This window comes from Nostoc mirabile CHAB5784, assembly GCF_020829645.1.
Classification (GTDB): Bacteria; Cyanobacteriota; Cyanobacteriia; order Cyanobacteriales; family Nostocaceae; genus Nostoc; species Nostoc mirabile.
Genome location: NZ_JAIVFS010000035.1, coordinates 1 through 57,671, shown reverse-complemented (window position 1 = coordinate 57,671; position 57,671 = coordinate 1). Strand labels below are relative to the sequence as shown.

Below are 57,671 nucleotides of genomic sequence, written 5' to 3'. Positions count from 1 at the left end.
GAGCCATGAGCGTTGAGATAAAGGGAGTAAACAGCCCCATAGAGATACCGGAAATAAAACCGATAATATATAAGGCTGGTAAACCTGTGGAAAAGGGAGAAGTTGATACTTTTGAAGAAATTTCCTGCATTGTTTTGGTAAAGTTATATATTTGCAGTCAGAGTAATATGTTGGCGTTGCTGAATCCAAGAATGGAGGAATTATTTTGAGCATTCGAGTAAACAGCAACGACGACTTGCGTCACAAGTACTCCCTAAAGTTATTTGCGCTGCCGAACGCCTTCTTCTACTGGCGATATAACTGCAAGCATATTCTCTATCAGATCCAAGTATTGCTTGCCCAGTTGGTTGATGGTTGCAGGAAGATGAAAATTGCGAGAGTATTCGATTTCTAAATGGAAAGTGCCATCGATAATGGAAAAGAAAAACTCTAACAAGGTTGTGCGTTTTTGTTCAGGAGGGGACAAACGCCGATCGCGGTCTTCCTCAATGAATTCAAACAATTCAAACACAGGTTGGGTGCGATTCCCTAGGTAATTGGCTCTAATCGATGTCAGATTAGCATCAGGATAGATATAATTTGGCAAGCGATCGCATATCCAATCAAAGGTGACGCCGTTCATTGGCAGTGCATCAAAACCATCTTTGATATACTTGATGGTTTTCTCCCACTTTTCCTCATAGTTTATCATTACGCCGACGGGGAAATTCACTGCAAAGTTACCAAAGCTTTCCCAGAAAATGTGGTTATCGCCCAAATCCCTGCCGTGGCTACGATGACTCAACACTACCCAAGAAGTCCCACACCAAACAGCCGTCAGTTGGTACAAAGGAGCGAGCAAAAGTGTATACAGATTGCAACCATAGTGCTGTTTAGCTTTGCGTAACAGTGTGTCACTGTTAGCTTTGGTGAGAGTAAATCGCTCAGTAGCAGCAGAAGCTTCGATGTTAGTCCCCTTGATATGGTCGAAGGGAACATGAAACGCATATTGTCGAGAAGGAAATTGGGATTTCCAATAATCAACGTGGCTGGCCAAAGCTCCTTTTTTGTCTTCTTCCACAAGCAGACGAACAAAATCTGCGTAGGAAGGTGGCGAGGGGTTTTCAAAACTAGGCACACCACCCACCAAAATCCGGTCATAAGCGTACCAAAGTTCTTTAAATAACACAGTTGTACTCAGCATATCAGCAATGATATGATGTGCAATCATGGTGATGTCGTAGGTTGATTCATCAACTTTGACCACGATTGTTGCTAATAGCGGCCACTGCTCAAGACGCAGTTTTTGACTGCTTTGCTCGATGCGAGAGCGGATTTCACGATCGCGCCCGGCTGCACTCAGGTGACTACCATCAAAGAAATCTACAGGAAATTGCTTTTCTGTACCCATGATTTGCTGCTGCCATTGTCCATTGCGTTGCACAAACAAAGTACGCAGAGCAGGATGCCGTGCCATCATCAAGTTGAAAGCTTTGTTGAAAACGTCCAAATTCAAAGCTTGGCGGTAGCGAAAACGTGTATACCCCGTCCACTGATAAGGAGGCTCGAAGTATGTCACCAGCCATTTCTGCGCCGGCCCCAGTGGTAAGTATTCTTGAGCAGCATCAATGGTTTCGTCAGGTTTTTGTTTCGGCTGACTCTTATTCAGTAGCGCCTGGAGAGCATTACGATCCAGTTTGCCATTATGATTCTTAGGCAGAGTGGGCAACCATTCCACACGTTGCGGAATCATATAATCAGGTAGTAGTCGGGAGAGATGTTCCTTGATTTGTCGATTATCTACCTTGTTTCCAGACAACCAAGCTATTAATCTTTTCTGCCCAGCGCCATAATCTACAGCTAAAACTGCTGCTTCGCGCACTGCTGGATGAGTATTAAGAACGCTTTCGATTTCTCCTAGTTCTACACGAAAACCGCGAATTTTTACCTGGTTGTCGATCCGTCCGTGATATTCAAAACTACCGTCTGGCAATTCCTTCGCCAAATCCCCAGTCCGATAGAGATAATTTCCGGGAATTTGGAGAAAGGGATTGAGACGAAAAGCTTCTGATGTGCGTTGCAAATCATTTAAGTAACCTTTGGCAAGTTGTACACCTCCAATCCAAAGTTCTCCCAACTGCCCAGGTACGACTGGCTGCATTTGCTCATCTAAAATCTTGATGTAAACATTATCAATGGCTTTGCCGATGGGAATTTGATTAGTCACCTGTTCATTAGGACGTTGCTCAATGATATGAGCAGTCACGTCAATGGATGCCTCAGTTGGCCCATAGAGGTTTGCTAGTCCAGTACCCATTCCATACTTGTCAATCCAACGTTGGATAAAAGGTAAGGGCAAAGCTTCACCACTAAAAATTAACCAGCGTAAGCCAGGAAATTCCCAAGATTCATCTTCTAAAGCACTGATAAATTCGCCAAACAATGAAGGCACGAAGTGCATAACATTGATTTGAGTATCCTTGATCCACTGAGCGAATTTCCAAGGATTGATTACTGTTTCCCTTTCTACTGGACAGATAGTAGCTCCTTCCATCAACGTCCAGAAGAGTTCCCAAACGGAGATATCGAAACAGAAAGAAGTTTTTTGGGCAACTCTGTCTCCAGGTTTCAGCCCGAATGTATTTTGCATCCAGCGTAGGCGGTTCATATAACCCCGATGGTTGAGCATTACTCCTTTGGGGCGTCCGGTGGAGCCAGAAGTATATAGAACCGTCATCAAATCATCGGCATTGTTAGTATAGGGCGGATCTTGATCTGAGAAAGTAGACCAAGTATCTTTACTAAGTAAGTTTAGTTCTTTGCTGGGACTGAACCCGTTGCCATCGTCCAAAAATAGCAAAGTATGCAATGGTAACGCTGCATCCAAACACTCTTCAAGTTTATTAGTTACTTGATACTCAGTTAACAAAGTGCCAATTTTAGCATGTTCGAGAATGTAACGGATGCGATCGCCTGGGTAGGAAGGGTCAAGAGGAACGTAAGCCCCACCAGCTTTGAGGATGCCCAAAATTCCGACTAGCATTAAAGGATTGCGCTGTGTCATGATGCCGACAAGAGTGTTTGGGCCGACACCCTGAGTCCGCAAATAATTGGCCAGCTGATTAGAAAGGCGATGTAACTGGGCGTAAGTAAGTTTAGTTTCTTGATGTAGAACTGCGATCGCTTCGGGTGTTTGCTGAACCTGTTCTACAATTTTTAGGTAAGGAATTTCTGTAATATTGCTCATCTCAATGATTTCCTACTAAAGTTTTAAATTATTACAAGGAGACAGAAGGCAGGAGAAAGCAAGGGGAAAATAATAACTCTTAACGCCTCAATAGAGTTCAGTTAAGCAATTTTTTCCTTCTCTTTCTTCTCTCTGTGTCGCGCCAGTTGCTTCAAGTCGGGGAACCGCAAGGGCGCACTGGCTTCTCTGCGCCTCTGCGGTTAGGGACTTCCAAGAAATAAATTACTCAAATAAACGAACCACAGAGGCACAGAGAACACAGAGGAATGAGGAGAAGAGAGTTTTTTCGCCAGTTTTTTGGGTATTTTTTTATTTGGAAGTCCCTTAGTTAAAAAAAAAGAGTGCTAGCCTTAACCCAACCGTATTGCTTAACGCCTCACTCAGCACTCATTTAGTCAGTGTGTTTGCCATTTCTTGTAAACTCCTGCAACTTAGTAAGGCTTGGCGATCGACTTTCCCAATTAGCTTTTCCAAGCGGGTAATAATGCGGATACGTTCTAGGGAATCTACACCTAAATCCGCCTCCATATCTTTGTCCATTTCCTCGGAACTAATTTGGTAGTGACAAATTTCCTCCGCTACCTGTCGAATTGTGGACTCAATTTTTGCATCTGCTTGTGATATTGATAGCAGTTCTGTTGGCTGTTGGGGTTGAATTGTCAGTGAGCATAATTCCTCTATCTGAGCAATGTATTCCTGCATTAACTGATCAATAACGGACAAGTCGAAGAATTTGTAGTCATAACTAGCAAACAGATGCAAACTGCCGTCGAATATCTCTTGTAATATATCAATGGTTCCAACAGCATTTATGCCACCTGCTTGATAATCAATTACTTCTACAGGGCCGTATTGAGTTTTGATATGGGTATGCCCTGTGAAGGGAAAGTATAAATTTGATTTCAATACGCTCCTAAACATAGATAAACTATGCTCAGGTATTTTGCCGTCTTCTAAGGCTATATTGTCCCGGAACATTAGCCCCATCTGGCGAGTCTGCGCTCGGTCTAGACCGATGGCGATGCCATTTTGAACTTCTTGATGCACACGGTTTAACAGAGTTTGCCAATCTTCATCCGGTTGTGGTGGCGTAAAACTCAGGGCTAAATTCTGCGCGAAACTACTGACTACATTAGAAGCATCCGCGCCAGGATAAACTCTACCACCGGTGGGGACTTGAACGATTACAGATTGTGAAGACTGCTGCAACTTGACAACGGCTCGCAGAAAAGCTCCCAGCAGCAAAGAATTTACAGGTAATCGCCAGTCACGGGTACGTTCAATCAGTTTAGCAGTGCGATCGCGTCCCAGAATGTACCGTTGAGTGTGAAATTTGGGGCGTGGGTGGTCAACAATATCGCCTTTGGGGTTCCAGAAGTAAGAATCTTTGCCTTGGCTACTAGTGTAGGCTGCCAGCGCTCGGTCTTCTTCGGGATCGTGCCAAGCGTTCATGGCTTGCACTAATTGGCGGTAATCTTCTAAGGTCGTAGCTGGAGGCAGATCAGGCTGATCGTTGCAGATATTTGCGCGATAAATTTCGAGAAATTCACGCAATATGAGATGATTTCCCAGAGCATCAGAAATTAGGTGTTCGTTGCCTAAAAACAGTTGATATACCGAATCTTCTAAGCGCAATACAGAAAATTTATGCAATGGCCATTTAGTCAGGGGCCATTCATAATTTAACCAGCGATCAACTTCTGCCTGTACAGCCTGCTCTTTAGCATTACTGTCAAGATGTCTAATATCTGTAACTGGAATTTCTGGAGGAGTTGGATCTTCCATAACTTCCATTAAGTATTCATTAAAGCGAGTCGCACCTTCTGGGACATGGAAGCGCGATCGCAACATGGGATGCCGAGATAGCAAGTCTTTCCAACTCTGCCAAGCAATATCTAAATCGAAAGGCCCTTGTAAACGTAAACTAGAAAACAAGCTGTTGGAATTTACCACCCAGTGACCTAATAAGTGAAAATACTGTCCATGAAGCATTTCCACATTATTTATTTCACCCTGCTCTCTACTAACTTTTTCTGCGTTACTAACTACAGCGTCTCCACCACTGATGATGTTTTGCTCATCTGAGGTTTGCCACTCTTCAAATATCTGAATTACTTGCCTTAATGTTTGCAACTGCATCAAGTCTCGCAAAGAGAACTTGCTACTAAATGCTGTCTGTTGGTCTACTGGAACCAATTTTATCAGACCGCTCATCAGTTGCATCATCATGATTGAATCCAATCCCAGGTCTGCCTCTAGGGAAATATCCAAATTTAATTGCTCTAACTTGAGTCCAGTTGTCTTAGCAGCTAGAGCTAGGATACGCTCCTCTAGGGTTGTATCAGAGATGCTGATGGCAGGAATTTCTGGCTTCTGAACTGGAACTGACTCTTGCTGAGTGACTGCTGTATCAATCCAAAAACGTTGGCGCTGGAAGGGATAAGTAGGCAGAGGTACGCGGCTACGCTGATAATTGTGGTCAAAGCCAGACCAGTCTACCTTCACACCTTGAACATACAGCGATGCTAAACTCTGGAGCAACTGCTGCCAATCGTCTTGTCCACGGCGTAAAGAAGGCAACCAAACTCCCACGCCATCAGGTAAAGACTGTTGCCCCATGCCTATAAGTACTGGATGTGGGCCAATTTCCACAAATAGGTCATACCCAAGGGCTTGGAGTGTCTGCATCCCTGCGGCAAATCGTACTGGCTGCCGCAGATGACTACGCCAATAACTGGCTTGACCAATTTCTGCTCCCTGCACTAGTTGTCCAGTCACATTGGAAATTAAGTCTATTTGAGGTTCATGGTACACCAACTCGCTAGCGCGTTGCTCAAACTTTGCCAAGATTGGTTCCATCAGAGGAGAATGAAAGGCATGAGAAACCCGTAAGCTTCGGTACTCAATTCCTTGTGCTTCCAGTTTTTGCAACACTGTCTGTACTGCTGGCAGCGCCCCTGAAATAACCACATTCTGTGGGCCATTAACCGCCGCGATTGCTACTTGCTGATTATTAGGTATCGCCGCGATTACCTGTTCTTCCGACGCAAACACCGCCACCATCTCACCCCCTGGTGGTAATGCTTGCATCAAACGGGAGCGATCGACAATCAACTTCAACCCATCTTCTAAGCTGAACACCCCAGCTACACAGGCTGCTACGTATTCGCCGACACTGTGACCCATAACGGCATTTGGCTCAATTCCCCAAGAGCGCCATAATTCATACAGAGCATATTCCAAAGCAAATAAAGCTGGTTGGGTGTAAAGTGTTTGGTCAAGGGAGGAATTCTCACCTGTGGCGGGATAAATTACAGACAATAGGGGTTTTGGCAGATAAGGGCGCAAAATAGCATCGCAGCGTTCCAGGGCTTGGCGGAAAGTCGGCTGGGTATCATAAAGTTCGCGTCCCATGCCTACATATTGGGAACCTTGTCCGGTGAACAAAAAGGCCACCTTGGGTTGACGGGATTTATCAACTTGCCCTTTGAGGAAATCATCAGTATTTTGCCCAAGGTTGAAGGCTGCTAGCTGTTCACACACCTGATTTGAGTCTTCAGCCACCACTGCCAAGCGATGGGCAAATACAGAGCGGCCTGTATTGGCAGTAAAGCAGGCATCGGCTAGGTTTATGTCAAGATTAGCTCTGAAGGCTGTGTAAAAGTTACCAACTAACTCCTGTAATCCGCTTTCAGTTTTTGCTGAGAGACTGAGCAGATGTAAGGGGCGTTCTACTTCATTGGGCTGCTGCTGGCGGGTAGGGGCTTCTTCAATGACGAGGTGAGCATTAGTGCCAGTTACACCAAACCCACTCAACCCGGCAATCCGGGGTTTATCTCCAGAAGTCCAAGGCGTTCGTTGCGTTGGGATCAGCACTGGTAACTTTGCCCACGGGATGAAAGGATTGGGATTTTTTAGGTGCAGATGAGGCGGTATCTCTTGATGTTGCAGTGCCAGCACTACCTTGATCAGTCCCGCCACCCCTGCTGCTGATTCCAAGTGCCCAATGTTGGTTTTTGCCGAGCCAATGATTAAAGGCTCCTGTGGCGATCGCTCTTGGCACAACACTGCCCCCAAAGACTCGACTTCGATCGGATCTCCTAAAGATGTTCCTGTGCCGTGGGCTTCAACATAGCTGATTTGTCCAGGCTCTACCCCAGCGTTAGCCAAGGCTTTACGGATTAATGCTTGCTGGGCTACCCCATTCGGAACTGTCAAACCACTACTGGGGCCATCTTGGTTGACGGCTGATCCCCGAATCAGAGCTAAGATATTGTCACCATCAGCGATCGCATCACTAAGGCGTTTGAGAACAACAACCCCACACCCTTCTCCCCTTGCAAAGCCGTCGGCAGCAGCATCAAAAGTCTTGCAACGACCATCAGGGGCTAACATCCTGGCTCGACAAGTGGCAATGGTAGCAATTGGTGAGAGGATGAGATTCACCCCACCAGCTAAGGCTAGATCGGACTCTTGGCTACGCAGACTTTGGCAGGCTAAATGCATGGCTACCAGTGAAGATGAGCAAGCCGTATCTACCACCATACTTGGCCCCTGTAGACCCAAAGTATATGATAAGCGACCAGCTACAGCGTTAAGACAATTGCCTGTAGCGCTGTAGGCATCGATTTTGCTGCGATCGCTAGACCCAGTTTGGAGTTGCAAATAATCATTGGTGGTAATCCCGACAAATACCCCGGTTTGGCTATTCCTCAAGCGATCGGGTGCAATGCCAGCCTGCTCAACCGCCTCCCAACTGACCTCCAACAACAGCCGTTGCTGGGGGTCCATGTTCTCAACTTCCCGGGGGGTAATGCCAAAGAATTGGGCGTCGAACTGGTCTACTTGGTCTAGAAAACCGGCATTTTTAACATACATTTTTCCTGGTGCATCAGGGTCTGGATCGTAAAATTCATCAATGTTCCACCGATCTTCAGGAACCTCAGTGATGGCATCCACTCCATCATGGAGCAAAGACCAGAAAGTTTGCAGATTGTTAGCACCCGGAAGTCGGCAACCCATACCAATAATGGCAATTGGCTCTGTCTTGGTACGCTCCATTGCGTCAAGTTTAGAGCGCATTTCTCTAACTGCCAGCAGTGCATTTTTTAAGCGATCGCGATGGTCAATAGTTTCGGGAATATTATTCATTTTAATAATTTCTGAGGGTGTTTAAAGAGTTATCGGGAAATCGAGCATTTTTGATGCAGTCGAGTGAAAATCTCTTGAGGAGCGAAACCCAATATTTTGTGGGGTTTGTTGGGTTGAAGCTTTGCGAAAGGCAACCTAACTAGTGGTCTGTCGCATTAATTTTGAGGGATAAGAGAACGAACCGCAAAGGACGCAAAGTACGCAAAGGAAGAAGGAAAGAAGAGAAATTTAAAACTGATTTACCTATCAAAACTTTTGCGATAGATTACTAGTGGTTTATGTCATTAATTTTGATGAGTTTGTAGTAAGCACTTCAGTGCTTAAAAATCTAGGACTAAAGTCCTTACTACGAACTTTTTCACTACTCATAACTAATGCGATAGACTACTAGCACGTCAGCCTTAAAACATTACCCTCCCTACATCCCTAATTAACCAAGGCGGCTAATTCTGCGTCTAGTAATGAAGCCAATTCGTCTTCAGAAAATTGTTCTAGCTCTACTGAAGCTTGAGACAATTCTTTGGGATCTTTTTGTAACTCCTGTTGTGTAGATGGCTCTAGGGAAAGAATGTGGGTAGCCAGGTGATTAGCTAAAACCTCAATATTTGGATAGTTAAAAACTAGTGTTGAACTTAAGGATTGTCCCAAACTGACTTCAAGGCGATTCTTCAAGTCCACAGCCATCAAGGAATCCATGCCTAGTTCGAGAAAGCCCTGTTGTACGTCTGCCAAATGGGATGGCTCTAGTCCTAAAACCTCAGCAACTTGGCTTTGCAGATGAGCAATTAAGAAACTTTGACGTTTGTTGGCTGGTAGAGCGTTTAATTGCTCTAAAAACTGTGGGCGCAATGCTGGCTGCACTTCACCTTGTTCTTGTAGCTGTGTACCAATTTGTTTGAGCAGCGATCGCTGTCCCTTGACTTCATAAACTGCTTTGAAGATATTCCAGTCAACCTTAGCCACTGTTGTTTGGACAATGTTTGTACCCAAAAGCTGTGCTAAGACTGCAATCCCTTCTTCTGGTTGCCAAGGTTCTAACCCCATCCGCTTTAATAAGGTTTGGGTTTCTTCCGAAGCCATCCCACCGCCTGCCCAAGGGCCCCAATTTATGCTTAAAGCTGGTACTCCCAAGGCTTGGCGATAATGGGCAAGGGCGTCGAGAAAGTGGTTGCCAGCGGCGTAATGTGCTTGTCCTCTAGAACCCCATACTGAAGCAATTGAAGAGAAGCAAACGAAGAAATCTAAATTCATCCCCAAACTGAGTTGATGTAGGAGCCACCCACCCGCTACCTTCGGTTGCAGAGTGGATTCAAGGGTCTTAAGGTTGATGTCTTGTAATACTTGATACTCAGCTATTCCAGCAGCATGAACAATTCCTTTTAAAGGAATTTGAGCATTGTGTAACTGTTCAAAAACCGCAGAGATTTGAGCCTGGTTGCTGACATCAGCCTGAGCAACGACGACATTAGCACCCATATTTTCTAAGGCTTGAATCGCCTGCACCTGTTCCCAGATTTCGGTATCCTTTGGCAAAGTTGCCCATGTAGCGCGATCGGGAAGGCCCCTGCGTCCTATTAGCACCAAGTTTCGTGCCCCTTGTTCTACCAGCCACTGGGCAACTTTCAGCCCTAAACTACCTAAGCCGCCAGTAATTAGGTAAGTACCATCAGCTTGCAATTGCACAGGTTTAGATGGCAGTTTATTGCTACGCACCAAACGAGCAACATAGCGTTTTTCCCCGCGTAAGGTGAGTTGATCCTCGCCATCAGGCTGCCAAATTTCTGTTAATAGAGAAAGAGCTTGCCGATCGCTAGAGATACTAGGATCTAAATCTATTAACCCTCCCCAAACTTCAGAATGCTCCAGCGCGATCGCCCGGCCCATTCCCCACAAAGGTGCTTGAGCTACTGCTAGAGAAACGGGTTTTGTTTCCACTGCTTGTGTGCCAGAAGTTATCAACCATAACCGAGTTAATGCTGACTTACTCTGTTTTACCAGTTCCTGAACAAGATGCAGTACACTGCCACAGCCAAGTAGTTGCGCCTTCTCTAAAGAAGATGGTGTAATTTGGTCGTCCATTGCTGCATCTAAACTCCACAGATGCACTATTCCACGACACGACAGACCATTATTTCCGAGAGTTTCTTGCAATAGTCGTTGACAGTCTTGAGGATTTGCTGGGTTGATTTTCCGATGTCCAGCTTCTAAGATTTCATAGGCTTCGCCAGGATAAATCATCACATATTTTTCACCGCGCGATCGCAGCAGTTCTGCTAGCGCCTGTCCCACACCAGCCCGATCTGCGAATATCAACCATTTGCCCGGCTGGTTAACCGAAATAGGCGGTAGACTCAAACGCTCTTGGGGTTGCCACTGCACCTCGTATAATGAATCACTCAGATAATCCAGAATCAAGTGCTGCTGATCTTGTAAGAGCAACTGTTTAAGTAGCTCATATCTGTCTGGAGAAAGCTCGACAATACGTTGAGAAAGTTTCGCAAGCTGCATACTCTCCAGGATGGATTGCACTTGTGTTGCTGGCAGTTGTTCAACTATTTCTAACTTCCGAGCTAGTTGTTGGCTATCTCCAGATTGTAAAAGATTGTGAATCGGGGATTCAAGATTTTTGTTTGATATAATTTGTACTTCTGGCTGTTTAGGTGCTTGGCTCTCAAACCAATAACGCTTTCTTTGGAAGGGATAGGTAGGCAGAGGCAGGCGGCGACGCTGATAATCGTGGTCAAAGCCAGACCAGTCCACATTCACCCCTTGGACATAAAGCAAGGCTAAACTCTGGAGCAACTGCTGCCAATCGTTTTGTCCACGGCGTAAGCTTGATAACCAAACCCCAGTTCCTTCTGGTAAACATTGCCGCCCCATACCGATCAGTATGGGACTTGGGCCGATTTCCACAAACAGGTCATAACTAAGGGCTTGGAGAGTCTGTATACCTGCGGCAAATCGCACCGTCTCCCGCACATGACGACGCCAATAGCTGGCTTGACCTATTTCTGCTCCCTGTACAATTTGTCCAGTCGCATTGGAAATCAAGTCTATCCGGGGAGTCGCATAAGTTACTGCTGCTGCTTTCTGCTCAAACTCCGCTAGCATCGGCTCCATCAGGGGAGAATGAAAGGCATGAGATACTGTTAAGGGACGAGTCACTATTCCTTCGGCTTCTAATTCCTTTAACACCGCCTGTAAAGCCACGCCTTCACCGGAAATGACTATATTTTGTGGGCCATTAACCGCCGCGATTGCCACTTGCTGAGTATAGGGAGCAATCGCCGCGACCACCTGCGCTTCCGATGCAAATACCGCCGCCATCTCACCCCCTGGTGGTAATGCTTGCATCAAACGGGAGCGATCGACAATCAACTTCAACCCATCTTCCAAGCTGAACACCCCAGCTACGCAAGCTGCTACATATTCGCCGACACTGTGACCCATCACGGCATTCGGCTCAATTCCCCAAGAGCGCCATAACTCATATAGGGCATATTCTAAAGCAAATAAAGCTGGTTGGGTGTAAAGTGTTTGGTCGAGGGGGGAATTCTCACCTGTGGCGGGATAAATTACAGATAACAGGGGTTTTGGCAGATAAGGGCGCAAGATCGCATCGCACCGCTCTAGAGCTTGGCGGAAAGTCGGCTGGGTATCATAAAGTTCGTATCCCATGCCTACATATTGGGAACCTTGTCCGGTGAACAAAAAGGCGATTTTAGGCCGACGACTGTCTTGAGGTTGCCCACTCAATACTCCCCATAGATGATTACCACTGCTGAAGGCTGCTAGCTGTTCGCATATCTGGGCTGAATTTTCAGCTATTACTGCTAGGCGATTAGCAAATACAGAGCGACCTGTATTGGCACTAAAGCAGACATCAGCTAAGTTCAGATCAGGATGAGCTTTAAATGCAGTATAGAATTTACTGGCTAACTCCTGTAATCCGTCTTCAGTTTTTGCGGAGAGACTGAGCAGATGTAGGGGGCGTTCTACTTCCTTTGGCTTTTGCTGACGGGTTGGCGCTTCTTCAACCACCAAATGAGCATTAGTGCCACTAAAACCGAAGGAACTCAGACCCGCGATCCGCGATCCGTTGGGCGAAGACCAGGGAGTGAGTTCTGTAGAAATTTTGATTGGCAGTTCTGCCCAAGGTATATAAGGATTAGGGTTATGTAAGTGTAGATGAGGTGGTATTTCTTGATGTTGCAGAGCCAGCACTAACTTAATTAAACCCGCCACCCCAGCTGCTGCTTCCAAGTGTCCCATGTTGGTTTTAGCTGAACCAACTATCAAAGGCTGGTCTGGAGAACGTCCTTGACCTAGTACTGCTGCTAAGGCCCGCAATTCGATAGGGTCTCCTAGTGATGTGCCTGTGCCGTGGGCTTCGACGTAACTCACCTGATTAGGCGTTACCCCAGCGTTAGCCAAAGCTGTGCGGATAACTGCTTGCTGAGATGGGCCATTGGGAACCGTTAAACCGCCGCTACGACCGTCTTGATTGACTGCCGACCCCCGAATTAGGGCTAAAATATTGTCACCATCAGCGATCGCATCACTTAGGCGTTTGAGAACTACAATCCCGCACCCTTCTCCCCGCCCAAAGCCATCAGCCGTAGCATCAAAGGTTTTACAGCGACCATCGGCAGCTAGCATCCTCGCTCGGCATTCATTAATAGTTACGACTGGTGTCAGAATCAAATTCACTCCCCCAGCCAGAGCTAAATTACACTCTCTTGTACGTAAACTCTGGCAAGCTATATGGATGGTCACCAAGGACGACGAGCAGGCTGTATCTATTGCCATGCTTGGCCCTTGTAGACCTAGAGTGTAAGACAATCTACCAGAAGTAACGCTAAAAGCGCTACCAGTGGCAGTATGGGCATCGGCGAGACTGGGGTCGTTGGCTGCTACCTGGAAATAATCCAGATTCATAATCCCGACAAAAACCCCAGTTGGACTACCAACTAGCCCCTCCTGTGCCAGTCCAGCATTTTCTAGGGCTTCCCAACTCACTTCTAAGAGTAGCCGTTGCTGCGGGTCCATATTCACAGCTTCCCGAGGGGCAATCCCAAAAAACTGGGGGTCAAACTGATCTACCTGGTCTAGAAACCCGGCGTTGCGGACATACATTTTCCCTGTAGTATCAGGATTTGGGTCATAGTAAGCGTCAATATCCCAGCGGTCTTTTGGTACTTCTACAATGGCATCTATCCCATTACGCAACATCTGCCAGTATGATTCTGGATCGTTGCTGCCTCCTGGAAATCGGCAACCTAAACCAATGATGGCTATTGGTTCTGTCTTAGCACGTTCGTTGGCTTCTAGTTTCGCTTGCATTTCCTGCAAGGCCAAAAGAGCGCGCTTTGTTGGGGATAGAGGTTGGGAGTTTTCTAAATTGTTACTCATATCAATACCTTCCCTATTTCTATATAGGTGAAAAATTGGCGAACTATGAAAGTTGAAGCAAATTGCTATGCCTGTTTTAATTTGTTGACGATTTCTAAGGCACTAGCAATTCCACTTTCATGGAAACCATAAGAATCGATTCCTCTTTTCTTGATGTGAAAATAAGTTCCTGAGAAATAGACAGGGCCTGTATCATTTAGTTTATGAAGCTGTTTTTGAGCCTCTAAGGTATTCATGTCATACTCTGGATGTTTATAGTTGATCACCTGAATAATTTTGTTTTTATCAAGTTCCATAGGAGGAGTATCAAGAGATACAAAATAGTCTTTTTCTGCTTGAAAATTATGCACCATATTAGAGTAATAAGTTACAAAGGTAGAATTTTTTTCATCTCTGGTTATTTGTCCATAGTTCCATGATTTCCACGTATTTCTATTCGGGTGCATGACAGCAGAATCAGTGTGCAATGTTACCGCAGTTTCATGATACTTAAAACTACTAAGTAATTCTCTTTCCAAATCCGTTGGTTCTTCTAAAATTTGTAGCGCTTGGTCAGCATGAGTTGCAATAATAACTTTGTCAAAAACTTCTTCCCCAGTTGCAGTCTTAATAATAACCTGGTTTTGCTCTCGTTTAATTGAGATAACCTTTTGTCCAGTTCTAATAGGTCGCTTCAGTAAAGATTTTACTTTTTCTACATATCTTGAACTACCTTTAGTAACTGTTTCCCATTCTACAGATTTTCCACCCAGCCCTCCTTTATCATGAGTCATAAAAAAGCTAATAAAGGTAGACGCCGGAAAATCCATCAGCGAATCTGTAGGAATTGACCAGACAGCTGAACCCATCAACATAACGAAATTATCTGTGAATTCCTGGCTAAAATTATTTTTGTCTAAATAATCTTTCATGGGAATTCTTGTTTTGCCTTCCCAGAAATCATTTCTACACTGAGTAAAGAAGCGATTGGCTTCGTCATATAAGCTGAGAAAATCAGGATTACAATTCTGCTCGACTTCTGCTCTTTTTAGATCAAATTCCTCGGAACTGAATTGTATTCCTGAATCTAAATTATAGAAATTAAACCCCCCTATATGCTTTTGAGTTTCAACGTTTAAATCCTTAAAAAATTGGGTCAACCAGGGATAATTTGGTTTATTGAAAACTACAAAAGCCGTGTCTATGAAAAAACTTTTGTCTCCCTCAAAAACCTCTATTGTGTTAGCATGTCCACCCACTCGGTTGCTTTGTTCATAGATATCAATATCGTATTGATCTTGTAGGTAATATGCTGCTGGTGTTCCAGAAATACCCGCACCTATAATAGCTAATCTCTCCATAAAATCCTCCAATTAATCAGTAAATTAAACTTGGTTACTGCTCGTACAAAGCGGCGATTCAAGGAAAAGGCTCACCCCTTGTAGGTGAGCTTGTTGACTAGTACCTAATGCTTTCTAATTCCTTGAGCAGTAATGCCTCTGCATCTTCTTCTGAAAGCTGTTTGAGTTCTGCCGAGGTGATAGTCTGTTCATGATGATTGTTCTCAATCGCCGTGGGCAATTCTGTGGACTGTTCCACAAAAAACATCTCATTAGCCAGATACTTAGCAAGAGTATCGAGAGTTGGATAGTCAAAGATTAATGTTGAAGACAGAGAGCGCCCTAGAGAAGTTTGCAGACGGTTCCGCAACTCGATGGAGGTTAGAGAGTCCATACCGATGTCGAAGAAACCTTGATGCGGTTCTAAGGAATGGGACGAACCTCGACCCAAAACTTTAGCAACTTGGTCTTGGACGTGAGCAAGTAACATTTCCTGGCGATGATGGGGAGCAACCTTCTCTAATTGCACCAGAAACTCAAGCTGTTGCACCGACGCTAGCTCAACTTTGACCTGTGAGCCTACTTCACGCGCTAACTCGGCAAGAAATGCTGGGACAGTATCATTTGTAAATCTCTGCATAAACTGCGACCAGTTTATCGGTACTACCCCGACTTGAGCAGAGGGATGTTGAAACACCTTCTCTAATACCTGTATCCCTTGCTTCGGTGCAATAGTGCCTACGCCCTGCATACTCGTCATCTCGCTGAAGTTGCGCTTCCCAACAACTCCTAACTCAGCCCACGCTCCCCAGTTGATGCTCAGAGCTGGCAGCCCTTGCGATCGTCGATAATAAGCCAGAGTATCCAAAAAAGTATTGGCTGCTGCATGGTTTCCTTGACCTGGTGAGCCAAGCAAAGAGGCGGCTGAAGAGAAGAGAACAAAGAAGTCCAAAGGTATGTTCTGAGTGAGGACGTGCAGATTCCAGGCTCCTTGCACTTTTGGAGACAACACCTTGGCAAATTGCTCCCAATCTTGCCGTGCTAACACCGCATCATCAAGAACGCCTGCTGCATGGATAACTCCCCTGAGCGGCGGCATAGATGCTGTGATTTCCGCCAGCACCTTGGCCACTTGCTGTGACTGAGACACATCAGCCTGAACCACCAGAATCTGAGCGCCTATCTGCTCAAGCTTGCTCAAGGCGGTTTCGGCTTCATCGCCAGGGCCCCTACGCCCCATCAACACCAAGTGTCGCGCTCCCTGCTCGACCAGCCACTGGGCAACCAGTAAACCGAGACCTCCCAAACCACCCGTAATCAGGTAGGTGGCATCAGACTGCAAGTACAAAGGCTGTGGTTCAAGTCTGCGGCTACGCACTAGACGAGGGACATATTTTTGTCCTTGACGAAAGGCGAGATTCTCCTTGCCTTCTGGATACCCCAAGCAGATTTGGTCAAATAGAGCTTTCGCCTCTGCATCTGCGGGATCTAAATCTACTGACACACAATGAAGTTCTGGATACTCTAGGGCAATTACTTTGCCAAGACCCCACAAAGGTGTCTGAGCCACTGCTAAGGGAGACGCTTCTGAACCCACTGCCTGAGCACCTTGAGTAACTAACCACAGAGAGGGTAACTCAGAAAATTCTGCTTTGGCTAGAGCCTGAACCAAGTGAAGTACACTGCGGCATACTAGGACTGACGCTGCTTCTAAGTCAGATGCTGTCATCACTTCTGGTGCCGCGGCCTCCAAGCTCCACAGGTGCACTATTCCACGGCATGGCAGTTGATCATTCCCCACGACCTGCTTGAGTAACTGCTGAAAGTCTTCAGGCTGTTCTGGGTTGACCCTGTATTCTCCTTCCCCTAACTGTTGATAAAACTCGCCAGCAAAGACTGTAACACAAGCTTCGCCACGGGATTTAATCTGGGAAGCTAGCTTCTGAGCAATACCCTTGTTGTCGGCAAAAATCAGCCAGTTGCTCTGCGGTTCTAGCGCAGGGGATATAACCTGCATCTGCTGTGTTTCCGTCTTCGCCCCAGGAGCACGAGCGATAATTACAGCTTGTTGGGATAAAGTGCTGTCGTTAGCCTCTATTTGTGGTATTGATGTTGTCTGTGTAAATCCGATTTCTGCCAACACATCCTGCCACTGCTGCGGCGCAAGTAAGGGGTAGACAGGTCGCAGATCCCTATCTGCAAATTTCCACCAGCCCTCTGTCAACCCGAATATTAGGTCTAACCAACGCTGACGTCCTGTTCCCTCCAGCAATACCAGTATCCCTTCTGGGGCTAAAAGTTGCTGGACATGGTTCAAAGTATGTCGGACATTGCTTGTGGCATGGATCACGTTGGCTGCCAAAATCACATCAAATTGATGGAGATCAAATCCTTGGGTTTCAATGTCTTGTTCAATGTCCAAAAGCTGATACTGCAAAAACGGGTAATCGCAAAACTTCTCCTGAGCTTTTGACAAAAACAAATAGGATACGTCGGTAAACACGTATTCTGTTTGATTTGCTGGCAGTTGAGGCAGCATATAAGATGTCGTCCCTCCAGTTCCAGCACCAATTTCCAAGATCCGAATTTTTCGTCCCTCCGGCAAGCGCTCTAGGGCGATTGACACCGCCTTTTGCACGAGCAGGTTAAACACTCTAGCGCCTGGTGAATTTTGATACAATTTTTCTACTGGAGCATAAGATCCTTGGGGGAACAGCAACTGTAGTGGGTCACACTCTCCCCTGAGAATCTCTGGCAACTTTTGACCGCACTGTGCAAGTAAGGTTAACTCGGCTTCATCGGCTGAGTATTGAGCCAAAAGTTCTCTATATCTTTCATCGGGGGCTGCTTTCTCAGGTACTCGGCAAACTTGCCACTTGGAGCCTACCTGTGTAAGTATCTCTTCTTCCTGTAGTATCTCTAACAGCCGACCCAGTAACTGATGATACCGATTTACTACACCCAACTGCTTTGCTATCTCGCCCGTTGTCAAGCGCTGCTGTGGATGAAACTCCCAACCCATTGTCTGGAAAGCCTTCACCACGTAAGCGCCACTCAAAATCTCGCGTTGAAAAAATAGCTCGTCATAAATTTCCAGTCCATGCTGAATGCATAACTGAGCGACATCGGGCTGGACGCGCGCGCTAACTTGCAGGGGACTGAGTATGTAGTCCGCTGGCAGATACTGGCTTTGAGACACTCTGGGCTGCCATTTCACTTCGTAGAGCCAATCGCTGAGATCCTCGTGTGTTTTGTGCTGCAATGCTTGAAGCTTCGCACGCTTGACCTGCAAACCCTCAATTTCTACTATGATCTGTCCAGCATCATCGAAAAAGCGCAGGTCTCCCGTGCGGGTTTCCTGATTTGAACTATCCTTGGGACGAATTTGACCATGAATCCACAATTGCGTTTCAGGGCGACGGTATACCCGCAAACTGTCCAAACCTACTGGTAGATAAGTATCTCCTTCTTTTGCACTACCCAAGGTGGCAAACAAAAGCTGGAAACCAGAATCTACTAATACTGGGTGCAGCTGATAAGCTTCTGCCTCTGATACTAATGCCTCTGGCAGCCAAATTCGTCCTAGAGCTTCCCCTTCGCGTCGCCAGAGTTGCTCAATTCCCTGAAAACTCGGCCCATACTGCAATCCGCGATCGCGTAGTTGTTGATAGTATGCCTCGACTGATAATTGTTCGTCAAAGGATGCCTGGAGTTCATTCCAAGAAACAAATGTTTGCACTGGGTCTATCTGCCCAGCATTGATTTTTCCAGTCGCGTGCTGTATCCAAGAGGTAGCATCATCTGCCAAGCTTAAGATATAGAAAGAAGTTTGCCCAGCATTTTCAGGTGTCAGAATTAATTGGACAATCCGACTAGCATCCTCTGGGATAATTAGTGCTTCCTGAATCAGTACCTGCTCAAGAGAATTGAATCCTGAACCCAGGGCTGCCTTTGCTCCAGCTAAGGCTATTTCCAAATAAGCCGCCCCTGGCAAAACCACCATATCGTAAACCTGATGTCCGACTAGGTAAGGCTGCAAATTAATGTTCAACTCGGACTCGAATAAAGTCTCCTTGAGGGCTGAACGTACTCGCTGACCTAATAGCGGATGCAGATTTGTCTTGCCAGTTGATAGCTTTGCTTGGGGTTTACGTTCAAACCAATACCGCTCGCGCTGCCAAGGATAGGAGGGTAGGCTAACAACCTGACATTCAGATGGATATAGTTGCTGCCAGTCAACAGTAAATCCTAAAGTGTAAAGGTTGCCTAAAGAACTAAGTAGCGTTGCCCGTTCTGGCTGCCCGCGTCGTAGAGAAGATAATACCGTTCCCTGTTGACCAAGATGACTCAGACACTGCGAAATATACCCTGAAAGTACTGGGTGGGGGCTAATTTCCAGGAAAATAGTTTGACCTGCACTTACCAGTTCCTCAATTGCTGGTGCAAAGCGGACGGGTTGCTGTAGGTTGCGTCCCCAGTAGGCAGCATCGAAATCTGCACCATTACTAGACTGACCTGTGACGGTTGAGAAGATGGGAATCTTTGCTGCTTGTGGCTGGAGTTGATCTAGTGTTTCTACCAATTCCTCAGCAAAGGGTAACATTTGCGGGCTGTGGAAGGCATAATTCACAGGTAGCAACTTGCAGTAAACCGTTGGTTGTTCGCGTTGGAGTAACTCTAGAAATGATTCTATGGCAGCAGGTTCTCCCGAAACTACTGTGGAAGTGGGACTATTAATAGCAGCGATCGCCAATTGTCCTTCGTATCCACGCAACCAATACTCTGTGTCTTTTGGCGACAATTCCACTGCTGCCATTTTACCATTGCCAGTAGCTTGTTGCATCAAGCGACCGCGATCGCAAATTAGCTGCACAGCATCTGCTAAACTCAGAACGCCAGCAATATGGGCTGCTGCTACTTCACCCAGACTATGACCCACCACCGCCTTCGGTTCAATACCCCAAAAACGCCACAGATGGGTCAGCGCCACTTGCAGGGCAAAAATCGCTGGTTGGGCAATCTCTGTCTCTTGCAAACGAGATTGAGAGGCATCTGCTGTCAGTTCTGCTAATAAAGACCAATTAGTATGCAATTTTATCAGCGCATCGCACTCCTCGATAGTGGCGCGAAAGACTGGTTCCTGTTCTAGTAACTCCCGACCCATAGCCCACCATTGCGGCCCCTGACCGGAGAAAACGAAAACTATTTTCGGACGGCGATGGCGATGGTTGCGACCAGAAGATTGGTGAGCATCTGACTTGCCCTGTAAAAAATCTTGTAACCGCTCTTGGAGTTCTGCCGAAGAATCAGCCAAAAAAGCCAAGCGGTGTTCATGGTGAGTGCGCCTGACACTGGCTGTATAACAAATATTTTGCAGTGAAACAGTATTAAGCTCTTGAGTTTCTAAAAAGTTATGATAAGTCTGCACCAGTGATTTCGCCGCTTCTAGACTATGGGCAGACAGGGGTAGTAAGTAAGCCTGCTGTTGAGAGATTTCTGCGGACTGGGAATAGCCTTTTTTCTCTCCCCCTGCCTGACTCAACAGATCATCCTTAACTAAACTGGATTGGGGAGGCTGTTCTAGGACGACATGGGCATTGGTTCCGGAAAACCCAAAAGAGCTAATGCTAGCCTTGGCTGGATTAGACCCTTGAGGCCAAGGAGTCAAAGACTGCTGCACTCGGATGGGCAGAGTGTCAAAAGGAATGTAAGGGTTAGGCTGGTGAAAATGCAGATTTTGCGGTATCTGTTGATGCTTGAGGGATAACGCAACTTTAATTAAACCAGCGATGCCAGAGGCTGCTTCTAAATGCCCAATGTTGCTTTTTACCGAGCCGACAGCACAGTAATTTCCAGCAGGACGGTCAGTAGCCAAAACAGTTCCCAGAGCGATCGCTTCAATGGGATCTCCCAAAGGAGTGCCAGTACCGTGCAATTCAACATAGCTGATTTGGTCTGGTGTCACCCCAGCATTCTCCAAAGCCTGACGAATCAGTGCTTCTTGAGCAGGGCCATAAGGCACAGTCAGCCCTTTGCTGCGACCATCGTGATTGATGGCGCTACCACGGATGAGTGCATATATCTGGTCATTGTCTGCCAGAGCCTGAGATAAAGGTTTGAGGACAACAAAACCAGATCCCTCACTGCGAACATAGCCATTGGCTTGTGCGTCAAAGGTTTTGCAACGACCATCGGGAGACAGAGCTTTTAACTTGGTTAAGCCAATATTACCAGTTGGTGAAACAATGATATTCACACCCCCAGCTAAAGCCAGGGTAGACTCTTTGTTCCATAGACTTTGACAGGCGAGGTGAACTGCAACGAGTGAGGAGGAGCAGGCAGTGTCAACTGCCATACTCGGCCCCCGAAAGTTAAATAGATAGGAAAGGCGACCAGCCGCAACGCTCAATGCGTTACCAGTCAGATCGTAGCTATTGGGTCGATTAGAATAATCCTCTCCTTGAATTAAACTGTAATCGTTAGCTGATGAAATCCCCACAAACACACCAGTGCGTGTCCCCAACAGTTGTTCTCGCACCTGTCCAGCATCTTCCAATGCCTCCCAAGCCACCTCTAGCAGAAGTCGTTGCTGGGGGTCCATAGACATGGCTTCTCTCGGCGAAATTCCGAAGAAGTGGGGGTCAAACTGGTCTACTTGTTGCAAAAAGCCGCCACACCGCGAGTTCATTTTGCCAATTATTTCCGGGTCTGGGTCGTAGAGTTCACTCAAATCCCATCGATTTGTGGGTATTTCTGTGATGGCATCTACGCCGTTACGCAAAAGCTCCCAAAAAGCCTCTGGGTCTTTTGCACCAGGAAATCGGCAGCCAATACCAATTATTGCGATCGGTTCCATTTAACTATTTTCCTAAATTGCACCACGTTTATGAAATTACTTTGAAACACTAGTTTCCTCAGCTAATCGCTGGGCAAGTTCTGCAATAGTCGGGTAATTAAAAATTAAAGTAGGATTAAAATTTCGTCCGAGCCACTTTTCTAGCTTTCCGAGCAGGATCATTGTTTCTGCTGAATTTAGACCGTAGTTATCGAAAGGCTCAGAGGGATCTATGTCTTCGGGATCAATTTCCAGTCGCTCGGCAAATTGGGCAACTAACCAAATTTGAATAGTCTCTACAGATTGAGACTGTGCATCATTTGAAGTAGTAATGTGTTGGTTCATTTGCATAGATTAAGTAACTCAGTTTTACTCAAATAAATTTGGCATTAAGTTTCATTTTTTCTGAAGCTTTAATAGAAATTGCAGTGCTTCAGGACTTCAGGTAGAATTTTTTAGCATCCTCTGAGAATAAACCGGAAAATTTTTGGGTTAGGGACTTCCAAGAAATAAATTATCCAAATAAACGAACCACAGAGACGCAGAGAACACAGAGGAATAAGGAGGAGAGAGTTTTTTGAGTATTTTTTTATTTGGAAGTCCCTTATGTTCTCAACCAAAACTACTAACCCCTATAAACTATTCATCTCTAAATTCAGAAATTATGCAAGATTTTAAGGAAATCTAGGAAATTAAAGGCATGGGACGATAGTAACGGTAGTTGTCCGGTAGTTGCAATCCCTGAAGTTTCAAGCTTTGTAATCGGTACAAGTAGGCTGCTCCATTCATAATATGGTAGGCAACGTCAACTACACGCCGTGCATTCGGTTCAGCTAAGTAAGACCCTTTTACCCATTCATTAAAAGCACCGATCGCAGGCCCGCACCAAATTTGATAATCCATTTCTCGTCCTTTTTCACCAGAGGAAGACCAGCGAGAGGATAATCCTAGATACCAGCGAAAAATGAGAGCCATTTTCCGTTTGGGATTATCATTTGCTCTAGTAATTTGCTCTGGATCTCTTTCAGAGAAAAATTTAACTGTATCTTCCCAAATTGCTTCTAAGTTTCTACCAAATACTTGCTGTTCTAATTTTTGTCTTTCCTCAAGTGGAATTTCGTCAATTGAGTTGTAATTTTTGTAAAGGTCATACAATTTCTGCGCCCGCATGGGGAAAAAATTACCGAGTTTGAGCAGTTGTACCTTTACCCCCATTTCAAACATATCAGCACAAGGAGCCATAATTACATCTGCCATAGCAGCTTTAGCTAGCAAGTTTTTTGTATGAACAGAAGTACCAGCTTCAACACAGGATTGATTAATCGACCCTGTTACCACATAACTCGCCCCCATCATGAAGGCGGCTAGTGCTGACTCAGGTGTGCCAATACCTCCCGCAGCACCGATCCTTACCTGTCTGTCGTAGCGATACTGGCGCTGCATCTCGTCCCGGAGAGCTAAGATTGAGGGTAAAAGACAGACAAGGGGACGATTATCTGTATGTCCACCTGAATCTGCTTCTACGGTAATGTCATCAGCCATTGGCACTTTTTCTGCCAGCGTAGCTTGTAACTCTGTAATCAGTTGTTGTTCAACAAGCTGCTTGAGAATTTTTGTAGGCGCTGGCTGTAAAAATTTTGTTGCAACTTCTGAGCGAGAAATTTTGGCAATTACTTTGTTGTTTATCTCAATTTGACCGAGTGCATTGAGATTCAATCCAGCAGCTCGATAATAGACGATATGAGGTGTCAAACCGAGAAAGGCAGAAGCTTCTACAGTCCGAACACCGTGTTTGAGGTACAAATCAATGGCCTGACGTTCCAAGGCTTCTTCGCTCGGACTATGAATCAGGTTAAATGCGTAAGGCCCTTGGGGAAGAGCTTGCTGAATTTGGTGAATAGCTGCTTCAATCCGGGAAGGAACTAAACCAGCCGCACCAAAACTAGCCAAAATACCTGCTTTTCCCAGAGCAATTACTAATTCTGCTGAAGCAATGCCACCTGCCATAGCACCAGCAGCATAGGCATATTTTACCCCATGAAAATCTAGGAAGCTGCGATCGCCTAACTGTTGAGGCGGTAGCGCTGGAGCAACCATCAAAGTCTCTAACAATCCACTTCGACTGTTGTCAGGGAAGTAAAAATTACCTTGGTTGGCGATACCAATCCGACTCTGATCTCTGAGGACGTAACAAGGTTGATGCAAATTCAACAACCGATTTTTGATTTCTATTTCGTCAAAAGCAATTAAATCTAAATCACCTTTCCATGCTTTGTTTGCATTATTAAAATAGCTTGTAACATTGCTGTCTTCAGCTAGTAGAGTTGCAGAAACATCTTTATTTTTATTGCCATTTCCTAACATCTCGAAAAATCTCCACTCACATCTCCGGTTTTGAATTTTGAATTGTTATGATGCATTTTCATGTCTTTCAGTTAATTGCCAGCCCAGATTTTTGACGTAAGCAATTGTTTTACCACCAAAGAAAACATCGACATTGGCTATAATAAAAGGCTTTGGAGATAACGCAATTTCAATAACTTCAAGTCGATAGTTCAAAATTCCTGAAGTTGGGGTGACTTGTCCACGAAAACGTACTATTTGGGGACGCTGAGGTACTATTTGGAATCTGCCATCTACAGTACTAGTTTGGAGTCCCAAGAAGAGGAGATAAAATTGTAATAACTGAGAACTACCTTCAACCATGAGACTACCGGGCATAGTCGGGTCATTTTGAAAGTGACAAAGAAAATACCAATCATCTGGCTCTACAGATTTTTGAGCTGTAACTAAACCTAATCCTGCGGCTCCCCCTTTGAGATTAACAGATAGCACTTTATCAATCATTAACAGCTTTTGTGGGGGTAAGCGTAGGGATGGATTCAAGCCATTTTGCTGATAGCGATCGCCAAAGCAAGCAGCAATATTACCTTGGCTCAAATAGAGCAGGTGTTTCCATTCAAAAGTAGATTTTTCACAAAATAGCGGCGCTTGAAAATTCTGCTTCTGAATTTGGCTTTTTAGTTTCTCGTCACGCGCCGAAACAATAATACCTTGTCCTTGCTCTAGTTCCTCATCTGAAAATAGTCCAGCGCAGCCTCCAGATACTTTCAGAAACAATTTATCGTTAACAAAACACTCACAAGTAAAAAAGACTATCAAATTATAATTAGTTCTGACATAAGAATTGATTTTGACAGTGTAACGAACAGTTTTAATTTCTTCGGGTTGCTCGCAGATAAATGTAGCAGTTAAGTCTAGTAAGCGAAATGACCGTTCCCCTTGATTCTCGAAGTCAGTCCCAAGATAGCCAAGTAAAAGTAAAAAACCCTGTGCTGACTCTTCATATATTCCTAGCGGAATATGACCATCAACTGAATACCAAGCATCTTGAGGAAAATCATATTCGGTTTCGATGAAACCTGTATTATATTCACCTCGTTCACCTGCAATTTTCGTGACGCGACTGACAAAGAGATAAGGAGGATTTGGTAGGCGGACTCGTCTCAGATAGGGGTCGATAACTTCAAAATCCTTACCCAATACTTTTGAAACTTTACCTTTAGCAAACTCCAAAACATCCACTTCATCGTAAACAACGTTTTCAGGCTTACGACTAACATAATTTTTAGAGCTATCCGCATCATAAAAATCACGCTCTTTATCCACAGTTACCGCTATTTTCGACGAATCATTTGCTATGTAGGCATTGTTAGCAATCCTCATGCTTGTTTGTAGTTTTTCAGATCCAACTAAACTTAGTTGTTTCTGTTGCGGTTGTAAATTACTTGCTGACAAGCTGACTATATTTAAATCTTCACTACTTGTAGCAACAGGAATAAGTGGGTAGCGTTCTAGGGTAATAGTCTTTAGTAAAGATTTCTTTTTACTACCGCTTTCTTGTACCAAAGAATATAGTGGTGATAAATCCACAGATACACGATGGCTGAGAAGTTGTGCCAAGGCTTTGACAATGGCAGTGAAATCATCACATCCTCTGCGATTGATAGATACGGTAGTGTGTTCTTTCTGTTTGAGGTTGTCAGCAATCCATCGGGAACAAGTGTTACCAGGGCCTATTTCAATAAATATCTTAGCTCCATCTTCATAAACTCGGTTAATCAATTGAGGAAAATCAACACGCTGACAAAATCCTCGACTAATGTTGTGAGCTAGGGATTCTTTCTCAAGGGGAATCAAGTTGTAATTAGCTGATGAATAGAAATTAATCCCTGATACATTTTGAACGGGTGAGGTATTAAGTTTAATCAGATCATCGTATTCAGAAAGCATCAGATCGCAATGAAGTACCATATCAGCAGGTGAACGGAAAGCTTCACAATTCAAAGCTGCAATCACTCTGAGACAGGCTTGGGGTTCTCCAGCAATGACAACTTCTGTCGGCGTGTTGATATTTGTCAAATAGACCCGGTTTTCTTTTTCTAAGCAAGAACTAACTGCGGATACCGGAGCCATGAGAACATAGCTATGCCACACAGCTTCGCCCTCGTCATCGGGATTGGACGGTAAGCCCCAATAATCCCGAACTGTATTTTTAGCACCGACTAAGCGTGTTTTAAATAGTTCAGATGAATGGACAAAGTTGCTAACATCTTCACCGCTAATCCAAGCATTCAGAGCGTACAGCATGGTGCTTTCGCCCATACTGTATCCAAATGCAGCTTGAGGCTGCACTTGAAAATAATCTCTTAATATGTGTGTTAATAATACCGAAAAACCTGTTCCAGTAACTTGCATTGCTAGAGGATCATTGAGCAATTTTGCTTCTAAGTCTTCTAGTTGCCTTTTTGATAATTTATTTAGACTTCTTGGATAAAGTTCTTTGTCTCTAAAAAATAAGCTAGGATTAGAAACAAATTTGGAGGCACGGTCATGAATTTTGGGAAATAAGTGGAAAAGTTTTCGACCCATACCAATAAAGGAATTCAAAGCACCTGGATAAACAAAGGCGATAGTACCTTGTTTACCTAGAGGTTTAGCAGTGAAATAGCTACCTGACGGGCTTTTCCACTCTTTCCCTTGAGCAAAGGCATTAGAAATACCCTTACGTCCGCGCTGGATTTCCCGAAGCAATTCGTCTTGATTATGTCCGACAATTGCTAATGCATAAGTCGCCTGGGAATCACTTTGAAAGGCAGCAAAAGTTTGACTACCAGTGGTAGACAAAGATGAGCTATTTTTAATCGATTGCTCTAATACATCAAGTTTCTCAAGTAAAGCCGATTCGTCGCTAGCAGCAATTGGAAAAAGATAAAAGGGGCTTTGTTCCAAATACCTGTTGCTGCGGTCTTGCTGACTGGAGTCTTCTGACAATATTAAATGAGCAAACGTACAGTTATTAGCTAGGCTGTTAATAGCCGCTACTCTTTTCGTTAGTCCTGTACTCAAAAGCCAAGGTCTAGACTCAGTAGGGACGTAGAAAGGACTGTTTTGCCAAATTTCTGGCTTTTTCGGGCTAAACCACTGCGGTGTTGCCGGAATATAGCGGTTGTAAAGGCACAGAGCAGTTTTAATTAAGCTGTCAATTCCAGATGCAATATGCGTATGTCCGATATTGGTTTTGACACTGCCAATTGCACAGATAAATTCGGAGTTAGGAATTCGATAGGCTTCGATTAAACCCTGGATTTCAGCCTCATCTTGCTGTTCAACCCCACTAGCAAAAACTTCTACATAGCCGATGTCTCTGGGACTCACTCCTGCTTTCTCAAAAGCATTCTGGCAGGTTTGTCTGACTGATTTCTCTGGGGTAGCGGAACTTTTATGTATGAAACTAACCGCGTCAATCACTGCATAGATGCGGTCTTTCTCGTGGTGAGCTTTTTCATACCGCTTTAAAACGATCGCTCCGGCTCCTTCACCCACTATCAAGCCACTGGCATTACAATCATAACTGAGGGTGAGTTTACCAGTATTTGTGTCGGTGGTGCGATCGCAGTCCAGTCCAGCCAAATATACTGCACTTACAACAACAGCATCGACTGTCCCAATGGTGAGCAGCATTTTTGCTATCTCTAGCGCCTCAAAAATTGAATTCTCTTCAACATTTACAGTTAAATTAGGCCCGGAAATATTCCATAAAGTAGAAATTTTTTGGAAAACAGTATTTGTTTGTTCACTGGGATTATTTTCATTATCTATAACTTGTTGGTTAAACGCATCAAACTTAGTATTAATTTCGCTATTTTGCTTTTCTCTAATAGCAGTAATAATAGCCACTTTTTTTTGCTTTTGGTCTAAATTTGCATCACTCAGAGCATTATCAATCACCTTCAGCATTAATAACTGCTCAGGGTCATATTTATCTAAGTCATTGGGTGGGATTTTGAAATGAAAGGCATCGATTTCAAAATCTTGAATGTAAGCTCCCAGCGATACTTCATCATTTTGAGAATCCTGTCCTTCCAATGTTGGCTGATTTTGCTGTGTGCTTTGATATCTTGTAGAAGGAATAGGAATGAAATGTTGACTTGCCTCATAAATACTACGCTCAAAGTTATCCAATCCATAGCTCGTACCGAAAAAAGCATCCATGCCTACAATTGCCAGTTTTACTGTCATTTGTATTTCCTTATATATAACTAAGTATTATTAATTAACAATTGTTGAGTTATCTATTTCTAAACAAGAATTGTTTAAGAAAAGAAGGTTAAGCCGTTCACTTGTAGTAACTTGCATTTGGGAAATCTCGATGTATATTTGCCCTTGAGCATCGTGTGCTGTGGCGCTAGCATATACATTACTTTCACTTTCTGATAAAACTTCTACAGAAACATAAAATTCTTGGTCTAATGGAATCGGTCTGAACTGTTTCAGATTTTGTACCTTCAAGGGTAAGCTGCCTAAATTATAAAAGTGTCTGACCCAAACTAATAGGCACTGAAATAAAATATCAGATGTGTAAGGATTGAATGTTTGTAAGGGAAATTGCCCTTGTTTGTCTACTTCAAGATTGTTTAATAAACATTGAGCAGTCAGTTTATTATAAGTGATATTGAGAATCCGTTTTATTCCCTGAAAAATTGGTCTGTGAAATAACATTCCATTTTCATAAGGTAAAAGACTGAATACCTCTGGATCTTGATTTTGAGTAAATTCTTTATAAGTAGGCGCTGAAAGAATTTCCTGTACAAGCTTTATTTGAGTACTGTAATGATAATGAGGTATACCTTTGCTACTTTCGCTCCATAGCAACGCTTCAAAATTTATTTCTCCAGAATCAGATTTATTAATTTCCTTTAAATCCAAGAAATATTCTTTTGCAAGAGTTTCATCGAAAATAATTCCCTTAAGAACTTTGTAACTGTTACAATTAAAAAATTTGTAACCTGGGTAAAGTTGCTCACAAGTATTAGCAATCCATGCTATGCTGCACATCGCTGGCAAAACTGGATTACCGCCAATCACGTGATCGTAGACAAATGGGTTGGCTGCTAATGTTAATTTCCGGCGAATCCGAAATGACTGTAACTCAGGATTTAGCTGTTTTCTTTGGGCTACAATTGGGCTGCTAATTACCAAAGTTTGTGCAGTTCCATGATTAGAATAATTCAGTTCATTAACTAACATCTGGCTCCCAACTTCCATCGGGATTAGTTCCATATTTAGCTGCTCGAAGAACTTCTTTAATTGTGGTGTAACCATCCCGCCATCCCAAGGCCCCCAACCGATAGAAACTACACGGCAATAAGGGTATTTACGCTGGAGTAAATAGGCTGTTTTATTGAGTATTTCGTTGGCTAGTGCATAATCCGATTGACCTGGATTACCATAAAAAGCTACAAAAGAGGAAAAGAGAACAATGAAATTTAATTGATTTGGTTCTACAGAGTTAATTAAGCTTTCTAAACCTTCAACTTTAGCAGTATAAACAGTTTCAAAATCCTGCTCTGTTTTGTTTTCAATTAACTTATCTGCTAAGTTACCAGCCCCATGAATAATTCCTGTAATTTGCCCTAGTCGCTGAACTATTGGTGCTAATTCCACCTGTAAAGCAGAATAATTGGTAATATCGACACTGAGATATTCTGCTTGCCCTCCAGCTTGTTGAATCGTAGAGAGTGTTGTGGTAATTTCTCGCTGGGCTGATAAATAATTAAATGCTTTTTGGATTTTTACAGGTGTAGGTTTATCGCCTTGGGCAATTAAATCCTGCATAATCCGCTTTTTTATTTCAGCTTCATTATAGCAGTCTTTAGCCCATTCCGGTTCAGTTTTAGCAAGTTGAGAGCGGCCAAGCAATATAAATTTACACTGATATTGCTTTGCTAATTTGATGGTGCATTGCGCTGTAACCCCTCTTCCTCCACCGCTAACAAGAATAACGGATGATGAATCAATTTTGGTATTTCTATTCATTTTACTTATTTTTAGTGCGCCAACACAGGGATTGAGATGAGCTTAAACAAAGTGGGTTTCTGTGGTTTAACCTTTGTTATGTGTTATGTATAACCTTCAAGAAACCCAGCTTTTAATCTGCTGTAAAACTGCTCTAAGTTATACCTGTGGATTACTAAGCGATAGATGCTGTTTCGGATGCTAAAGTTACTCTTCCCTGAGAGTTATATGCAACTTCCAAAATTAGGGAATTAGGATCGTGCAGTTCAGCCATAATCAAGTTTGCTGAAGCTTCTGCATTTAATTCGGGACTCAGGTCGATTGCTCGGCAAAACACTCCTTCCCACTCCAGATTGAGAGTTTTTGTAAGACCGAACAGACCGCCACTAATGGCGCTGAAGTCAATTGTTGCCCCTAGTCCAAACTCACCATCAAGACGAGCAACAGTGAGGAAACAACTACGTCCTGTTTGTGCTACTTGATTGAGCGATCGCTTTAAGTGCTTTGCTAAAATAAATACACTCTTGAGGATGGACTTTTCAGATTTAGAATCACATACCTTATGTTCGGGATGTAGATGGATGAAAGCTCCAATCAAACCATAAGTCTCTGAGATGATTGCCAGTTGCTGTTGCAGATGTTCTTCATTAAAATTTGCAAGTTCGACGCGATTCACTCCTTGGGGTAGAGGTGGACGCTCCATCACCATAGATTGAGGAAAGCTAAGAACAACTACTTGCCAGCCTTCCTCGCTCAATAGTTTAGCTAATTTATTGGTGGTGAGGGAACCGTCATCTGTAAGTAAACAAGTATGAAACTCTGGTAGGGTAAATTGCCAGTAATCAGGTACAGGTAGAGGCATAAGTTTGACCAGACAGCGCCGAATGCGGTGATTTATTTGAGGTTGCTGGTTATCAGACCACGCTGAGGCATTTTTTTTTAGCCTCTGCTATCTTTGTCCCCAAGTAGGCACTAATCTTGCCAATTGTTCGCTGTTCTCCTAGTTCTTCTGGACTCAACTTGGGCAAATTAGGAAATAAATCCTGCATTGCACCGATAATTTCGGCCCTTTTAATTGAATCAATTCCCAAATCTGCTTCTAAGTGCATTTCTGCCTCTAACATCTCTGCTGGATAACCTGTTTTATCACTGATTACACTCAACAAAGACTCGACTATAGAAGCATTATAAGACTCTGTTTCTATAGATGAATTTTCTTGCGTAGCGGGTAATGGAATAGTCTGATGATTAATTGAATTAGTTTGTACTTGGGCAACTGGTGTGGTAGATACCAAAGTATTAACAGGAGTTTCTAGTTTAGGTGTCTGCTCAACAACAGAAGTAACCTGTGGCTGGACAACTGGTGTCGTAAATGCCAAAGTATTTGCCGGAACCTGTTGTTGAGTTTCTAATATTGGTGCTTGAGTAACAACAGGAGTAGCCTGTAGTTCAGCAATTTGTGTTGTGGTAGTTGCACCTAAATTAGCTTGTAGCTCGTTAGTTAGTGTTTTTTCAACAGTTGAATCTATGCACTGACGGTTGGTATTAGTACTTCCTAATAGCACACGATATTGTTCCTGCATCAGTTGGAAAAAGGATTGAGAGGATTGTGCTTGACTCTTGAGGTATTGGTCATGTACCCGCAGAATTTCTGACTGATGATTATAAAACTGGATCAAAACATTCTCTAAATAAGTACCTACAACAGGAAAGCTATTATGAGCGGATTGGGAAATAGGTTGCATCATTTCTTTTGACTCAATGTAAGGAACAATAAAAGACAAATCTGAAGTATTAGCAGTCTCTGTTAGCGGATGTGCAGATGTCGCAGACATAAAGTCGGTTGAAATCACATCTGTGTTAACAGTTATAGGTTCTAAAAAGGCAACATCTGCGTTGACAGTTGGTTCTGGTAGCGTGACATTGATGGAAACATTTGTATTGACAGTTGGATCTGTCGGTGAAACAAATTGAGCAGCAGTAGCTGTTTCAGGTTGATTGACTACTTCTGGCTGTGTCTGGTGACCATCTTGCAATGCTTTTTCAAAAGCTGTTTTTGTTTTCTCACTGACATAGTTACTGCCCTTAAGAGTTATATTCAGCCGATTATTTTTTGCAACTTCGGTAGATAGAGGCTCAAACTGATAAGGATCAAGGTTTTGTAAGGGTAAACCAGCTACACGTAGTTGCATAACTGCCTGCCGCATTTGGAGATCGCTATCTTTTTCCCGACTGGGATTTAGGGCGATGGCTAGGTGGGGGCGATCGCCAAGAGTAGCTTTCACAAAATTGGTAAGGATTTGTCTGGGGCCAATTTCCACGAAGCAATAACCACCAGCAGCATAGAGATTCTCTATTTCTTGTTCAAACAGTACCGACTGAAGAAGATGCCCTTCAAGGGTTTTTTGAATGCTCTCAGGCTCAGTTGAGTAAGCTTTGCCAGTGGTATTGGAATAGACGGGAATTTTTGGACTGTGGAAAGCGATCGCCTGAATCGCTTCGGCAAAGGGTTGGCACGCATGACTGACGAAACGGGTATGAAATGCCGCAGATACGGGTAGTGGGGTGACAGAATAACCGCGTTTGCTCAGAATTTGTTGGATGGTAGCAATTTCTGGCTTTGCCCCCGATAGCACAACCTGATTTGGAGAATTAAAGTTGGCAACATTAAGATGGGATAAACCCTTGATTATTTCGGGAATTTGCCGAATCTCTCCATTTACAGCCAGCATACTTCCAGCATCACAATCAGCATCATTTTTTGTGGTACTCATTGCTTGACCCCTAGCTTTAACTAGGTAGAAGTAGTCTGCATCACTCAAAACCCCAGCAGCCCAGAGAGCCGTTAATTCTCCAAAGCTATGCCCCATAACAAAATCTGCCTTGAACCCAGCCTGTTGGAGGATTTTGTATAAACCCGCACTAAAAGCGCCGATCGCTGGTTGAGCATTTTCAGTCCGTTGCAAAGCTTCAATCTGGCTATCTTTTTGATTGCTGTCAAATGTAGGATGAGGGAAAACAACTTGAGAAACTGGTTGTAAACCATTATGAATGAAGAGGTCATCCAGAGATTTGTAGGCTTGGCGCAGAGTAGGGAAGTTTATGGCTAGTTTACTACCCATATTCAAATATTGAGATCCCTGCCCTGGAAACATAGCCACCACTTTACCTTCAAGAGACATACCTAACTTGCGGTAGTAAACCCCACGAGGATGTTCCCAAGTTGATGCTTGCGGTTGTTTTTGGAGCTGCTTAATCGCAATCTGTAGTAATTCCCCAGCTTCTACTAGGGATATAGCTACAAACCCCACTCTGGCGGCAGCAAGAGGAATATCTGAAGATTTAGAGCAGTTAATTAGTTCTTTATAGTATTGATTGCCAGTGGCGGATTCTAACTGTAACTTTGCATCCTCACATTTAGCCAACAACTGCTCTGGAGTATCAGCCCAAAGTAGAACTGACTGGGGAGCGTTGTGCAAACGATAAGCAAAGTTTTGTTCGCTCTTATATTCTTCTAAAACTACATGATAATTTGTGCCACCAAAACCAAATGAACTTACTCCAGCTCGTCTCGGTGTGTCTGCATCCGGTTGGAGCCAAGGTCTAACCTCTGTGTTTAGGTAAAACGGAGAGTTGTCAATTCCAAATTTAGGATTCGGATTAGTAACGTTAATAGTGGGCGGTAGTACCTTGTGATATAGAGCCAGCACCGCTTTAATCAGACTCGCAGAACCCGCAGCAGCTTTAGTATGTCCAATCTGAGATTTGACACTCCCTAGTGCAATATGCTCTTTTTGAAGGTTGTTCTCACTGAAAACTTCATTTAAGGCTGTAAACTCGCATAAGTCACCAACTGGGGTTCCCGTACCATGCGCTTCGATCAGGCCAATACTCGTGGGAGGAAAACCTGCATCTTCATAGGCCCGGCGTAATGTCCTGCTTTGCCCTTCTGGATGAGGGGCGTAAATGCTCTTAGATTTCCCATCACTACCAGTACCCATACCTTTGATGACTGCATAAATGCGATCGCCGTCGCGCTCTGCATCCTCAAGGCGTTTCAGCACCAACATCCCAATACCTTCACCAACCATCATCCCATCCGACTCGGCATCGAAAGGATTCAAATAGTCTTTTTTAGATGAAGCGGGTGTTTTAGCAAAACACATATAGTTGAAAATAGAGTTATCAGTCTCTACCCCACCGGTGATCATCATGTCGCATCGGCGCTCAATTAACTCGCTGATAGACATCTTCAGAGCGGTTAGGGAACTAGCACAGGCTGCATCTACTACGCAGTTCATTCCTCCCAAATCCAGGCGGTTAGCAATCCGTCCAGAAACTACATTGGCGAGCCAACCCGGAAAGGAATTCTCTTCCCAACCTACATAAGCCAGCTTCATTTTCTCAATGACTTTCTGCGTATCTTGATCGGACATTCCACTGCTTTTGAGAACTTTTTCCCAAACAGGATATTGCAATCGAGTAGTCAAAGGGACGATTAATTGCATACATCCCCCAATCACACCCAAGACTACGCCAGTGCGTTGGCGAAGCTTATCGTGGATATCGCTACTAAAGTTTTTCGATTCCCCGTAACCAGCATCTTCCATCGCAGCTTTTGCCACAACCAATGATAGTAACTGGGCAATATCAGTCACTTCCAAAATATTTGGAGGCAGCCCAAATTCCAGAGGGTTAAAATCGATGTCTGGGATGAATCCACCCCGCTTACAGTAGGTTTTATCGGGAGATGTAGGATCTGGGTCGTAGTAGTCGTCTATATTCCAGCGAGAAGTGGGAATATCAGTAATGCAATCGACTTTGCCAATAATATTATCCCAATATTCCTGCAAGTTTTTAGCTTGAGGAAATAAAGCAGACATACCTATAATGGCAATTGGAACCCGTTGCAGTTGACTATGCAATTGCTCTTGACTTTGAGCATCCATATAATTTATTTCTTTTCCTAAAGAACTATTTTGATGTACTTTGATAAACTTGCTGGTTTATTTGGCTCTAATTAATATTCAAGGGTTAATTCATGTTTTACGGAAATTTCAGCTTTTTTTATTTTCATATTTATTTTTCACTGGTAAGCTACCTCTTGGGTAGGAATATAAGCAGTTGGTGTTATGGCGCAAACCCATTTAAATTACTTTTGCTCACAACCAACGTTAAATAATTCGTAATTCGTAATTCGTAATGACGCTCGCGGACTCGCTAACGCTGCGCTAACGTAAATTTTGTTTTGTAATGGGGATTTAACCCCAACACAAAACAAAATTTTTATTGAACCGGGGGACTTAAACCCACGGACAGGAGTTAAAAATACAGCAGATTTCAAGTTGGTGAGGTACACAAGCTAAGTATGTTACCCAGGTATAAAGAGTGTTTTACTACTGAATTCTGTATTTTTAATTCTGCTGTGAACACTCTTTACATTAACTATCTTATTCAAATAGAATACAAGAGGAAAAAATCAGGTAAATATTCTATATAAAATCAGGTATAGAATTAATCAAAGAAGAAATAATCAGGATCTAAAGGTGAAAAATTTAAAAAAATAGGAATAAATCAGGTTCAAAACGTAAACGACGATAAAACGCTCCTCAAACCAGCAATTCTCATTAGACATCTCCTTAATATAATCGAAAGACCAGTTTTCATCATCTGTCCCATTGATGAGAACTATACCTGATATCATGTCCGTCTAATTAGTTACAGATACCACATCAGTGCAAAAATTTGAAACCCCTCTTTCCCCCTGCCCCGTATGGTCTTAATGATAAGTCTTTAACCGGACACGATATGATAGCTTCCAGCCTGTCTGCCATAATAATCTTCTTATAATTATGTGATTTGACTTTGACAAAGTTGTGTTGCCTGGGATTAAACTTTGAATTCTCTCCTGCCACTTCCTTTTTGCCTCTGTAGTGTCATCATTCCAAAATTTTAAATTTTCGCGGGAATTTAGTAGCTTTACAAAAGTTTATATTTAACCAAAATTAACTTACAGGTGACACAAAACTAAATTAGGAGTTACGCACTGTACAAATGCATCGTGATGTGCATTACCTAAAATAGGAAGTTTTCAGGCTTTTCTTAATTATTCTGCGATCGTAATACCATTTCTTTGTGAGGCTGCGCCCAATACGGTTCGGATAAGACTCGATCCCCCCAACCCCCCTTAAAAAAGGGGGGCTAAGAATGGCTCTATTTCCCCCTTTTTAAGGGGGACTAAGGGGGATCTTTAAGGACTATGCACCTTAACCGAACCGTATTGAGGCTGCGCCAAACCCTTTTAACTTCTTTCTTTCTTTCTTTCTTTCTTTCTTTGTGTCCTTTGCGTCCTACCCTGCGGGAAGCCGCTCCGCGTCTATGCGGTTCGTTTCTCTTTCTTCTTTCTTGTACTTAAATATGGTTTAGCGCATCTTCATACAGAATTGGTATAAGGGACTTCCAAATAAAAAAATACTCAAAAATTAACGAAAAAGCTCTCTCCTCCTCATTCCTCTGTGTTCTCTGTGTCTCTGTGGTTCGTTTATTTGGGTAATTTATTTCTTGGAAGTCCCTAAATAGACCATCCTGTAGGGGCTAAGCTTTGCTCATTGGTATCAACTTAAGCTAAAAATCGCTTATCTGTTGGCTTCCACGCCCGCCCAGAAATGAATTTCAGCGGCTCATAGCTAAAGTCTACTGAAGTAGACTAAAAATTTTTCGGATTATTTAGTCATCTTTAGATGACTTAAGCTATTAGCAAGGAACTTCAGTTCCTTGCGGGACATGGCTTTTACGTTAAGTTGACACGCATGAGCAATGCTGTGCCCTTACGAAAGATATAGTTTTTAACCTTGATCCATATTTAATATTTCTTGTCAATGCGTAAGTCCTATAAATTATGTATTCAATAGGCAGATTAGTCCTATAGGAATGATATTTGATTTTTGAAATACATGTAGGATGTAAAAGCGTTTTGTAATGCACCATCCGAAGACTTTGTTGCGCTATGGTTTCCGTTCTAACGCCCCCTATATATACTTAGATTATTCACGTAATTTAAGCTAATTGCTACATGCAAAAAAGGCAAATCCCTATGAAAGACTGGTGATAAAACTTTTTATGAATTTTTGCGAAAAACTTGAACTTGAGTTTGATAACTAGATAATAAGCTCTAATAACACAGGTATTAAACGTTAAGTTATGGATTCGTTTATTAGAAATTTAAACAGTCAGAGGCATCTCTAGACTACTTCTGCAAGTATTTCACCAGGAGATTTTCTATGACAAACGTCCACACAGTAAGTAATCTAAACCAACAACTCCAGCATCTCGTTGCCCAAGCCTGTTCGTATCCAGCAAAAAGTTTGATGCGGCGGCAAAAACTTAGTGAGATAGTTAGAGTCGTAATGAAATCGGGCAAACTCTGGAAAGAGAACACAGCTTATTATAATGATGCTCTGCAACAAACTTGGTTATATTTTTGCCGGAACCCAGAGCAGTATAACCCGGAGAGTTGTAGTGTGATCACCTGGCTCGACAATTGTCTCAAGTGGCGACTGCAAGATTTTCGCTTTAGAGAAGCCCAAATTCAAGCTAAGACTGTTTTTATATCTAGCTTGGAAATTGAAAATACAACGGAAGCAATCGAAAGTTTGCCAGCAGCAGCTGATATTCCACCAATTTTGGAAGAGACTTACCAATGGGCTTTTACAGATCCAGACAATGACTTAGCCAGTACTCATGTTAAAGGACGACCTGAGGTAACTTGCCAAATATTGATCCTGCGACGCCTGCCTCCAGAAACTCCCTGGAAAAACATTGCTAAGGAATTCAACTTACCCCCATCAACTGCACCTAATTTCTATAAACGTGAATGCTTACCTCGTTTACGGAATTTTGCTCTCAGGCAAGGATATCACGAAATTTGGGATTAAGGCAGAGATATCTAAAGTAGAAGACTATCTATAAAGTGGAAGGAAATTTATGGTTCATAACACTAAAAACTTAGAAGAAAAATCCATTCCGGTATCTATTACCCAAGCAGCGCTAAAGATAGCACGCTTTTTTGCTGATGAACAGGTGACACCAGAAAAGAAAAAGCAGGTATATCTTAATACGTTGGCTGTATGTGCGGTAAATGATTATATGGAAATGATGAACATTCCCACATACCCAAAGGCTAGCGATAGTTGGAATTGTGCCATGCGCTATTATGCAGATGTGGCTGACCTCAAGTTGAGTGCATTGGGTCACTTAGAATGTCGCCCCGCAAGCCCTGGTCATCTCTGCTACATTCCACCAGAAGTCCCGGATAACAGAATCGGCGTAGTTGTAGTTGAGCTAGACATAAAACATCAACAAGCAGTTTTAGTAGGGTTTGCTAAAACAGTAAAAGCTGGTGAACTTTTTTTTAACGAGTTACAGACTATTGAAGACTTACTTGCATATCTTGATTCACTTGAAAGCAACCCGACAGAAGTCAAGTTGAGCTACTGGTTACAAAATATAATTGATGCAGGTTGGCAGCCAATAGAAAAAATTTTAGCATCAAAAACACCACAATTAGCTTTTCGTTATCGAAACGGAGTGACGCGGGGTAAGCTAATTGACATGGGGATAGAACTTCCGGGACAATCGCTGGCATTAGTTGTTACACTCACACCAAAAAATTCTGTAGAAATCCAACTGAAATTGCAGGTGCATTCATCCGATGAGCAAGCCTACTTACCCAACAATCTCATCGTTAAAGTTATAGATGAGAAAGGGACTACTGTTATGGAAGCTCACGCTAGAAGTGGCAGTACTCATGTAACACTAGAGTTTAATGCTCAAATAGGAGAACATTTTAGCGTTAACTTAGAATTGGGAAATACTAATATTACTGAGAATTTTGTTATTTAAGTACATACATTGGTTGATTCCTACCCATGCAGAAGTTGGTTGTGTTGAAGCTAGATGGTGATTTAAGCCAGGGGGTAAAAGTCACACTCGAGATCGGAGCAGAAGGCGATCGCGCCAGTATAGAAGTTCAAGGCTATCTGACCCCAAAGCCAGAGATCATTGCAGATTATGAGCTTTGGCGAATAACCTATCGCAGTTTATCAAATTTTCGCCTTACACCTGTGAACATTCATGTCGGAAGTTCTCTTAGTGAGTATCTTAAAAAATGCCGCAAGTTAAACGAAAAGTTAAGTCAGCAAATGAATAGTTGGCTCAACTGTAACTCGTTTCGCCCAGTGAAGGAGAAATTACTCAAACAGCTAACATTAGATGATACAGTGCGCGTACTAATTAAAACCAGTGACACTTGGCTACGTCGTCTTCCGTGGCATTTATGGGATTTTTTTGAGGATTACTCTCAAGCAGAAGTTGCCTTAAGCGCACCAGAGTATGAATATCTGCCAACATCAAACAGAAGTACTATTGGAGGTAAGGTAAAAATCTTAGCAATTCTGGGTAATAGTGAAGGAATCTTGATTGAGAAAGATCGAGAGCTATTGAAGATGTTACCAGATGCAGAAACAACTTTTCTGGTAGAACCACAGCGCAGCCAGTTAAATGAACAAATTTGGGAACAAGACTGGGACATATTATTTTTTGCAGGTCATAGTGAGAGCTTTGAGGATGGTAAAAACGGCAATATTTATATTAATAAAACAGATTGCTTAACAATTGATGAACTAAAGTATGGTCTTTTAAAAGCTGTCAGCAAAGGGTTGCAGTTAGCGATTTTTAATTCTTGTGATGGACTAGGACTAGCACATCAATTAGAAGACTTGGACATCCCACAAATCATCGTTATGCGGGAAGCAGTGCCAGACTTAGTGGCACAGGAATTTTTAAAGAATTTCCTCAAAAAATTTTCCAGTGGTGAGTCTATGTACTTAGCAGTACGAGAATCAAGGGAAAAATTACATGGCATTGAAGATAAATATCCTTGTGCGGTTTGCTTACCTGTAATTTGCCAAAATCCAGCAGCAGTGCCACCAACTTGGAAAGATTTTCTGAGAAATCCCCAAACAGAAATTAGCAAGCCTCAAGTAAATAAATATAGAACTCAAGCGCAGTTACGGTGGCGTAGTATTCAAGCAGTGCTGTTATCAAGTTTGGTTATTAGTGGTTTGGTAATGGGGGTGCGATCGCTTGGATTATTGCAACCATCAGAATTAAAAGCTTTCGACCACATGATGGGGCTACGTTGGGAGGAAAAACCAGATTCGCGTTTTGTGATCGTCACTATTGATGAAGCGGATATCCAGTATCAGAACCGCATGAATATGAATATGCGATGGTCACTCTCAGACCAAGCACTCGCAGAATTATTAAAAAAACTAGATCAGTATCAGCCAAGAACTATCGGCTTAGACATCTATCGTGATTTTCCTGTAGACTCCAATAGTGCAGATTTAGCAACTAGGCTACAACAAGATAAACGTCTTTTTACCCCATGCAAAGTTTCTGCGGCTCTTGATGATGCGCCAGAAGGCACTCTTCCACCGCCTAAAGTTCCAGAAGAACGCCAAAGCTTTAGTGATTTTGTTGCAGATGATAATGACATAGCCCGCCGTCAGCTTTTGCATTTAACACCTCCTTTAACATCTCCGTGTGCGGCAAAATATGCTTTTAGCCTCCAAATCGCGCTTCATTATTTGGAGGCTAAAGGTATCAATTCATATATCAACCCACAAGGTAACTTGCAGATAGGCAACGTTGTATTTAAGCAATTAAAATCTCATACTAGTGGCTACCAACGAGTCGATGCATCGGGTTATCAAGTGCTAGTAAATTACCGTTCGCTTTCTTCTCCTCAAAACATTGCTCAACAAGTATCTCTCAGAGATGTTCTTAACAATAAAATTAATTCGGAATTAGCCGAATTGTTAAAGGGGCGGATTATTTTGATTGGTGTTACTGCTCCAACAACTACTGATTACTGGAAAACTCCTTATAGTGCTAAAGCAGGGTCAAATCAAAAGCTGATACCAGGGGTCTTTGTTCAAGCTCACATGACCAGCCAGATCCTCAGTGCCGTTCTAGATCATCGACCTCTGCTTTGGTGGTGGCCGACTTGGGTTGAAGCACTTTGGGTATGGGGATGGTCGTTATTAGGAGGAATTTTAGCATGGTATATTCGGCATCCTATGCGTCTTGGGGCAGCTGGGATAATAATGCTATTCTCATTATTTAATATATGTTTTGGGATTTTTACCCAGGCAGGATGGATACCATTTATCCCACCAGCATTGGCATTAATAGCTACACAAGTAGCAGTTGTGTCTAGAGGTGTTCGTAATCGGTAGCTTTCGTAAGCAACTTTTTATGTATTTACATTGATAATGTTATTATATTTAGTATTAACACCCTAAAAAGCTAAGAATAATATCATGTCCGGGTAATTAGTTGTGATTCCCATAGTCATTGCACCCCACACGCCAGATGCTCCACTTGGGGAGACCCCATCGCCCTTGGCGTCTCCCCTTGGGAGAAGACCGCACTGGCTCCCCTTAATCCCCTCCCCGATGCCTTGGGGAGGGGAGATAAAGCGACGATTGTCGGGGTGGGGTGATTCGGGTTTAATAAGCAATCAAGCGGACATGATATAACACCATGCAACATTCCAAACAAACATTGTAAATAAATGTAAAATTTGTCATTCCCAACGTAGTCAAGAATATTTACAATTCTTTGCTTCACTCAAAATTATATATTTGAACAGAAAATATATTTGAGCAGAAATTACATCAAGCATTTTATAGTTTATATTTACCATAATCTTACAGGTTCAGCACATTCGATCAAGAAGAACACATCAGGGTCAATAAAGCTGAAAATAATATCAATCATGCTTACTTATTGATATTATCTTAGGCTTAATTAAGTAGGTGGGCGTTGTGGAGCTAAATGTGACAAATGGTATCTTTTTATAGGGCAAGTGCTTAGGTATCGCTTTCATCCGTGATAAACCAACCAAACGAGAAACTTTAATTATTCGTTTATACACAAATCAAAGTTTTTGTCAAGACTAATTTAGATAAGCTTACTTTCCGTAATCTTATATCTTTCTAGTGTAGTTACATTAGTAAATTGTTGAATACAGTAAATTACTGCAATGTCTTTCATAGTCACGGCAAACGCATCTAAAGAATAAAAACCCTTTAATAGCAAGGGTTTGGACTTTTCATTGTCTCGGCTATTTTAAATCAATATCCTTACACATTAAGGGTTTCAATAATTACGTGTGTTTGCCTTGCTTTCATCGCTGCTTATAAAACTTTAGTGTGTTTCACATTTATCATTCTTACTACAAGCTTAAAGTTAGTTTCTTTTCTGTTACTGACGTTTATATTGCTTAGTTCAACGGAGTATATTTTGATGAAACTTACTTGCATTATGACTTTAGTACTTTTTGGATTGGTAAGTTGCCCCACAAGAGTTTCAGCACAGCTGGCTCAATCATTTAACCAACCCCTTGTTAATAAACCTAGCCAATCTACTAAACTTCCAAAATTTCCAGAGAACGGCGCACCTACTGGACGTCGTAAAGGAGGTACAAGCCGTGATGGTTGCACTCCGTTGAACACGCCAATTACTGCTTTAGTTCCTGGTGAAGAAATTGGAGATGAATCAAAATCTTTTTTAACATTCACTATCTCTGAATATCCAACTTTTTGGTTTTTTGTACCCGAATTACCAAAGAATACTGTTATTGGGGAGTTTATACTTCAAGATGAAAATGACAAAACCATCTACAGAACATCTCTATCACTACCACGAAAGGCTAGTATTATTGGCATTAAGTTACCGCACAATTCACAGTCTGCTCTAAAAATAGAGAAAAACTATCAGTGGTATTTTAAAGTTTTCTGTGGCAATCCCCCGCAAACATCAGAGTATTTTTATGTGAATGCATGGATACAGCGTGTGCCATTAAATTCTAATCTTGAAAGTCAATTGAAAAGGGCACAATGGCAAGGATATACTACCTATGCTCTTAACCAAATTTGGCAAGATGCTTTAACTAATTTAGCTACTCTGCATCTTTCTAATCCCAACTCACGCATTTTTACACAGGATTGGACACTTTTGTTAAAAGATGTTGGTTTGGCAGAACTTGCAACAGCACCGATTGTAGAACTTGAGAGTGAGGAAAAGGCCCTAACTCAATCAAATTAGTATAAGAGATATGGCTAAATTAACAATATTATTGCGTATGCTACAATCTTGTTTGAGATTCTTGACCTTTTTCTTACTCCTAGTAGGAACAGCCATACTGTGCATTTTTAGTTCACCTGTTTTAGCAACTTTTTCTCATATAAGCCTAAATATTCCACAAACTAAGATTCAAAACTCATCTGCCTTAGATCAAAGCTTAGTAGAACAGGGTAAAGCTTTGTATGAGGCGGGTTTATTTACTGAAGCACTTCAGGTTTTAGAACAAGCTGCTATTGGCTTCTATAACACAGGAGACAAACTTAACCAAGCTGTAGTGTTAAGCAATCTTGCCTTGATTTATCAACAGCTTGGCAAACAGACACAAGCCGAACAAACAATTAACCAAAGTCTTAATTTGTTAAAGAATTTAGATAGCTCAAAAGACCGTGCTGCAATTATAGCGCAATCTCTAGATGTACAAGGGAAGTTACAATTAGCCCAAGGACAAACTGAAATCGCGTTGTCCACTTGGCAAAAAGCTGCTGATATATATAAGCAAATAGGCGATCGCGCCACACTAACTCGTAATCGGATTAACTCTGCTCAAGCTATGCAAACTTTAGGGCTTTATCGCCAAGCACAAAAAACTTTAACTGAAGTTCAACAAAACCTTACTACTCTTCCAGATTCATCGCTCAAAGTTGCTGGACTAGATAGCCTTGGCAATGTCCTAAGAGTTATTGGTGATTTCAATGAATCACGAAAAGTTTTAGAGCAAAGTTTAACTTTAGCAACAACTATAAAATCTCCAACAGCTATAGGTGATACCTTCCTCAGTTTAGGTAATACAGCCTTTGCCGAAGGAAAAACTCAACATGAGGTAGGGAATACAGACCTTGCTCAACAAGAATTTCAAGCTGCTTTAAACTTTTATCAGCAAGCGGCTATAAACGCACCACCTACTACGCGTATTCAAGCCCAGCTAAATCAACTTAGCCTACTTCTAGAATTTTTCTCTACAAAAGAAGCCGCAAATACATTTAAACAAGCTTTATCCTTGTCTGAGCAAATTCTAACTGAAATTAATAAATTGGTTCCTAGCCGAAACTCAATATATGCTCGGATTCAATTCGCCTCTATCTTAATGGATTTAACACAGAAAACCAATACACCTATTTTATCTAATTTAAATATTGCCCAACTCTTGTCTAGCGCGATACAGCAGGCCCAAAGCCTAAAAGACCAGCAAGCCCAATCTTATGCTTTTGGAACTTTGGGTCGTCTGTATGAAAAGAATAAGCAGTTCGCTGATGCTCTAGAACTAACAACAAAAGCTTTATTTATTGCTCAAACTGTTGATGCATCAGACATTCTCTATCAGTGGCAATGGCAGCAAGGACGTTTACTCAAGCAACAAGGAAATCTCAATGCTGCGCTCAAGGCGTATGATACAGCTTACAAAACTTTAGAATCTCTTCGTGGTGATTTAGTTGCTAGTAATTTAGATGTTCAGTTTTCTTTCCGAGAAAGTGTAGAACCTATCTATCGAGAGTTAGTTGAATTACAGTTGCTAACAGAGAATACACAAGGGGATCAACAGAGTAGTCAATACAATCTTAAACAGGCACGTAAAGTCATTGAGTCACTCCAGCTTGCGGAACTGAATAACTTTTTTCGTTCACCTTGTTTAGAACCAATTGTAGAGATTGACAAAGTGGTGGAGCAGGATAAAAAGGCAGCAGTTATCTATTCAGTTATTTTGCCAGACCGTTTCGATGTTATTCTTACCTTGCCTAATCAACAATTACAGCACTATACCACTAAGATACCTCAAGAAAAAGTAGAGAGTACTGTTACTTCACTACGGAAATCTTTAACAGATGTTGCGGGCACTTATGAAGTGAAAGAACAGTCCCAAAAAATATATGACTGGTTAATTCGACCAGCCGAAACTGAATTATCCAAAAGTGGTATTAATACTTTAGTTTTTGTACTGGATGGGGAATTAAGAAATATTCCGATGGGGGTTCTTTACGACCCGCAGCAAAATAAATATCTCATGGAGAAATATGCGATCGCTTTAACTCCTGGTTTACAATTGTTTAATCCTAAACCTTTGCAAAAAATACAGTTAAATGCTTTAACTGCCGGAGTAGGAGAAGCGCGTTCTATAGAAGGTCAAAAATTTTCAGCTTTGAAAAATGTAGCACGGGAACTCAAAGAAATTCAAACTGAGGTTCCTAGAAGTGAAGAACTGTTAAATCAGCAGTTTCTCGATAGCAATCTGCAAAAACAATTGCTTGCAACTCCATTTTCTATAATTCACTTAGCAACTCACGGTGAGTTTAGTTCAGATCCCGAAAGAACTTTTCTTCTCACCTGGGATAAGCTACTGAAAGTTAAGGAGTTTGATAGTTTATTACGAGTTGGCGATCAAAGTAGGTCTGGTAAAATCGAGTTACTTGTCTTGAGTGCTTGCAAAACTGCTCTTGGCGATCAGCGAGCTGCTTTAGGATTAGCTGGCATAGCTGTACGAGCAGGCGCACGCAGTACGCTAGCAAGTTTATGGTCAGTGGACGACCAATGGACTGCTAAACTTATGAGTGAGTTTTATCGAAACTTAAATACTGGGATCAGTAAAGCCCAAGCACTCCAGCGTGCTCAATTAACTGTATTTGCTAAACAAAAAAGCCCTTATTTCTGGGCACCTTATGTTTTAGTAGGAAATTGGCTTTGAGATACACAATTGCTACAAGACATATTCCAATACGCTTGGGTTAAGGCTAAAAACTAATACTGGCGTAGGTTGGGTTGAGGAACGTAGACCCAAAGGGGCTTAAGGCAGGGTAACCCAACATTATCAAGGCTTTGTTGGGTTTCGCTTATGCTCAACCCAACCTACTATTCTTCTTAACCCAAGCGTATTGATATCAAGTCCGGATAATTAGTTATGATTACCACAGTCATTACACCCCACCCCCAACCCCTCCCCGCTTGCGGGGAGGGGAGACGAAGCGTAGCTTTGGCGGGGTGGGGTTCTTGGGATTTAGTAAGCAATCAAGCGGACATTATATGAGACATATTCCTGTATTGTTCATTAGACATTTGGTGAAAAGAATGTAGAGACGTCGCATTGCTACGTCTCTACAAGGGTTTTAGATAAGGCATATTTAATTTCTGGAGATGTCTAGTATTTGAGCAATTATTGACGCCCATTTACTGATGAGCTTGATAATTACTGCAAGATACAGCCTTGTGCCATGAACCACGACCCCCACCTGGAACATTAGCTGTAAGTACCACCTCTCCTTTTTCATTTACCACCCATCCATTTGCTTCTACAATACGTTCTGGTGTGGTGGTAACTGGGTTAGTAGTAACAGGTTGACTGTTGCTTTGGCGTAGCCCGCCCTTGGCATCGCTGCTAGGTTTGAGCGCCACCCAAGCTACTTCTACTGTGCCATTCGGGAGAACATCCTTAGTGGGATTAGCAGGTAAACCGCCTCGTCCGGTGATAATAAAGCTGCTTTGAGCATAACCTGGACTATCGCAGACTTGTGCGACTTCAGTTTCTACAGCTATTGTGGGTAGCTCAACTAAGCCACTGTTGGGGTCGATACCAGGTGTATTAAGTTCTACTGAACCGTTGAATTGAGAACTTGCTCCTGTAGCAGTGATGTCGCTTTTTGGAGTCGGTGTATTCCGACGCTCAATCCCAAAGATTCCTTGAGCGCTGATTTCGACTTTTCCACCACGAAAGTCAACAGAATTGGCGCTAATATCACTATTTTCGCTAGGAACAGCAATGATGAAGCCATCTAGTGCATCAATAGTGATGTTACCGCCACCAATACCAAGGCCAAAGGCATTGGTGGTGATAGAACTTTGATTGCGTAGTAAGAATAAGGGCGATCGCGCAAAGATATTTCCGCCGCCTCCTGTAGTGTCAGCAGTGATTTTGGCAGCGTTGTTGAGATATATCGAGTTAGCGTTAATATTTAAGTCACCCGCAATCCCAGAGCCTGTACTACTTACAGTTATTTTCCCTCCATCTTGAACTGCTAAGTTTCCTGTTGTCAGTGTCGAATCACCACCTGCTCCTTGTCCTGTCGTCTCAGCCGAAATCACTGAGCCGTTACCAGTCAGATTAATAGATTCAGCGCTAAGAGTGATGTTACCTGCATCCCCCTGCCCATCAGTACTGGCTGTCAGTGCAGCACCATCGGTGATCGTTAGGGAGTTGGTGTTAACTGTTATATTGCCACCCTTTCCAGTTGCGCCTTCACCGACAGCAGTTGTCAACAGGCTTCGACCTATAATGTCGCTGGGTTTACGGCTTTCAAGCGAAGTCCCACTCAGTTCTATAGAAGAGGCGCGAACATTTAAGTCACCCGCATTTCCGGTATTAATTGTAGAAACCGATGCTTGTGCTCCACCCTGAATTAATAACCGTCCAGTGTTAATAGTCAAGTTTCCAGCATCTCCTGTATTTGCAGTCCCAGAAATTACACCGCTCGGATATGGACGATCTATGAAGTTCAAGACTAAAGCTCCACCAAATCCAATCAAATCTTTTATTTGAGAGGCGGAGAATCCTTGTTTTGAGGTGCCAACAAGTTCTACTGAATCAGTGGCATTAATGATCAATTCGCCTCCATTTCCAGAGCTAGAAGTACCCGCCGAGATAATTCCTCCATTGCTGACTATCAGCTTCTTAGTATTAATAACCAATTTGTTACCATTTCCAGGTCCCTGTGTTCCAGAAACTAAAGCGCTAGGAATATTATCTGATGAGGTGCCACTAAGTTCTACAGACTCAGAGGCGTTCACAGTCAATTCCCCTGCTGTCACAGGCAATTCCCCTCCTGGGTTCTTGTTATCAGTACCAGTTATCACCCATGCACCATCACGGACAATTAACCGTCTAGTATCAATGGTCAAGTTACCCCCTGATCCCAGACCGTCAGTATCATTACGCAATGAACTAGGAAGCTTAATTGTTGTAGCGAACACAGATAAGGGAGAATAATTAGCTGAGGTACCACTGAGTTCTATCAAGTCTGCCTTCACGGTTAAATCTCCTCCTTGTCCTCTGGTTGTTGTAGTTGCCGATACCAGTGCCCCATTAGAGACAATTAACCGCCCAGTTTCAATGGTCACGTTTCCGGCATCTCCACTTCCAACAGGTAGAAACGAACTTAGAAAAGGATCATCACGAAGATTGGGAAGAAGAGGCTTGACATCAAGAGAAGCGGAAAACAAGCCAATAGGAACAGGAATAGAAGCAGGAATATTTGAAGTAGAAAAGCCTAAATCAATAGGAACATCGATGTCAATGTCAATCGTGCCGTTTGATGAGGAACTGCCAGTTAATTCTATTGAGTCAGAGGCGTTCACAACCAGATCCCCAGCTTTACCACTAGAAATAGTAGCAGTCGCTACTACTCCATCTTGAATAATCAATTTCCCTGTATCTACGAGCAAGTCTCCACCATTTCCAAAACCAAAAACGGCATTGTAGATAGAGCTATTTTCGATTCTCACTGTTCCTTTGGCGCTGAGGGTGACATCTCCCGCCTGAGCGTCATTGACTTCTGCACGTGGTCTAATACCCGCACGTAGGCTACTTTTTCCCAAAACGCTACTTTTTCCCAAAACATCTATATTCTGAGCATTGATAGCAATACTACCGCCACCATCAGAAGCGACATTAACTTCAGCGCCGTTGGTCAGCGACACATTTGCTCGTGCTACATTATCTGGAAAATTTAAGCTGAAATTATTGCTATTGGCATTAAGAGCAACTGTCCCCTCTCCTGCTAAACCTCCTAACTCCACTCGTCCACCAAGGGCATTTAAGGAGCCACCATCCACGCTGACATCGCCCCCAACTGCCAGCAAACTACGATTATTATTAACACTTAAACTAGCTGAGTTATTTTGGATCGGCGCAGCAACAATTTGATTGAATAGAAGAGCCGAAGGATTGACCACGAGTAGTTCAGGATTATTCGGAGTAGAAGCACTAAAAAAACCGGCGTTGTCAAACCCAATTGCCGACGCTGTAGTCGCTACAAAAGAACCACCTATATTCAGTGAAGCGTTGCGTCCAAAAATAATCCCGTTGGGATTGATCACAAACAGGTTTACATCATTAGCTCGTATTAACCCTTCAATGTTAGAGATTGAACTACCTGTTACTCTGCTAATAATGTTCTGAATGTCGGTACCGTTGCGGAAAAAAGCAGTATTCCCAATAGGGACAGAGAATTCCTTAAAGCTGTGGAACAAGTTAGCGCCAGCTTGTGTTCCCCCAGTGATGTTGAAGGTGTTACCGTCTGGTGTGACCTTGGAATTAATAGGTAAAGTGCCATCCGGGCTGATTTGAGCGATCGCACAATTAAAAGACAAAGCGCTGACACTCATCGCAATACCTAGCACTGCACCCCAATAAGTTAAATGCCAACACCAAAGTTGAGTAAAGGACATATCAAGTTAATTGCTATCTACCACTTAATAATAAGACATAGCCCAACCATGCTGTCTAGCGCTGTTAAAGTTTGAGTTAGCAATCATTGACACTCATTTACTTCTGAGCTTGATAATTACTGCAAGATACAGCCTTGTGCCATGAACCACGACCCCCAGCAGGAACATTAGCTGTAAGTACCACCTCTCCCTTTTCATTTACCACCCATCCATTTGCTTCTACAATACGTTCTGGTGTGGTGGTAACTGGGTTAGTAGTAACAGGTTGACTGTTGCTTTGGCGTAACCCGCCCTTGGCATCGCTGCTAGGTTTGAGCGCCACCCAAGCTACTTCTACTGTGCCGTTCGGGAGAACATCCTTAGTGGGATTAGGAGGTAAACCGCCTCGTCCGGTGATAATAAAGCTGCTTTGAGCATAACCTGGACTATCGCAGACTTGCGCGACTTCAGTTTCTACAGCTATTGTGGGTAGCTCAACTAAGCCACTGTTGGGGTCGATACCAGGTGTATTAAGTTCTACTGAACCGTTGAATTGAGAACTTGCTCCTGTAGCAGTGATGTCGCTTTTTGGAGTCGGTGTATTCCGACGCTCAATCCCAAAGATTCCTTGAGCGCTGATTTCGACTTTTCCACCACGAAAGTCAACAGAATTGGCGCTAATATCACTATTTTCGCTAGGAACAGCAATGATGAAGCCATCTAGTGCATCAATAGTGATGTTGCCGCCAGGGATACCGCTACCTCTAGCATTAGTGGTGATAGAACTTTGATTGCGTAGTAACATTAAAGGCGATCGCGCAAAGATATTTCCGCCGCCTCCTGTAGTGTCAGCAGTGATTTTGGCAGCGTTGTTGAGATATATCGAGTTAGCATTAAGTTTTAAATCACCCGCAATCCCAGAGCCTGTACTACTTACAGTTATTTTCCCTCCATCTTGAACTGCTAAGTTTCCTGTTGTAAGTGTCAAGTCACCGCCTGCTCCTTGTCCTGTTGTCTCAGCCGAAATCACTGAGCCGTTACCAGTCAGATTAATAGATTCAGGAGCATTGATATTTAGGGTTCCTCCTTTACCACTACCAGAGCTAGCAGCCGATACCGTTGCTCCTCCACTAACATTTACAGCTAACGTTTGCCCATTGTCATTGGGTTGAATTGTCAAGTTTCCGCCTGGTGCAGTTCCTGTCGTCCCAGCTTCTAAGCTGCTGCCATCTGTCAAGTTCAATTGTGCAGCTTGCACGGTCAGATTGCCACCACTAGCTGCGGGGTTAGTAGAATTAGTCGCGGCTGAAACGCGCATTCCATTGGTGAGCGTTAGTTTTTCTGTATCAAGAAGCACATCTCCGGCTCCTCCACTAGCAGCACCTTCTGATGTCGCCGCTAAGACACCATTACCATTGAGGGTGATTGACTCAGGGGCGGTGAGTGTAAGATTTCCTCCCTTACCACTACCAGAGGTGGATGCTGATATCTGCGCTTGCTCAAAGAAGTTAACCGTCAAGGTTTGTCCGTTCAAAGGTTGAAGCGTCAGGTTTCCAGCTTGTCCTGTACTGCTTGTCTGAGCAAAAACACCGCTAGTGGAACCAGATAACTGTATTTCTGGAATATTTAGTGTAATGTCACCTGCTTGTCCACTACCAAAGGTAGAGGTACGCAGTTGCCCATCATTAAAAGCACTCAAGGTATTAGCGCTAAGAGTGATATCACCTGCATCCCCCTGCCCAGAAGTACTGGCTGTCAGGGCAGCACCATCGTTGATAGTTAGGGAGTTGGTGTTAACTGTTATATCGCCACCTTTTCCAATTGAGCCTTCACCAACAGCAGTTGTCAACAGGCTTCGACCTTCAATGTCGTTGGGTTTACGGCTTTCAAGCGAAGTTCCACTCAGTTCTATAGAAGAAGCGCGAACATTTAAGTCACCAGCATTTCCGCGATTAATTGTAGAAACCGATGCTTGTGCTCCACCCTGAATTAATAACCGTCCAGTCTTAATAGTCAAGTCTCCAGCATTTCCTTTATTTGCAGCCCCAGAAATTACACCGCTCGGAAATGGACGATCTTCTACGAATTTAGAGACTAAAGCTCCACTAAATCCAATCAAATCTTCTATTTGAGAAGCGGACAACCCTTGTTTTGAGGTGCCAACAAGTTCTACTGAATCAGTGGCGTTAATGCTCAATTCGCCTCCCTGTCCAGAGCTAGAAGTACCCGCCGAGATAATTCCTCCATTGCTGACCATCAGCTTCTTAGTATTAATAACAAATTTGCCAGCATTTCCAGGCCCCTGTGTTCCAGAAGCCAAAACGCTAGGAATATTATCTGATGAGGTGCCACTAAGTTCTACAGACTCAGAAGCGTTCACAGTCAATTCCCCTCCTGTCACAGTCGATTCCCCTTCTGGGGTCTTACCAATACCAGTTATCACCCATGCACCATCACTGACAATTAACTGTTTAGTATCAATGGTCAAATTGCCCCCTGCTCCCAGACCGGCAGTATCATTACGCAATCCACTAGGAATCTTACTTGTTATATTAAACAGAGATGAGGGAGAATCATTACCTGAGGTGCCACTAAGTTTTATCAAGTCTGCCTTCACGGTTAAATCTCCTCCTTTTCCTCTGGTCGTTGTAGCTGCCGATACCAATGCCCCATTAGAGACAATTAACCGCCCAGTTTCAATCGTTAAATCTCCAGCATCTCCATACCCAGGAGAAAGATTAGGAATATTCTGGGCAATATCTTTGACATCAATAGAAGCGGAAAACAGCCCAATCGGAACACGAAAATTGTCAGAAGAGTTGGAGATATTTCCAGGAATATTAATAGCAACAGTGGCATTTGATGAGAGATTGCCAGTTAATTCTACTGAGTCAGAAGCTTTTACAATCAGATCCCCAGCATCACCACCAGAAAAAGTAGCAGTCCCTATTACTCCATCTTTAACAATCAACTTCTCTGCATCCACAAGCAAGTCTCCACCATTTCCCGAACCAAAAACGACATTGTACATAGAGCTATTACTGAGTTCTATGTCTTTTGCTTTCACTGTCAAATTTCCAGTACCCCCTGTGGTAGTACTACCGACTGATACCCCTGCACCATTAGAGACAAGTAACCGCCCAGTTTCAATGGTCAGGTTTCCGGCATTTCCACTTGCAATGGGTAACAAGTCACGAATAATATTAAGAAGAACCTGGTTATCAATGGAAACGGAAAGATTCTGGGCACCAATGGAAACGGAAAAGTTATTGGGAATAGTAACAGCATTAAGAAGATTCTGGGCATCAATTGAAGCGGAAAACAAGCCAATAGGAACAGTAACAGGAATATTGTAAGGAAAACTAGGGATATTAAAATCACGAACATTGGTGGAAAAAGTGCCAAAAGAAGTAACAAGAGTAACAAGGCCAGTGTAAGGAAAGCTGGGGATATTAACAGGAATATTGATGGAGACCGTACCATCTGATGAGGAACTGCCAGTTAGTTCTATTGAGTCAGAGGCATTCACAACCAACTCTCCAGCATCACCACTAGAAATAGTAGCGGTCCCTACTACTCCATCTTGAATAATCAATTTCCCTGTATCCACGAGCAAGTCTCCACCATTTCCAGAACCAAAAACGGCGTTGTAGATAGAGCTATTTTCGATTCTCACTGTTCCTTTGGCGCTGAGGGTGACATCTCCCGCCTGAGCGTCATCGGCTCCTGCAAATGGGCTAATACCCGCACGTAGGCTACTTCTTCCCAAAACATCTATATTCTGAGCATTAATGGCAATACTACCGCCACCACCAGAAGCGACATTAACTTCAGCGCCGTTGGTTAGCGACACATTTGCTCGTGCTACATTATCTGGAAAATTTAAGCTAAAATTGTTGCTATTGGCATTAAGACCAACTGTCCCCTCTCCTGCTAAACCTCCTAACTCCACTCGTCCACCAGGAGCATTGAATAAGCCACCATCCACGCTGACATCGCCCCCAACTGCCAGCAAACTACGATTATTATTAACACTTAAACTAGCTGAGTTATTTTGGATCGGCGCAGCAACAATTTGATTGAATAGAAGAGCCGAAGGATTGACCACGAGTAGTTCAGGATTATTCGGAGTAGAAGCGCTAAAAAAACCTTGATTGCCAAACCCAATTGCATTCGCTGTAGTTGCTACAAAAGAACCACTAATATTTAATTGAGCATTTTGACCAAAAATAATGCCGTTGGGATTTATCAGGAATAGGTTAGCTGTACCTAATGTGCTAATTATTCCATCAATCTTAGAAGTTGACCCACCCGTAACTCGGCTAATGATATTTTGAATATTTACAGCATTATTAAAAGAAGCAGTGCTACCAGTAGGCACAGAAAACTCGCCAAAGCTGTGGAACAAGTTAGTGCCAGCTGGTGTTCCCCCGGTGATGTTGAAGGTGTTACCGTTTGGTGTGACGTTGGTATTAATAGGTAAAGTTCCATCCGGGCTGATTTGAGCGATCGCACAATTAAAAGACAAAGCGCTGACACTCATCGCAATACCTAGCACTGCACCCCAATAAGTTAAATGCCAACTACCAGACATTACAACCCTCCACAAGTATTACCAACACTAATGTTTAGTAAAGCACGTATCAAGTTAATCCCTGTCTATTACTTAATAATAAGACATATCCCAATCATGCTTTCTAGCGCTGGTGAACTACTCAGACTTGCCTACGGCTGTTCGGCTTTGCCGTTCCTGAAGGGTAGTCTGAGCTTCTGTAATCACGGGGGAGTGCCTAAACACTGAATCGATAAAGCCATTACGAAAAAAAATAGACTTCATCAAACTCGATTTAGGACAGGACTTACGCAACTGGCACAAGCAATGGCGCGGCGTAGCCGCGCCGAGCGCCTAAAAATTAAACCATTGACATAACAATATCTGGACGTTTTAGTTGCCATCATTGTCTTTCCTCGAAAATACGATAATCTATTACCCAAAAGTTGAGAGTTTTAGGATTAACATATATGCAACTTACTATTCCAATCCCTTTGAGGATTCCATGTTCATTCCCACTATACTGCCTTCGCACTATTTCAATTTATAAGAGAAAATCTTTTGTCTAAAACTGTATCATCAAATATAATATAAGCACCCTCGTCCTCTATAACTAAATCTTTCACATTATCCCAAAGGTAAGGATTCAGGTCTAAATTTGGGGTATTAAAGATGGTGCTTGCACATGTGGGGTAACCATCGCTTTTATCGCCTGCTCAAAAAATTCAATTACGGAACGTCCTTGAAGACGACACGGCAGTCGCCTCAAGTCGGGAAACCCGCCCACGGCGCTGCCTCAAGTTTGTACAACCGTTAAGAAATTGGCAGTATCAATAAATGCTCCATTGAGCGGGAACCTCCACTAACCTTCCTCTTTGTCACCGCTAAGCTGAGAGTTCGCTTTGCTAGATTATTATCTGGAGGCACCTGTGGATTGTCTAGAAAATACCACCATTGATCAGATTTATCTCGTAGCGATCGCAAAAGCTTACCAGCTTCTCCTGCTGCTTTTGCACTCCATTCACTAATCGAGGACTTAACTTTGACTTTGAATTGACAACAAAAATGAAAAATTTTTGGATATCCTGATTTTGTTGGAATATATGAGAAGTCCTGCTGAATTCAGAATTCAGAATTCAGAATACCCTAACTCTGTCAAGTCAGGGGTTTCAAATGTGGTCACTGAGCGCAGTCGAAGTGTGGATATTTTTCTTTGTTCAGGCGCGTTTAAAATCGCTTGCTCTAAACCAACCTGAGTTCGCTTTATCATTCAGAATCCCCAAGCTGGATTCTGGCTCGAGAAGGACTGAATTCTTCTTCGGTAATTTTTAAATGCTTCATCAATCAGTTTGATAAACTGTTCCCCAATATCAAGGTTGTTCAAACCAGGAAGCTTAGTTAGTTTCTTAAAGTGACGGCGTAGATGCGCTAAACATTTTTGTTGGGTTTTCACCTCATAACCGTTGTAAAGGCAATAATCGTCCGAACTCAGGATAATCAAGCAGTTCAAATATCTGGTTTATTACCTAACGAACTTTATTTTCTTTCATGCTGGAATTTACTCTTACCTGAGAATTCGCCAGTAGAAATTAAAATTTCCCCAGTTTCGTCAAAGGAAGACAGATTGAGCGAACTTTGCAGGAAAGTATCTGCCCTCGTTGCGGTACAAAAAGTCATAGATTACACCAAAACCATCGATTTGTAGTCAAAGATTTGTCTTGGGGAGAGCAACTAGTATTTTTAGAAATAAATAGAAGACAATTTAAATGTGAAAGTTGTAAAAAGCCATTTAGTGAAGAATTAGATTTTGTAAGTAGAAGAAGAACTTATACCAAAAGACTTGCCAATAAAATCATCAAGGAAGTTTTAGATTCGGATATACATAGTCTAGCTAAAAAAGGAGTTGTGACAACTGAAGAAATAGAAAGGATGTTAAAAGATGCCTCTAAAGAATTGGATAATTCTAAACCTTCGAGTTTAAAAAGACTTGGAATTGATGAAATAGCTCTAGTTAAAGGCAAAGGAAATTACTGTGCTGTCTTAGTAGATTTGGATACATCTAAACTTTTGGCAATTCTGGGCGGACGCACACAAGAAATAATAAAGGAAACCCTTATAGGATGGGGAGCTAAAGTTTTAGATCAAATAGAAGAAGTAAGTATAGATTTGTGGCAAGGCTATAAAAATTTAGTAACAGAATTAATTCCTAATGCTCAAGTAGTAGCAGATAGATTTCATGTGATGACACAGATAAATCAAGAGCTAGATACCCAGCGAAAAAAAGAAAAACGGAATATAGAAGAGTCAATCAAAAAAGCAAAATCGGTATCAAAAAAAGCTGAATACGAACAGATATTAGAGGGGTTGAACAAGAGTAAATATCCGCTACTTAAGAATGAAGATAGCTTAAATGAAGAGCAAATGCATAAACTTGATTCAAGTGAAAGATGTATCACCTCTTCTAAAAGCAATGCATGAACTAAAAGAAAAAATTAGAAAGGTTTTTAATAAAACTAATAATTGGTATACAGGAGTTTTTAAACTAGGTATGTGGTTATCGAAAGCTAAAAAATATTTTCCCAAAAGTAACAATACTATTATTCGTTGGTTTGATGAAATTATTGCTTACTTCGATAATCGGACAACTAGTAGTACAGTTGAGGGAATTAATAACAAGCTTAAATTGATTAAGCGTTCTGCTTATGGATTTAGAAATTTTGAGAATTTCCGAGTTAGATGTTTATTAAATTGGCATTTTGTTTGTTAGTTTAGCATACTAAGTACTGAAGAACCAGGTTTGTTGTCTAATACAGACCGTACTTGTACTGCCACCGAGTCATCAGTTTGTAGAAAAGCGATCGCAACTTCAAGACGAGTAATTTGTACTGTAATAGGTCTGGGCGTTTATCTTTGGAGTAACCATAACGCAGCAGATTTTCCTCCCATTCCTGTTTTTGATGATTAACTGAAAAACTACTTGTATCTGTTCGTACTATTTCTGTCGGTAATTCGTAGGCACGAATCATATGCCTTCCCAGCTTGATTTCTATTTCCTGCCTTGCCTGTGATTACTTGCCCAATTCTTCCACTAGCCTTGCCAGTCGGTCATCACTGGCATCTTTCTCTCCTATTAACCATCCTGTACTTAACTCCAAAATCTGTCGGTGTGCTTCTACCCATGCTTCGACTGCACACAAC

Annotated in this window: 19 protein-coding genes and 6 pseudogenes (1 of these 25 running past the window's edge); 6 read left to right on the top strand and 19 right to left on the bottom strand. The window is 42.8% G+C overall.

Translation table 11 applies throughout. The annotated features are described in order from the left end of the window. From LC653_RS21780 to LC653_RS21725, 13 genes and pseudogenes are all read right to left on the bottom strand, one after another. Positions 1-130 carry the beginning of an MFS transporter gene (locus LC653_RS21780; protein WP_229496863.1) on the bottom strand. The gene continues 1,013 nt to the left of window position 1, outside the view, so the window shows 130 of its 1,143 coding nt (coding positions 1-130); its start codon is at positions 128-130; the stop codon falls past the left edge of the window. Between the two features lie 129 nt (positions 131-259). Next, positions 260-3,226, bottom strand: a complete 2,967-nt coding sequence (locus tag LC653_RS21775) for an amino acid adenylation domain-containing protein (RefSeq protein ID WP_229496862.1) — start codon at positions 3,224-3,226, stop codon at positions 260-262. A 387-nt stretch (positions 3,227-3,613) separates the two neighbouring features. Continuing rightward, the gene (locus tag LC653_RS21770; RefSeq protein WP_229496861.1) at positions 3,614-8,377 is read right to left on the bottom strand and encodes a type I polyketide synthase; all 4,764 of its coding nucleotides are present in this window, start codon (positions 8,375-8,377) and stop codon (positions 3,614-3,616) included. A gap of 426 nt (positions 8,378-8,803) precedes the next feature. Further along, complete coding sequence (locus tag LC653_RS21765) at positions 8,804-13,789, bottom strand: type I polyketide synthase (RefSeq protein ID WP_229496860.1); 4,986 nt, start codon at positions 13,787-13,789, stop codon at positions 8,804-8,806. A 65-nt stretch (positions 13,790-13,854) separates the two neighbouring features. After that, positions 13,855-15,129, bottom strand: coding sequence for an NAD(P)/FAD-dependent oxidoreductase (locus LC653_RS21760; protein ID WP_229496859.1), 1,275 nt, complete (start codon positions 15,127-15,129; stop codon positions 13,855-13,857). A gap of 97 nt (positions 15,130-15,226) precedes the next feature. Then, positions 15,227-21,964, bottom strand: a complete 6,738-nt coding sequence (locus LC653_RS21755; RefSeq protein ID WP_229496858.1) for a type I polyketide synthase — start codon at positions 21,962-21,964, stop codon at positions 15,227-15,229. A 36-nt stretch (positions 21,965-22,000) separates the two neighbouring features. After that, positions 22,001-22,288 carry an acyl carrier protein gene (locus LC653_RS21750; protein WP_229496857.1) on the bottom strand — a complete coding sequence of 96 codons (288 nt, stop codon included), beginning with the start codon at positions 22,286-22,288 and terminating at the stop codon, positions 22,001-22,003. A 339-nt stretch (positions 22,289-22,627) separates the two neighbouring features. Next, a complete protein-coding gene (locus LC653_RS21745; RefSeq protein ID WP_229496856.1) occupies positions 22,628-24,307 on the bottom strand; it encodes a PfaD family polyunsaturated fatty acid/polyketide biosynthesis protein in 1,680 nt (559 codons plus the stop codon). Between the two features lie 45 nt (positions 24,308-24,352). After that, the gene (locus tag LC653_RS21740) at positions 24,353-28,525 is read right to left on the bottom strand and encodes a type I polyketide synthase (RefSeq protein ID WP_229496855.1); all 4,173 of its coding nucleotides are present in this window, start codon (positions 28,523-28,525) and stop codon (positions 24,353-24,355) included. Between the two features lie 30 nt (positions 28,526-28,555). Continuing rightward, complete coding sequence (locus LC653_RS21735; protein ID WP_229496854.1) at positions 28,556-30,322, bottom strand: SDR family NAD(P)-dependent oxidoreductase; 1,767 nt, start codon at positions 30,320-30,322, stop codon at positions 28,556-28,558. A 154-nt stretch (positions 30,323-30,476) separates the two neighbouring features. Then, positions 30,477-31,163, bottom strand: a complete 687-nt coding sequence (locus LC653_RS21730) for a Rossmann-fold NAD(P)-binding domain-containing protein (protein WP_229496853.1) — start codon at positions 31,161-31,163, stop codon at positions 30,477-30,479. A 52-nt stretch (positions 31,164-31,215) separates the two neighbouring features. Further along, the gene (locus tag LC653_RS47935) at positions 31,216-31,464 is read right to left on the bottom strand and encodes a phosphopantetheine-binding protein (protein ID WP_443689860.1); all 249 of its coding nucleotides are present in this window, start codon (positions 31,462-31,464) and stop codon (positions 31,216-31,218) included. 87 nt (positions 31,465-31,551) lie between these two features. Then, positions 31,552-35,250, bottom strand: a pseudogene (locus LC653_RS21725) (beta-ketoacyl synthase N-terminal-like domain-containing protein); the annotation flags it as partial. A gap of 2,331 nt (positions 35,251-37,581) precedes the next feature. Between LC653_RS21725 and LC653_RS21720 the strand changes: the two are divergent. The 5 genes from LC653_RS21720 to LC653_RS21700 all read left to right on the top strand — a co-directional run bounded on the left by LC653_RS21720 (position 37,582) and on the right by LC653_RS21700 (position 46,190). Then, positions 37,582-38,235 (top strand): sigma-70 family RNA polymerase sigma factor, encoded by a 654-nt coding sequence (locus LC653_RS21720; protein WP_229496851.1) that lies wholly within the window; start codon positions 37,582-37,584, stop codon positions 38,233-38,235. A 49-nt stretch (positions 38,236-38,284) separates the two neighbouring features. Beyond that, positions 38,285-39,202 (top strand): DUF1822 family protein, encoded by a 918-nt coding sequence (locus LC653_RS21715; RefSeq protein ID WP_229496850.1) that lies wholly within the window; start codon positions 38,285-38,287, stop codon positions 39,200-39,202. A gap of 41 nt (positions 39,203-39,243) precedes the next feature. Then, positions 39,244-41,601, top strand: a complete 2,358-nt coding sequence (locus LC653_RS21710; protein WP_308189118.1) for a CHASE2 domain-containing protein — start codon at positions 39,244-39,246, stop codon at positions 41,599-41,601. A 1,072-nt stretch (positions 41,602-42,673) separates the two neighbouring features. After that, positions 42,674-43,474, top strand: a complete 801-nt coding sequence (locus LC653_RS21705; protein WP_229496848.1) for a DUF928 domain-containing protein — start codon at positions 42,674-42,676, stop codon at positions 43,472-43,474. A gap of 10 nt (positions 43,475-43,484) precedes the next feature. After that, positions 43,485-46,190: a CHAT domain-containing protein gene (locus LC653_RS21700; RefSeq protein WP_229496847.1), complete on the top strand. Its 2,706-nt coding sequence runs from the start codon at positions 43,485-43,487 to the stop codon at positions 46,188-46,190. Positions 46,191-46,669: 479 nt separating this feature from the next. Here the strand turns inward: LC653_RS21700 and LC653_RS21695 are convergent, their stop codons facing one another. From LC653_RS21695 to LC653_RS21675, 5 genes and pseudogenes are all read right to left on the bottom strand, one after another. Continuing rightward, positions 46,670-49,942, bottom strand: a complete 3,273-nt coding sequence (locus LC653_RS21695; RefSeq protein WP_229496846.1) for a two-partner secretion domain-containing protein — start codon at positions 49,940-49,942, stop codon at positions 46,670-46,672. A 97-nt stretch (positions 49,943-50,039) separates the two neighbouring features. Continuing rightward, positions 50,040-54,515: a two-partner secretion domain-containing protein gene (locus LC653_RS21690; protein ID WP_229496845.1), complete on the bottom strand. Its 4,476-nt coding sequence runs from the start codon at positions 54,513-54,515 to the stop codon at positions 50,040-50,042. A 373-nt stretch (positions 54,516-54,888) separates the two neighbouring features. Beyond that, positions 54,889-55,111 (bottom strand): annotated as a pseudogene (locus LC653_RS21685) (IS701 family transposase); the annotation flags it as partial. A gap of 14 nt (positions 55,112-55,125) precedes the next feature. Then, positions 55,126-55,529, bottom strand: a pseudogene (locus tag LC653_RS47420) (IS66 family transposase); the annotation flags it as partial. A 223-nt stretch (positions 55,530-55,752) separates the two neighbouring features. Continuing rightward, positions 55,753-55,968: pseudogene (locus LC653_RS21675) on the bottom strand (IS66 family transposase); the annotation flags it as partial. Between the two features lie 149 nt (positions 55,969-56,117). Here LC653_RS21675 and LC653_RS21670 point away from each other — a divergent pair. Further along, positions 56,118-57,240 (top strand): annotated as a pseudogene (locus LC653_RS21670) (ISL3 family transposase); the annotation flags it as partial. 94 nt (positions 57,241-57,334) lie between these two features. On the opposite strand, the pseudogene LC653_RS47930 reads toward LC653_RS21670, so the two are convergent. Further along, a pseudogene (locus tag LC653_RS47930) lies at positions 57,335-57,671 on the bottom strand (IS1634 family transposase); the annotation flags it as partial.

Excerpts from the sequence above, each read along its gene's own strand:
- LC653_RS21775 (WP_229496862.1), bottom strand. The coding sequence starts at position 3,226 with ATGAGCAATATTACAGAAATTCCTTACCTAAAAATTGTAGAACAGGTT.
- LC653_RS21770 (WP_229496861.1), bottom strand. The coding sequence starts at position 8,377 with ATGAATAATATTCCCGAAACTATTGACCATCGCGATCGCTTAAAAAAT.
- LC653_RS21765 (WP_229496860.1), bottom strand. The coding sequence starts at position 13,789 with ATGAGTAACAATTTAGAAAACTCCCAACCTCTATCCCCAACAAAGCGC.
- LC653_RS21760 (WP_229496859.1), bottom strand. The coding sequence starts at position 15,129 with ATGGAGAGATTAGCTATTATAGGTGCGGGTATTTCTGGAACACCAGCA.
- LC653_RS21755 (WP_229496858.1), bottom strand. The coding sequence starts at position 21,964 with ATGGAACCGATCGCAATAATTGGTATTGGCTGCCGATTTCCTGGTGCA.
- LC653_RS21750 (WP_229496857.1), bottom strand. The coding sequence starts at position 22,288 with ATGAACCAACACATTACTACTTCAAATGATGCACAGTCTCAATCTGTA.
- LC653_RS21745 (WP_229496856.1), bottom strand. The coding sequence starts at position 24,307 with ATGTTAGGAAATGGCAATAAAAATAAAGATGTTTCTGCAACTCTACTA.
- LC653_RS21740 (WP_229496855.1), bottom strand. The coding sequence starts at position 28,525 with ATGACAGTAAAACTGGCAATTGTAGGCATGGATGCTTTTTTCGGTACG.
- LC653_RS21735 (WP_229496854.1), bottom strand. The coding sequence starts at position 30,322 with ATGAATAGAAATACCAAAATTGATTCATCATCCGTTATTCTTGTTAGC.
- LC653_RS21730 (WP_229496853.1), bottom strand. The coding sequence starts at position 31,163 with ATGCCTCTACCTGTACCTGATTACTGGCAATTTACCCTACCAGAGTTT.
- LC653_RS21720 (WP_229496851.1), top strand. The coding sequence starts at position 37,582 with ATGACAAACGTCCACACAGTAAGTAATCTAAACCAACAACTCCAGCAT.
- LC653_RS21715 (WP_229496850.1), top strand. The coding sequence starts at position 38,285 with ATGGTTCATAACACTAAAAACTTAGAAGAAAAATCCATTCCGGTATCT.
- LC653_RS21705 (WP_229496848.1), top strand. The coding sequence starts at position 42,674 with ATGAAACTTACTTGCATTATGACTTTAGTACTTTTTGGATTGGTAAGT.
- LC653_RS21700 (WP_229496847.1), top strand. The coding sequence starts at position 43,485 with ATGGCTAAATTAACAATATTATTGCGTATGCTACAATCTTGTTTGAGA.
- LC653_RS21695 (WP_229496846.1), bottom strand. The coding sequence starts at position 49,942 with ATGTCCTTTACTCAACTTTGGTGTTGGCATTTAACTTATTGGGGTGCA.
- LC653_RS21690 (WP_229496845.1), bottom strand. The coding sequence starts at position 54,515 with ATGTCTGGTAGTTGGCATTTAACTTATTGGGGTGCAGTGCTAGGTATT.